Origin of the sequence: Clostridium sp. Marseille-P299 (assembly GCF_900078195.1) — a bacterium.
GTDB lineage: Bacteria > Bacillota > Clostridia > Lachnospirales > Lachnospiraceae > Lachnoclostridium.
Genome location: NZ_FJVE01000005.1, coordinates 188014 through 245684, shown reverse-complemented (window position 1 = coordinate 245684; position 57671 = coordinate 188014). Strand labels below are relative to the sequence as shown.

The window sequence follows — 57671 nt, the reverse complement described above, 5'->3', positions numbered from 1 at the left end:
CAGATGGTAGTAAAAATGAAGACTATTGTTGCTATTGTTTTAAAGAAGGTGAGTTTACTTCTGACTGTTCTATGGATGAAATGATTGAATTTTGTTTGAATTGTGAGGGCTCAGAAGAATGGTTTCCAGATAAAGAGCTTGGAAGAAAGCAAATGCAAGAATGGTTTCCAAGTTTAAAACGTTGGAAAGAGGCATAATATAATAAAAAAAAGTAAGTATAAAGGGTATATCTGTTGCACAGTATTGTTGAAACAGATATACTCTTTTTAAATTATAAAGAGTTAATCCTGTTAAAGTAAAATGCTTTAATAAGATATCTCGTTACTTCGTGATAGCGTTAGTGTGAAGGTGTGATTTATAGATTTTTTTATCTTTATAAAAATTATTTTTCCTATATAAATAGAGAACTTTGTGGTTATTTAGAATGAGATGTCAAGAAAAAGGCATTGAATATTTTTGAGATTACGTGTAAAATAGATTAGTAGTCAGAATTTTACGGATAATTTTCGATAATATATGGCATTTTCAGCTCAAATATCATAAAAAGAAGAAATATATTACATATTTTTCTAGATTAAATATGTGAATCTTATAAAGTTAGAGGTATTAGATAGTTAATAAGGTTATATTTTGTATAAATTAATTGTAGAAAGCATTTAAACTAGTTAGAAAGGAAGAGGCAATTATGGAAAAGAAAACAATCGCAGTACTGTTTGGAGGAATGTCTTCAGAGCATGAGGTTTCCTGCATTTCAGCAGCTACAATCATTTCAAATATTGATAGCAACTATTACGAGACAGTTTTAATTGGAATAACAAAAGAGGGTAATTGGCTAAAAGTAGAATCCTTAGAAGATATTAAATCAGGAGAATGGGTAAAGAGTAAGACCTCTGCAATTATTTCACCAGACAAAACACAAAGTGCCATTTTGTTGATTCATGGTAATCATGTTGAAAAACAAAAGGTGGATGTTGTGTTCCCAGCGCTTCATGGACTTTATGGAGAAGACGGAACAGTACAAGGATTGCTTGAATTATCTGGAATTCCATACGTTGGATGTGGAGTATTAGCTTCTGCGGTTGCCATGGATAAATTGTATACTAAGATTATTGTTGATACATTAGGAATTCGTCAGGCAGCTTATGTATCAGTGAATGCGAAAGACTTGTCAGATATGAACGCTGTTGTTGAAAAAGTAGAGAAACTTGGATATCCAGTGTTTATAAAACCATCCAATGCCGGTTCTTCACAAGGTGTTACAAAGGCACACAATAGAGATGAATTAGTTACTGGATTAAGAAAAGCAAGTGAGCATGATAGAAAAATCTTAGTGGAAGAAACCATTATCGGTAGAGAAATTGAATGTGCAGTTCTTGGAAGTAACGATGTAAGAGCATCAGGAGTTGGTGAAATTCTTGCAGCTGCAGAATTTTATGATTATGATGCAAAATACAATAATGCAGATAGTAAAACGGTTATTTCACCAGAATTACCAGCTGGAAAAGAAGCTGAATTCAGAGATTATGCCGTTAAGATTTTTAAAGCAATTGATGGTTTTGGCCTTGCAAGAGTAGACTTTTTCTTAGAGAAAGATACGAATGAAATTGTATTTAATGAGATAAATACATTGCCTGGATTCACTGCAATTAGTATGTATCCAATGCTTTGGGAAGCAAAGGGAATTAGTAAAAATCAATTGGTTGAAAAATTAATTCAGTCTGCTTTTACTAGAAAATAGAGAGACACAGGAGGACTTTGCGATGACAAAGGACGTCATTGTTTCTATTGCTGGCTTACAATATGAGATAGGCGAGGAAGAAGCGGTAGAAATCATAAGTCGCGGAGAATATTATTATAGAAACAATAAACATTACGTTAGATATGAAGAGTTAACTGAGGAAGATGGATTTCCTTGTAAACTAACGAATTGTACTTTAAAAATTTCAAATGATAAAATTGATTTGATGAAAAAAGGTGCAAGTAATGTGCATATGGTATTTGAACGTGGTAAGAGTAACTTAACATATTACAATACACCTTTTGGTGATTTAATGCTAGGAATTCATACAAAAACAATTGATATTAAGGAAGAAGATTCCCTTATTGAGGTTGTCCTTACGTATGGACTTGACATTAATTATGGGCATGTTTCCGATTGTACATTGAATATAAAAATACAACCGAATCCAACGAAGGATTAACTTGAAATTATTTATTTTATATATATTGACTTTTCCATGCAAAGTAATATTATGTAAGTAGAACGTAGCAATGTGAAAGGGAATATAATATGAAATTTCAAGGGAAAAATGGAGCATGGTGGTATCTTGTAATGATATTTTTTAATGCAATGTTTATTACAGCGATGTTTTCTCCAGATAAAACAGGAGGAAGAGCTGGGCTATTCATTGCAATTCTTCTTTGGGTGATTTGTGATATATTTATGTTTCATATTACTTTTAAGAACTATATTTTGCTGGAGGAAGAGGAACTCATTATATTCTTTGGACCGGTAAAGCAAAGAATAAAATACAGAGAGATTGTATCTTTAAAGCCAACCCATAATCCACTTTCTTCCTTGGCAGTATCACTTGACCGTCTTATGATACAATGGAGGCGTGGTAGTGTGTTTGTTGCAGTTAAAGAGAAACAAGTCTTTATAGATCAATTGTGCTTAAAGAATCCAGAGATTCATGTGATTAAAAAATAATACATTGTAATTATATCAAATTGAAAATAGAACGATAAAATACTAAAAAAATGGACTGCTAGGAATTGATGTTGCTAGCTGTCCATTTTTTTCGTTTATTTTTTTGAATCTTCCGATTTTTTCATGACTTTATCTTTCATTCTTTGGAAGAACTTCTTTTTCTCAGGTTTTTGTTCTAGACCACCACGAAGTCCCTTAACACCGATAATGTAAATTCCACTGATTACTGCTTTTACTTCTTTCTTCACTGGAATGGAATCAAAAATCTTTTCTTCACACATTAAAGTAGCAACTTTTGGTCCAATTTTTGCTTTAACAACCGGAACTTTAGCTCTACGTAAGTATTTTGGGGTTTGATCTAAAACGATTTGTGGAAATCCCGCTTCTTTTAACTTCATTCGCTTTTTATCTATAACTAAGATTGAAAAAGTTTGCGAATTTGCTCTTATTTCTGCTTGAGAAGCCTCTGATTTTTTTTGAAGCTTTCTACCATATATAGATAAAGCGACAAATGCCACTACAACAATTACTAGAATAACCAATAAAACAATCTGCCAAGCCGACATAAAATACCTCCTTCCATTATGTAATCCCATAAACGATAGGCTTGTACATACATGTGCAATGAATGCAAAATCCCATCGTTTCTAGATGGTCACGGGTAATATTGTAACATTATTTTACTAAAAAGAAAATAGTTAAAAAGAAAATCTTATTGAAGTCAATGAATGCTTATAAAAGTGATTTATCTTCTTCTAACATTCCAGCGATAACTTCACGAACATGTGCACCAAGTGCTTTTTTTGTTTCTTTTGGAACCTCATTTGGATAGATTGGTTTACCATAATGAATAATAACGTGAGCTTTCTTTACCCAAGGAAATTGCTTTTCAAAAACGGCATCTGAATTTGTAATTGCAACGGGTATAATTGCACATCCAGTTTTTTCAGCCATTTTTAGACTGCCTTCCTTAAATGGAAGCATTTCATCGCTTTGACTTCTTGTACCTTCTGGCATAATGAACATGGAATAACCTTGTTTCATATACTCGACACCTTGAAGTATTGTCTTTAGACCGGCTTTTAAATCATCTCGATCAAGAAATAGACAATTTAAATTTTTCATCCACCAACTAAAGATAGGAACTTTTGCAATTTCTTTTTTAGCTACAAATCCTGTAAGGGTTGGTACTGTTATATATCCCATAGGAATATCAGCAAAACCGCGATGATTTGCTGCGTATAATACAGCCTCATCTTTTGGTACATTTTCAAGGCCAAGTACGGTACGTTTTGTTCCTGCAAACACTAGAACAAATCGAAAGCCCCAGGCTACAATTATTTGCGATATCTTAGTTTTAAGACGTGGATTAAATCGTCCGATAATCCATAGAATGAAATACACTGGTAATGTCACAATACAAAATAATACCAATGCTAATACAACTAAAAACGTTCTCATAGTAGTCCTCTTTCTTTTCTAAATCTGTTTTCATAAAAAGTATTATATCATGAATAAAAAAAAATACCAATAGTTGATAAAGTGTGGGAATTCAAAGAGCAGATATTTTCCTTTTTATATCTAACATATGCAAGTGTAAGCTATTTCACCATTGAAGAAATCGAATTTATGAATATTTTTACCCATATATGTATTAGGTAAAAGTAATAATAGTTATTATAGCGTTTTACCATTCTAACATTAATGTATGGAATTCCCAGTTATCTGTTTTGGGAATTCGGTGTAAAACACTATAAATCGACCGGTTTTTAATGATTTTCTGCTATTAATGTTTCCTTTTTTTATGTATAAAATGCACTCGTGCGGAGAGAATATACTTGAGGCAAAAAAAATGCTTATCATATTCTAACCTAGAAAGGTAGGGGTGCAAACAGTGAAAAAACAAAAGTTAAGTGAACTTGCGAAAGGCAAAGGTGTTTACGCATTTTTGTTGGTGGGAGTGTTCGTGATCGTTACAGCTGTTTTGATATCCGTAAACAATCAATCCGGACAGCAGCCACAACAAAACAATTTAGTGGACTTAAATGAAGATCCTCTTGATGTCGCACAAAATAATGAAGACAAAAGTGCAACACCTAACACAGATGAAGTGGATAGTCATAAAGGTACAGAGGAAGTAGCCAATAATGAAGATTTAACAGGTCGCGATCGACCATCTACATTACCAGGCGGTGACTCCATAAGTAACACAAATGAAAATACTGAAGTTGCAACGAATGCTAACGAGCTATCAACTGCAAATACAGAAGTTGCAAATAAGCCAGTAGAAGAAGAGGTAAAGCCAGTAATTAACACAACCCTTGAGTCTTTAAATTTTAGTCCAGACAATGGTCTTACATGGCCACTTCAAGGAAAAATAATTATGGAGTATAGCGATAATCGTACCGTATATCATCAAACATTACAGCAATTTAAAGTAAATCCAGCGATATTAATTCAAGGAGAAGTTGGTTCTGAAGTTTTGGCGGCAGCAAAAGGTATTGTTGCTAGCGTTGAAGTTAAACCGGATACCGGAATAACATTAACGATGGACATAGGAAACGGTTACAAGCTTGTATATGGTCAATTGCAAGAAAGTAACTTAAAAGCTGGTGATGTAGTTGAAGAAGGTGAAGTAATAGGTAAGCTTGATAAAGTAAGTAAGTATTATTCCGTTGAAGGAACTAATTTATACTTTCAAGTACAAAATTCGGACTCAACTGTGAATCCAATGTCATTATTAAAAGAAGAAGAGTAGCGAATATCGTAATTGGGTATTGGTGGAGGAGAGTGAATGTGTTGCACTCTCCTTTTTTAATTGATAGGAGGATACCTATGACGCAATCAGGTGGTTGGTTACTTTTGCAAAAAGGGGGTAAGTGTGAGAATGTGCTACGTACATACTTTGTTTTAAAATAAACATAACGTCGAAAGGATTATTGATATGATAGACACAAAATATGAGCGATATCATATTATATTAAAAAGGAGGGAAACGGAGTACATATCTAAAAATTAGCAGCCGAGATCCTCCTACAAATCAGTGTCTTCTTTTTATAAAAAACCGTTTTGTCGGTTGCTTGACATAGATATTAAAAAGGAGCTGTTGCAAAATGTAGTTAGCGTTATTAGAAACGTTAGCTACATTTTGCAACAGCTCCTTTTTTCATTAATATACGATCGCCACATTTTCATATATTACATAGATGCGATATAAACGTACATCATAATATAGTGACACAAACTACCACCGATACAAAAAAGATGAAAAATTTCATGAGAACCAAAGTTCTTATGTTTATTATTAAAAAGAGGAAGTTTAAGTGCATAAATTACGCCGCCTACGGTATAAATGATACCACCAGCTAATAACCAGCCAAAAGCCTTTGCAGGTAATGCTTGAAGGATCTGTGGTAAAGCTAAAATGCATAACCAACCCATGATAATATAGATTGCAGCGCTTACCCATTTTGGACAATGAATAAAAAATAAAGATTGAAAACAACCTATAATAGCAAAGCTCCAAATGATAGCAAAAAGAACAATTCCAGTTTTATTTCCAAGTGCAACTAAGCAAATCGGTGAGTAGGAGCCAGCAATCAAAACATAAATCATCATATGATCAATCTTACGTAATCGAGTATTGGTTTGCTCTGAGATATCAAATGAATGATATACTGTACTAGCTGTATATAGTAATATGACACCAGCCATAAATAAAATCATTGAAATTCCTTGCAGCGTACCACCAAGATGAAATGCCTTTATAATAAGAGGAGGAGCTGCAAAAACTGCAAGAATGACAGCTATTAAGTGTGTAATTGCACTACCTGGGTCTTTAAAATGAAATGTCTCGTTGTTAGAAACTTTTTTAGTGTTTGATGAGTCGTGAATCATATTAGCCCTTCTTTCTTGTAATTTTTTTAAAATAAAATATAATTTTTAAAATAAAAATAATTTTTTTAAAATAAGATAACATATATAGTAACCATATAGTTAATAAATATTCTTATCAAAGTTATTTTAAATATGTAATGTAGTTTTAAAAACTACATTGAATATGAGAGTATAATACTACACTTTATTTTAAAATGCAATAGGAAAGTAAGAAATTTTATGCTATAATAAAACCTGAAAATCAAGTATTTACTATTTGAATATAGAAATTAGGATTATTTTGTTAAAATAAATAGATTTATGTTTTAAGTTTATAAGAAGGAAGGTTGACAAAGATGGATTTAAACGTTGGAGACATTATAAAATTAAAAAAACAGCACCCATGTGGAAGTAATGAGTGGGAAATTCTTCGAGTCGGCATTGACTTTCGTTTAAAATGTAAAGGCTGTGATCATCAAATTATGATACCAAGAAAGCAAGTAGAAAAGAGTATTAGACAAGTAATACCTGCAAAGCAGTAAAATACAAAACTTGAAATAACCTTATGCTAGATGTTTAAATACTTTGAATTATTTTGTGAATATTTAGGACTTGAACACGAATGAATTCTATGATATAATACCAAATTGTGATATGTTACACATTAATTCCTTGCTCTATGACAAGCATAGGGCCAGAGACCAAAAGGAGGTGCACGCAACTATGAATCAATATGAATTATCCTTAGTTGTAAATGCAAAAATCGAGGATGAAGCTAGAAATGCTGCAGTAGAAGCTGTAAAAGATCTTATTACAAAATTCGGCGGTACAATTACTAACGTTGATGATTGGGGTAAGAAGAGACTAGCTTACGAAATCCAAAAGATGAAAGAAGGATATTACTATTTCATCCAATTCGATGCTGATTCTACAACTCCAAACGAAATCGAACAAAGACTTCGTATTATGGAAAATGTAATCAGATTTTTATGCATTAGACGGGACGCATAGTAAAGGAGGTTTTTCCTTATATGAACAAAGTCATTTTAATGGGTAGACTCACAAGAGACCCAGAAGTTAGATACTCTCAGGGCGAAAGTTCTTTAGCAATTGCTAGATTTACTTTAGCAGTAGATCGTAGATTCAAACGCCAAGGTGAAGCTGATGCAGATTTCATTTCTTGTGTAGCGTTTGGTAAAACAGCAGAACATGCAGAGAAGTATTATAGACAAGGTCTTAAAATCGCAGTTACTGGTAGAATACAAACAGGTAGCTATACGAATAAAGAAGGTCAAAAAGTTTATACAACAGAAGTTGTGGTAGAAGAATCTGAATTTGCTGAAAGCAAAAGCGCAAGTGAAAACAGTGGATTCCAAGCAACATCAAGACCTACTCCAAGTGCAGCTATTGGTGACGGCTTTATGAATATTCCTGATGGAATTGATGAAGAACTACCATTTAACTAAACTTGTGTAATCAACCTAACATGTATAAGAATATCATAACAAATTTTGTTATGTTTTAAGAATTTGGATAAGGAGGTAATAGTCATGGCTTTTAATAAAGATAAAAGTGATAAGGGTGATGCTCCAATGAAGAGAAGAGTAACCCGTAGAAGAAAGAAAGTTTGTGTATTCTGTGCTGACAAAAATCACACAGGTATCGACTATAAGGATGTAAATAAATTAAAGAGATACGTTTCTGAAAGAGGTAAAATTCTTCCTAGAAGAATTACTGGAAACTGTGCTAAGCACCAAAGAGCTCTTACAGTAGCTGTTAAACGTGCTCGTCACATCGCTTTAATGCCATACACATTAGATTAATTATAAATTGATCGATGATTATGAAGGCCTGGTAAATGTATTTACCAGGCCTTTATATAGTGTGCCCAGCATGGGCGCAATCTAATGGGTTAAAGTCCCTAACACAGCCTAGTAGTGGCAAGTGTATAGCCCAAGACAAGGGTGTCGTTCGTGAGGGCGAATCTGAAGGAAGTCCGTGGGCAAATCTCTGGTCTGACGAACAGAAATCACATACAAGGCATTAATTAAGGATAAGATTGCTATACAAATCGAAGTCCAATAACTACTCGAAATTAATTAATGTAAATGTGGCAGATAGATGGAGAGGAAGATTGCGTTCTTACCTGGGGAGGTCTTAGTGATACGTCATGGAAGTGAACTCTGAAATGACAACCCATGCAGTGATGTATGGCTGAACACTAAGAAGTCAGCAGAGGTCATAGTACCGGAGGTAGTCGACGACCTTTGGGAAGGACTGAACAATAGGAGGTTTTGAAAGTTTGAAAGAAACAAAGAAATGTGATGACAGCAGACAACTGAATACAGAATCAGGTCATTTGCAAAAGGATAGAGTGGAACTCGAAAGCTATGCAAAGGCGCCGAGCATTTCTATGACGTCGGATAACAGACAGAACGCCCGAAGAGAATATCACTATGGATTGCTAGAGAAAATCATTAGTAATGAAAATCTAAATGAAGCCTTTAAACGTGTAAAGAAGAATAAAGGAAGTCATGGAATCGACAAGATGGGAGTAGATGAACTTCTACCATATCTAAGAAGTCATGGCGAAGAGCTTAAGCAATCCATAGCAGATGGAAGTTATAAACCGAATCCCGTAAGAAGGGTAGAGATACCAAAGGATAACGGGAAAACAAGACCATTAGGGATACCAACTGTAGTAGACCGAGTGATACAACAGGCAGTATCACAAGTACTAACGCCAATCTTTGAGAAGAAATTTTCAGAGAATAGTTATGGATTTAGACCAAATCGAAACGCGCATCAAGCAATTCTAAAATGTAAAGAATACATGGATGAAGGCTATAAATGGGCGGTAGATATAGATTTAGAAAAGTACTTTGATACTGTCAACCACGATAGGTTAATTGGGCTGATTTATAAAGAAGTCAAGGATATACGAGTAATCGGACTGATAAGGAAGTATCTAAATGCAGGAGTGATGGAAAAGGGATTAGTAAGTGCTACTGTAGAAGGGGTGCCTCAAGGTGGGAACTTATCTCCACTATTAAGTAATATCATGTTGCATGAACTAGATATGGAATTAGAACGAAGAGGACTTAAGTTCTGCCGTTATGCAGATGATTGCAATGTATACGTGAAATCAAAGAAATCAGCAGAGCGAGTTATGAAAAGTATCACGGAGTTTATAGAAAAGGACTTGAAGCTTAAAGTTAACAAAGAGAAAAGTAAGGTAGACCGACCATGGAAACTAAAATATTTAGGATATACCTTTTACAATAAGAAAGGTGAAATGGGAATAAGAGTACATCAAGTTTCTGTTAAGAAGTTAAAAGGAAAACTTAAGAGTATCACTGGAAGAAGTAATGCAATGAGTATGGAACTCAGAGCTATTAAACTAAAACAATTAATTGTTGGCTGGATAAGTTACTTCAAACTAGCAGATATGAAAGGTACCTTACGAGAACTTGATGAGTGGCTAAGAAGACGTTTACGTCTTTGTTACTGGAAACAGTGGAAAAAGATTAAAACGAAACATGATAACTTAGTTAAACTAGGGGTAGAGAATTGGAAAGCATGGGAACATGCGAATACAAGGAAAGGCTACTGGAGAATCTCCAATAGCCCAATCTTAAATTCAACTCTTACCAATAAATATCTTAGAGAACAAGGTTTTATAACACTTAGTGAAAGATATTCGCAAATAAGGTAATCTTATTGAACCGCCGTATACCGAACGGTACGTACGGTGGTGTGAGAGGACGGAAATTCAATTAATGAATTTCCTCCTACTCGATTTTAAAGTAAGAGAATTAATAAGGCTGTTACATGACGAAGGTTGTGTAATGGCTTTTTTTATGCACTTAAAAGTTTTTAGAAGAGACTAAGCTGCTGAATGGTCAAATAAAGACTCTAAATACACTTATTTGGAAAATATTTTGCTATATTTTTCTTGACAATAAAATAAAAAATATGTAAAATAATCAAAAAATTATAGACAAACTTCTTGAAAAGAGATGTACGCAAAGCTATAGGGCCCTTTAAGGTAGATAGTTGCGAGGTTTAAATTTTTGCGTACCCTTTTGTGTACTTTTTTTATGTAGATCTTAACAGACTTCCGAAAAGAGGAGGTAATGTGTAAAAAGGTAGCCAGAAAAAACAGCGTGCAAAAGAGTGAAGATTTAGACTTCGTTATGATTGTTATCTAGATGGCTTACATGATTTTAGATGAACTGCAATAATTGATTGTATTAGAAGAAAGTACGTTATGGAGTTTTCCAGCAATGTAACTTTTTAATATTGATCACTTATTGCATTTTTTTGCTTTGAACAATTTTTACAAAAACAATTTGTACGGTTTTGGAGGTAATTTTGAAGAAAATTTTGTTTCGATCAATAGTATTATGTTTGGTCATTACAGCTTTTGTTATGTTTGCTGTGTGCTTAGGAGTAGTATTTATAGAACAAAGCAAGAGTTCTTTTAAAGGGCTTAGTGAGATGCTTGAACAAGTTGAGATTTCGTATGAAAATAGTAAGTTAGTTATTGAAGAGAAAGAAGAGATGTTCAAAGAAGATTATTTGAATAGGGCATACGCCATACGATACATATTAGAGAATAATCCAGAGCAAAGTTGTAATACTTCAACGCTAAAAAAGATAAAAGAATTGATGGAAGTGGAATCTATACACATCTTAGACGATAGGGGGACAATCATTTATAGCAGTGATGAGAAATCCATAGGATTAGATTTACGAGAGTATCAAGAGGCATCTCCTTTTTGGAAGTTGATAGAGAGCAAAGATTTAGATGCAAATGTAGTTCAGCTGGATGGAATTAAGATATTAGGACAAGAAAATCAAATCTATATTGGGGTAAAATCAAATTCGGAATTGTTTTCTGTAGTCCAAATCGGTTTAAATCCAAGTGTTTTAGAAAACTTATTAGCAAGTGATACGATTGCATCAATCGTAAATAAAACCCCTACTATATATGAGAAAACAATATTTTTAATTGATAAAGAGAGTGGGGAAATTGAAGGAATTACAAGGAATAATGAGCAAGACTTAAACTTTGCTAATGTACATACTAAGGAGGAGTTCATTGCTATACTCCAAGAAGGGAAAAAAGGGAGAATAGTTAAAATTAATGGATCCTTGAAATATTTAAAAACAAAGGAGATAGGGAATAAGATTATAGGTGCCTATGTACAAGCAGAAGTAGTATTCAATGCAATAAGACTTCAATTTTTGGAGTTATGTAGTGTCGTAGTACTTATTATTATGAGTGCATGGATGAGCTTAAACCACTATGTAAAAAAATACATCTTGAAGGATCTTTTCTCGATCGAGTTTAATATTAAGCAATTAATAGAAGGTTGTTATGATATTACATTTGAAACAGACTATAATACAGAGTTAAGAAAAATATGTGGAATATTAAATGACTGGAAGGATAGCTACAAAACTAAGGCTGAGAGAATGTCAAGAATTATAAGTACCATCGATGGCCACGTAGCAGTATTTGAATGTTTATATTCAATTAATCAGAATTTTTTCTCTGATAATATTCAAAGTATTTTAGGTATAGATGATAATGTATGGAATGAAATAAAGTCGACACCAAAGGGATTTGAGCGCTACGTGAAGTATTTGGATTCCACTGCTAAGAATGATGATGGAATGATTGAGATAAACGGTAGATATATTAGTATTGCATCATTTCATTCAAAGGATGAATTTTATGGAATGATACTTGACAATACTGAAGATGAAGTTCAGATGAAACAAATTAAACAAGCACTTCATAATGTTCAAGAGAAAGCGGAAACAGATCCATTAACTAAGTTAATGAATAGAGGGGGGTTAGAGAAGAATGTTAAACAATATTTGGATAATAACTCAGAAAAAGGAATTATGCTCATCTTTGATCTTGATAATTTTAAATCAGTGAATGATGCACTAGGGCACCCAGAAGGGGATAAACTACTGAAGAAATTTGCTGTTTGTTTGGTTTCCAGTTTTAGAAAACATGATGTTATTGCAAGATTGGGCGGGGATGAGTTTGCTGTTTTTATGGATACCGAACTGTCTAAGGAAGTGTTATGCAATAAGCTAAATTCTTTATTAGAGAATATACGAAGTGAATTGAGTTTTTACTATCATACATATGGAGTATCAACTAGTATTGGAGTGGCATTTGTAGATAATCTTACAAGTACTTATGAAGAGTTGTACAAATGTGCAGATGTTGCCCTATATGGAGCAAAAAAATTAGGCAAAGATAGATTTTATATTAATGAGGAGAACATTCGTTGTATGGGTAATGAGTGTAGTAAATGTACGAAGAATTGTAAAAAAAGAGAAAGACTAGATATTTAAAAGTGTTTCACTGAGGTGAATGTACTCGCCAATCGTACTTACGGTGAAAACGTGCTATGTACTTTCTTTGATCTTATAATGGAGTGTCTAAAAGAAATATTAGAAGAAGATTAAATATATTGATTGAAGAAAGTTAAAAAATATATGAGGAAGAAAAAGATAAATGAAAGCTAAAAAAAATTTAAAACTTTTAATTATTTTTATTTCTATTTTAGCGTTTGCATTTCTTATGGGTGGAATCTTGTTAGTAATTCTTTTAAGAAAAGCCGAAAGCAGAAGTTTAGAGAATGAAATTACTAATACGAGTAATTATCATAGCTATCAAATTACGAAACAATTTGAAGCTGATTTCCAAACGCTAAATACCTTAAAAAGTTTTGTGAAGTTGACAAAGGAACCGACTGAATCACTTGTTAAAGGATTGAATGAATCTACTGATAGTAATAAATTTATTAGAATATCTCTTATTTTTACAGATGATGAAGTATATCATATAACTGTGAATGATGGTATTAAACAGACTAATTTCAATAGTCTGAATGAATATTTACAGGAATCTTTAAAAGAAAGTTGGAAAGGAAAAGATTCTGTATCTAAAATTTTCTATGATACGGACTTAGAGAAAAGTATAATAGCAATATCTGTTCCAATTATAGAAGATGATAAAATAGTTGGAGTTTTAGCAGCTTATACTGACGCTTTAGAATATGTTAAATTATTGGATGATGGAATTAAGTTTAAGTCATACTTACATATTATTTCGGATACTGGTGAATATCTTATTCGCTCAAAAAATAGAATTGAGGATGAAAATACTGAATCAATTTTTTCCATGAGTGTGCAGTTTTTAGATGAAAGTGAAGTTAGAAATGCATTAGAGCAAAGAGTTAGTTATTTCTCCACATTTACAAAAGATGGAACAAAGTATTGTGTTTATTTTCTGCCGATGCAATATTATAATTGGTATTTAGTAAATATAACCCCATATTATTCAATACAGTCATGGATTATAACTCAGTTGAACTATTCTACTTTAATTTATGGTGTTATCATTCTAATCGTTGGGATATTTACTTTATATAGTTATCGTATCATAAAAAGAAATTATGCTTATCTTGAAAATATGGCATATCATGATAAATTAACTGGCGCACTAAGTCTTGGAAGGTTTAACCAGATTATGAAGGAAACAATAAATAATGGTCTGAGTTATACATTACTTAGGTTAAATATAAGGAATTTTCAATTAATTAATGATACTTTTGGAGAAAAATATGCTGATGAACTTTTATGTTTTATCGCTTCAACAATTGAACAAGGGCTACGAGATAAAGAATATTGTTGTAGAGAGAATGCAGATCAATTTGCAGTACTGATACAAGGTAATGACAAGCAGGAGATTATTACAAGAATCAATCGATGTGAAAAAAATATAAAGAAATTTTTTACAAATGCAAATAGTAGTTATGAGATTCAGTTTGGCGTCGGTGTATGTACTGAGGGTGAAGATTACAAACAGATGATGAGTAATGCCCTTTGGGCAATGAAGAAAGCAAAAGAGTTAAACGAAACATACATCTTTTTTGATACTAAATTACTCCTTTCTATCAAATTACAAAATCTGATTGAAAGTTCTATGTATACTGCCTTAAAAGAAAATGAATTTAAATTGTTTTTACAACCGAAATATGATATAAATCAAAATCAGATTATAGGTGCTGAGGCTTTAGTAAGATGGATAAAATCAGACGGAAGTATAATTTATCCTGGCGAGTTCATACCGATATTTGAAAAAAATGGTTTTTGTATCGAGTTGGATTTATATATGATTGAATTGATATGTAAAACCTTAAGAGATTGGTTAGACAAAGGATATGAAGTATATCCGATATCAGTCAATCAAACGAAGCTACTTTTTTACAAAAGTGATTATGTTGATAAAATATGTGGAATTGTATCTAAATATAATATTAGTCCTAGTTATCTTGTTTTAGAAGTTTTGGAGGGCTTAGCTCTATATGATACTAAAATATTTAATCAGAACCTTGAAAAGTTACATTTAAAAGGATTCAGGGTATCGTTAGATGATTTTGGAAGCGGGTATTCTTCATTAAGTAATTTAAATGATTTGAATGTAGATGAAATAAAGATTGACAAGAAATTTCTTGACTTCTCAGGAGATGATAGTGATGTAGAAAAGATAAGTCTTTTAGAAAATATTATTTCATTGGTTACTACTTTAGGATGTGATGTTGTTGTAGAGGGTGTTGAAACTAAAAAACATGTTGAAATTCTTAGAGATATGGATTGTAAGTTTGCACAAGGGTTTTATTTTAGTAAACCTATATCCACAAAGGAGTATGAAGATTTATTTAAGAAGGTAGGATATAATAATTCATAATCCGTTGGGATATACCACGATCCTATATCAATCATACTTTACAATGGGTAAATTAATTTTCGTACATATATTACACCTATTTTAAATAGGTGTAATATATAGAGTCCATTCTACGGGAGACTGTGGGATGGATTTTTTAAATGATAAAACTATGATAAATCATAACCAAATCGCTTCACTTAATACGCTTTGAGCATGAATATCTTCTACACACACCATTTTAACTAATAGCCAAGCACGTTGTTCTTCTGTTAAATTTTCTATGTTTTGGGCTTCCTTAGACATGGAAAGGCGTTTTGAAATGGAATCAATGGCATCAATTTTATTTTGTGCTGCGGAGATTACATCCTGCCAAGCTAAGCTTTTTTGTGAAAGGGCAGTTAAAAAATCCTTATTGGTCTTTTCACCTAGCATAATATTTTTAATCTCAGTTAAAGAAAAGCCCAAAGCCTTTAGCTCAAGAAGAGCATTGATTTGCGAAACTTGATTCGCAGTGTAATATCGATAACCTGTCAAGGAATCAATTTTAGCCGGTTTGATGATTCCTTTCTTTTCATAGATACGGAGTGCTTTCACAGAAACATTGAAAAATGCAGCGATCTCTCCAATTTTCATAACTATGTCATCCATAATTATTCCTCCCTTTTAGTGTTAAAAGTTTCTAAGATACGTCGAACACCAACCATAGCAGTTCTTATTGATACAAGACAATTTGTAAACATAATAGCACTTGCAATGACACTCCCTCTATATTGAAGTGCCGCTGTGAGTTCTCCAAAAGTCATACTATCTGTTACTATCCAATGGCTACTAATAACTAAAATTAATAAATAGCCACCTAATCCAAGGAAAGGAAGGATAGAATTACTAATTGCATTTCGTATAATTATTTTCATATTAGCGTTTCGTAATTTGATACTACTTTTTTCAAAATATTCAAGTAAGAAAAACTGTGCATCATAGACCATAGCAGTATCTGCGCAAGTAATAAGAGCATTTAAGTCTGTAGTATTCTTTATGGTAGCTTCTTTTGATTTTTTTGATAATTCAGTTATGGGTTTTAAAACAAATTGTTGACTAAAAGTTAAGTGAAGTATTAGAAATAATATAACAAGTATTAAAATTCCTCGGTTTATTAAGAATAATAATATAAATGAAATACTATAATTCACAATTGCACAAACTGCATGTGGTAGATTTAGGGGTTGATTTATGATTGCTAGGCCTTGCCCCACATCAGAGTTTAAACGAGAGAACCATTCCCCTGATGATTTTTCATCAATTGTTTTAAGTGTTAGAGTTGATATATGTTTAAATAATTTTTTTCGAACTATACTTACGAAACGAGTTACATAGGAAGAAAACTTGATCCATATAGTTCCATTATATAGAAAAAGAAAACAATTTCCAATACAAAAAATAAAACAGATAATTAATAAATTCTGTATATTCTTATGATCAATGGCCTCAAAACTATAGCGTAAGAAATTTGCTAAAATAATCGTATGAATAGCATCAAAGGGAGAGCGAAGTATTAAGAGCAGAATAAATTCTATCTCCTTGGCACCAATTTTTATAAACTTATATAAATCACGCATGTACTAGTATTCCTTCCTCCAAACGGTATAATTGATTTACATCAATTAAGGCTTCAGGTCGATGGGTAACAGTAATTACGGTCATATTTTTCGTTAGATTTTTTAATGCCATAAGAACTGCATTACTGGTATCGGAATCAAGTGCTGATGTAGCTTCATCTAATATAAGAACTGGAGAGTATGTATCGCTTTTAAAGATAGTAGTATTTTTAATTGTATTATCATTGGTTTTTGTAATTTCATTAGGTTTTGTAGAATAAATTGGTTTAGGAATTGATTTCATTTCTGTCAGAGAAATAGCCTTTGCCAAAGCTCTTGCAATTGCTATTCTCTGAGCTTGACCACCTGAAATGTTCCCATTACGTTCTCCTACCAATGTATCAATACCACCTGGCAATGTTGCAATCCACTCCGTAAGTTGAGCTACTTCACAGGCCTGCTTAATGATTTCATCATCATACGAATGACCGCAAGTTATATTTTCTTTTATGCTTAAAGGAAGTAGCACTGTATTTTGCATAACCAAAGCAATATGACGGCGGATTTGAATTGGATTTGTATCTCCTTCGACTTCTATGTAACCTTCCCTAGCAATATATAAGCCTGAAATAAGCTTTAATAATGTGCTTTTTCCACAACCACTGAAACCTATTATTCCGATGTGCTCGCCAGTTTGAATGCTTAAGTTAATATCTTTTAAAACTTTTTTATCTCCATAAGAAAAATTGATTCCTTCCATTTGGATGCCCATACAAAATCTCCTTTTATATCAATTTAATGCTTTTTCTATTTCTATTTACTCTGTAAAATAGTAGCTTCAATTCTCATCCTATTTATTCTGTAAGATAGATAGTAGACTCAATTCTCTTCATATTTACCGTAAAACGGCGGAGTAGTGCAATACGTCCCGGAATGTTCATCATAAGGTTAGAAGTATTACCTGAAAGATTTATAAATATATACAAGGTACCGATGGATAATTCATTTTTTATAACTCTTATACCTCCAATAAGAAAAAGAAGTAATAACGGAATATAGGATAAGAATGCGGATAAGGACATAAGTTTTGCTCGGGTACTCTCTTCTTTAATACTCAATGCCTCCCATTGGTGTAGAGTCTCATAATGCTTGGATTGAATAAATGGCATGGCATTGTATATTTGTAATATTGGAAATAGCGTAATTAAAGTATTTAAGTAGCCGTTAATTTGCGTGTTTGCTTCTTGGATTTTATTTACCGTTCTTCCAATGATTTTACTGGTGTATATTGTGTAGAAAACAAGGAGAATAACTGGTAAATGAGATAAAATTGTTAAATTAGGATTGAGCCATAACAAAAAAGATAGGGTAGTTAAAAAACGTATACAATCATTAATGAGAGGAAAGAAATTTCCACATAGAAAGCTAGAGATATCAATTATTTCATTTTGTAATTTTGATAAGTATTCACCTTCATTTAGAGTTTCAATTTCGCTGTATGGAAGGGTAACTAAATGTGTTGCATACCTTAAACGCAAGTCGTGGCTTAGTGTTTCACAAGTATAGCCTGAAAAAATACCTAAAGTAAAAGACAAAATAGAACTTATTAGTATGGTTAGTAAGGCTATAAAAATGTTATGTTTTGATAAAGGGACCTTATTGTTTATTTGATTAATAATCTCACTTAATTGTAAGTTCCAAAATAATGAAACAAGCATGGAAATTATACTTATACAAATGGTTAATATAACCATGGGGTGACGTCTAGAAATTAGTTTTCGAAATAGAATCATAATTACCTCTTATTCTCCCCTCTCATAAGGGCATAATTAATAAAATAGCTTTACTTTTTTAGAATGAAGAAATATTCATTTTAATGTAAAATACCTTTATATGCAGTATAAACTATACCCTAAGGACAGAGTCAAGGGAACTTGCAATAATTGTTTTGAAAAAGAATTAAATGTGCAGAATCTCTTATGTGTATATTACATAGAGTTAAAAGTAGGTAGAATCTCTTGTATTGTTTATTTATGTAAAATGAATTATAATTTTCATATTGGAAAAATAAAGTAATTTTAAGACTAGAATTTTTACAACTTCATAACATTTCCATAATATTATGAATATATTCCATTTTTATAATTTAGAAAAAAGAGAAATGGAGAGATTATTATGAAAAGGAAATCACTAATATTATTTATTGTAACCTTTGTTTTTGGCGTGCTAGCTTGCTCATTGGTTACGTTCTTATTATTTAACGTAAGTATGAAAGAAAATGAAGAGAAAGTAAAAGAGATTAAAGTTTCTACAAATGAGATGGAACGGGATGATACAACACCAGAGAATGTAATTGAATCAAATTTAAATCAAGAAAGTATAGATAATAGTCAGGAAAGTACAGATAAGAGTCAAGAAAGCACAGATAAGAGTCAAGAAAGTACAAATAAGGGTCAGGAAAGTACAAAGCAAAATCAGGATTATATAGAAGATAATCAAGAAAATATAGATAACATAGAAAATGAGACGGAGGAGAATGATGACAATATCCTTATCTCGGGATCTATAGATAAATCAATCCCTCTTGGTGCAAACATTCAGACAATAACAGTAAATTCAGCAATCGATGAAGTATTGATATACCAAACAGATAATGAGGAATTAGAAATAACACAAACTTATAAAAATCTATATAAAAAAGATTTATTTACAGTAAGTGAAGAAACGGGAGAGCTTATGATAACAACGACATCCACTGGAGACAATCTGCAATTACCCGGAAGTAATAGTTTAACTAGAAAATCAACTCTGGAAGTTAAGCTACCAGAAGGTTTTTCGGGAACATTAGAGGTTAGGTGTGATGTGGGAAGTATTACAATAAAGGATCAACTAAAAGTGGAAGAGCTTAATCTAGCAAATGACATTGGTGATATTACTATTTTAAAAGAACAAAACCTGAAAAAAGCAAATCTACATTGTGATATTGGTAACATTACGGTAAAAGATGCTTGGAATGTTGAGGATAGTACCTTTAATGCAGAAGTCGGAAATGTTAGTTTTAGTAAAACTATAAGTGGAAAAAAATTAGAGGTTCTTGTACAAATCGGTAATGTCGTTGTACCTAGGGAGGCAAAAGAAAATAAGGAATTTTTAATAAAGGCTGATTTAGGAGCAGTAAAAGGATATTAGATTAAAATAATAAATATATATAAATAGAAAAGAGGCTGCCAAAATAGAGTTGTCTATTATGGCAGCCTTGATGGAGTAGATATGGCACATATTTTAATTGTTGAAGATGAGGAAGCAATTAGCTACTTAATAAAGAAAAACTTGGAGTTGGTTGGGTATTATTGTAGTCAGGCTTATGACGGGAAAACTGCATTAGAGAGACTTAAGGTGGAGAAGTTTGATCTTATTCTTTTAGATGTTATGTTACCTTATCTTAGCGGATTTGAACTGATGAAACATATAAAGGATACACCAGTTATATTTATAACTGCAAAAGGAAACCTAGAGGATCGAATTTTAGGTCTTACTTCTGGGGCGGAGGATTACATAGTAAAACCTTTTGAAATTCTTGAGCTAATTGCAAGAATAAATATTGTTCTACGAAGAAGAACAACAAACAATGAGATGATAACAATCAATCATGTCCAGGTAGATTTAAACAGTAAAGTTGTAAAATATAAGGGTGAAGTACAAGAGTTAACGCCGCAAGAATTCACATTATTAGAAGTCTTAATTATAAATCGAAATCTTGCAATGTCTAGAGAAAAGCTTTTAGAGTTGGCATGGGGATTTGATTATGAAGGAGATACAAGAACCGTAGATGTACATATACAAAAACTAAGAAAAAAATTAGGATTAGAGGAACAAATCAAAACAATATATAAATTAGGCTATCGCTTGGAGATGTGATGAGCTCTTAAAATGAAGGGAAAACCAATGAAGTTTTGGCAGAAGTCTTTTTTAATATTAGGTATTATATTTGTGTTTTTTTTAAATGTAGCAATTTTTATTATTGCACGTGATGCTTATAAGAAGCAACTAAACTCCTATGAAGATAAAGCAACAGGAGAGGCATATTTTATTGCAAATTCAATCTATAATGATTTTTCTGTATTAAATAAAAGAGGTGAATTATCAACTTCAAATGAAGAAAAAATTTTTCGTTCATATGCTGAGTTCTACCAGCAGCAAGGAATAAGAATTGCAATAAAAAAGGGAGAAGCATGGATTTATAATAATGGCTCTGATGTTTTTGCTGATGAAAATTTACCAAGCATTGATTCGGATACCATTCGATTATGGACACGCACTTATGATAAAGAAAAGTATGTCATTGTCCAAACTAAATTAAGGGAACCGTATTCAGATTATACACTTTTGTATCGCTATCATTTGGTTGATTTTAATAAAAATTGGAAGCGTACAACATTTATATTTATCATTGAGTCTTTAATGATTACCTTCGTTCTTTTAGTTATTCTATATTTTGTTCTACGCTCACTTACAAAACCAATATACCAATTAAATAATGCAACGAAGGAAATTGCAGAAGGAAACTACAAAAAGCGTGTAGCTATTAAAGGAAACGATGAATTAGCTGAACTTGGTAGGTATTTTAATCAGATGTCTGATAAAGTTGAGCAAACGATTGAAAATTTAAAGGAAGAAACAGATAGGAAACAACGCTTAGTTGATAATTTAGCCCATGAGCTTAGAACTCCTCTTACGGCAATATCAGGGTATGTAGAATATTTGCAGATGGCAAAATTAGAGGAGGAAGAAAAATATAATGCACTGATGTACATACGAAAGGAATGCAAGAGATTAGAAAACTTAAGTCAAGTGTTACTACTACTTGCAGATATTAGGGAAACAAAGATTCCTATGGAGAGGGTATCTATAGAAAAAATAATTAAATCTATAAAATACAGACTTCGTACAAGTATTGCTGAAAAAGAAATTGATTTTAACTATGAGAATATAAGTATTGTAGTAAACGGAAATTATGAGCTTTTAGAGATTATGATTTCAAATATTGTTGAAAATGCTATAAGAGCATCTTTTGAGAATGGTAAAATAGAGATTTCTTCCTATCAGCAGGGTAACAAAGGAATTTTAACAATTGCAGATAATGGAATCGGTATGGAGAAGGATGAATTGCTTCATATCATGGAACCTTTTTATCGTGTTGATAAGGCAAGAAGTAGAAAATACGGTGGTGTGGGGCTAGGAACTACACTTTGTGATCAAATAGCAAAAAGACACGCCGCTACAATAACTTATGATTCCAATGTTGGAGTTGGTACTACAGTAAGGATTATCTTTGCAAACGTGATATAGTATAATAGTAGCAATCTTTCTATACAGTGTTTACAAATAAACCCAATTGATATATAATTAACACACCATATTTAGACAATGGACGACAGGGGATATAGAGTTAGGGGCCACTTTAAGGAGGATAAGCAATGAGGATTGTTATGTATATGAAGCGTACACTCGCATTTGGCTTCTATGTATTATGTGGTGGCATTCTCTTTGCGACTCTATTGTTAGGTATGAACTCACATTTTTATATATATTGGTATTGGTTGTTGCTACTTATGATAAGCTGCTTTGGAACATTGGTTTTAGGTACACATTTTTTATGTTCTAGTTTTAATCAAATAGAGGATAAGATTCATTGTGCGTTATTGGTTTATCGTTTTATGTTTGTGATATATATATTTCTTATCATTTTTATTTTATTTATATTTAATTATCAAGTAAGCATAAGTGTAAATAACGCTGAATATAAACAACTAGATTATTTGAAGGAACACTCGAATTTCATTCCTTTTACAACGCTATTTCAGTATATTTCAGGGGTTTTTAATCATACTCTTAATACCTCATATGTGCTAAGAAATACACTAGGGAATTTTTTTCTATTTGTTCCTATGGGATTATTTCTACCAGGTATTTTTAAAACGTGTAAGGATCCAAATAAGTTTATTCTGGCTATTTTAATTATACGGATTCTTTTTGAGATACTACAAGTTTTATTAAAAGTTGGAGTGTTTGATGTAGATGACATTTTGCTTTCGTTTTTCGGAGCGATGATATCTTATAAAGTTTACCATCTTAATTTCTTTCAATATTTTATTAAAAAGGTTTATCTAGTTAAAAGCTAGTATATTTCTGAGATTCTTATACAAACAGAAAAAACACTTCCACTTAGGAAGAAATAATGGTATAATGAAAGGTACAACTGCGACCGTTAGATAGTAAACGAGATTGCAAATTGTATGGAAGGTGTGCTTTATTAAGGAGCCATGAATATGAAAACAAATAAAAATAGACTATATGGTGCATTACGTACGTATTTGAGATGGCCGCTTATTTTAACCATTTTATTGGTCGTTATGAATATATGCATTTATATGATTGATAAAAAAGCAAGCGCAGTGATGTCTTGCTTTGTTGTGCTTTATTTTATAATTGCATTATTACTTTATTTTCTAAAACGTCCATCCATTGTAGGAGACATGGTACAGTTTGCTACTAATTATGGTGAAATTCAGAGAAAGCTTTTAAAAGACATGGTCATCCCATATGGTGTGCTTGATGAAAAAGGGCGTATGGTTTGGGCGAATGATGAATTTTGTGACATCATAGGGTCTGAAAAAAAGGCTAGACGCTCCATCGCGAATATTTTCCCAGAGATAACGGAAGATATATTACCAGATAGTGAACTTGATGTGGAACTCCACATTAATTATGCAGAAAAGAATTATAAAGTCGTATTACGTAAAGTAATGACACCAGATTTTGAAGATGAATCCTATTGGTTACAGGATGAAGAAGTCATGGGGAACTGTTCTTATTTAGTTGCGATGTATTTGTATGATGAAACAGAAATCGTGGCACTACAAAAAGAAAACAGTGACCAAAAACTTATTATTGGTCTTCTTTATATCGATAATTATGAAGAAGCACTTGAAAGTATTGATGAAGTTAGACGTTCCCTATTAACTGCATTGGTTGACAGGAAAATCAATAAGTATATGCAGGGAATTGATGCAGTAATTAAAAAGCTTGAAAAAGACAAGTATATTTTTGTATTTCAAAACAAATATTTTCCACAACTACAGACCAATCGATTTTCTATTTTAGAGGAAGTTAGAGCTGTAAATATCGGTAATGAGATGTCCGTAACCATTAGTATGGGACTTGGCGTGAATGCAGAATCTTATTCTAGAGGATATGAATTTGCTAGAGCCGCAATGGATTTGGCACTTGGCCGAGGTGGAGATCAAGTTGTTGTTAAAGATGGTGAAAAGCTTTATTACTATGGTGGTAAGAGCTTTACCGTTGAGAAGAATACAAGAGTAAAAGCAAGAGTTAAGGCACATGCTTTAAAAGAGTTTATTGAAGCAAAGGATAAGGTTGTTATCATGGGACATTCCATCGGAGATGTGGATTCCTTTGGTGCGGCAATTGGTGTATATCGAATTGCTAAGACTTTGAATAAAAAAGCTCATATTGTAATCAATGATGTGACAATTTCTGTGCGACCTGTGATGGCACGTTTTAAGAATAGTCCTGACTATGAAGAGGATATGTTTTTAAATAGTTCACAAGCCATTGGTGTAGTTGATAATAATACCTTACTTGTGGTGGTGGATGTAAATCGACCAAGCTACACAGAATGTCCTGAACTGCTTAATTTAACGAAAACAATTGTTATTCTTGACCATCATAGACAAACAGGAGAATCCGTTGAGAATGCAGTGCTTTCCTATATTGAACCTTATGCATCGTCTTCCTGTGAAATGGTTGCAGAAATTCTTCAATACATTGGAGAGGGACTTAAGCTACGTCAGGTGGAAGCAGATGCAATGTATTCAGGAATCATGATTGATACGAATAATTTCTTGAACAAAGTTGGTGTTAGAACCTTTGAAGCTGCAGCATACTTACGTAGAAATGGTGCAGATGTAACAAGAATACGAAAAGCATTCCGTACCGATATGCCAGAGTATATGATGAGGGCTCAGGCAATTACATCCACAGAAATTTACTTAGATCACTATGCCTTTGCTGAATGTGGAAGTGAAGGAGTGGATTCGCCAACGGTACTTGCAGCTCAAGTAGCCAATGAATTATTAAGTATAAATAATATTAGAGCATCTTTCGTGTTTACGTATTTTAATGAAAAAGTATTCATTAGTGCACGTTCCATTGATGAACTTAATGTTCAAATAGTTATGGAAAAACTCGGCGGAGGCGGTCATATGAGTGTAGCTGGTGCCCAGCTAAAGGACTGCACAGTAGAAGAGGCAATACAAAAGGTAAAAGATGTATTAACTAAAATGACTCAGGAAGGAGATATATAGATGGAAGTTATTTTAACACAAGATGTTAAGGCATTAGGAAAAAAAGGTGAAGTTGTTAAGGTTAGCGATGGTTATGCAAGAAATTTCATATTGCCAAAGAAACTAGGCCTTGAAGCAACACCTAAGAATATGAATGATTTAAAACTTCAAAAAGCAGCAGAAGCAAAGAGACAGCAAGAGATTTTAGAAGAAGCTCAAAGTTTAGCAAAAGAGATTGAGGCTAAGAGCATTCAGTTAAAAATTAAAACAGGTGAGGGTGGTAGAACATTCGGTTCTATTTCTACTAAGGAAATTGCTGTTGCTTTAAAAGAACAATTGGGATTTGACATTGATAAGAAGAAATTACAGTTAAATGATCCAATTAAAAATATGGGGACATTTACTGTACCAATTAAGTTACATCCAAAGGTAACTGCAGAACTAAAGGTAAGAGTAGATAGCCTGTAGAAAGAGGTTGAGTTTACATGGATGAGGCATTTATCAAAAAAATACTACCACATAGTCCAGAAGCAGAACAATCCGTAATTGGTTCCATGATTATGGACCGTGATGCTATCATCGCTGCCTCTGAAATTATAACTGGAGAAGATTTTTATCAACATCAATATGCAGTGCTATATGATGCAATGATAGAATTGTTTCAAGAAGGAAAGCCTGTGGATTTGGTTACCTTACAGAATAAATTAAAGGAAAAAGAAGTTCCACCAGAGCTATGTAGCCTTGAATTTATTAGTGATTTAATCCGTGCAGTGCCAACCTCTGCCAATGTTCGATATTATGCGAATATTGTAAGTGAAAAGGCGTTATTACGAAGATTAATTAAGGTTACCGAAGGAATTGCAAACACTTGTTACTTAGATAAAGAAAAAGTGGATGTAGTTTTAGAACAGACAGAAAAACAAGTATTTGATATTGTTCAAAATCGTAGTACTGGTGATTTTGTAAGTATTAAAGATATCGTAATTAAATCCCTTGATAGTATCGAAGCCGCTTCTAAAAATAAAGGAAGTGTTACTGGTATTGCTACTGGATTTTATGACTTAGATTATAAGATGGCTGGATTACAGCCTTCCGATTTAATATTAGTTGCAGCAAGACCATCTATGGGTAAGACAGCTTTCGTGTTAAATATAGCAGAGCATGTTGCGGTAAAATCACATATTACAACGGCTATATTTAGTCTGGAAATGTCAAAGAATCAGCTGGTGAACCGTATTTTATCAATGAATTCTAAGGTTGATTCCCAAGCAATTCGTAGTGGTGAGTTAAATGACGAAGACTGGGCGAAACTGATGGAAAGTGCGAGAACGATTGGAGAATCTGGTCTAATTATTGATGATACACCTGGTATTTCTATTACAGAGTTACGTTCTAAGTGTAGAAAATTTAAGCTAGAACATAATTTAGGCCTAATTATCATTGACTACTTACAGTTGATGTCAGGTGGTAAGAAATCTGAATCAAGACAACAAGAAATCTCTGAAATCTCTCGTTCTTTAAAAGCTCTTGCAAGAGAGGTTAATTGTCCTGTTATTGCATTATCACAGTTAAGCCGTGCGGTTGAACAAAGACCAGACAAGCGTCCGATGCTCTCTGACCTTCGTGAGTCTGGTGCGATCGAGCAGGATGCCGATGTTGTTATGTTTATATATCGTGATGATTATTACAATCATGATTCGGAAGAGGCAGGTATTTCTGAAATCATTATTGGTAAGCAAAGAAATGGTCCAACAGGTACTGTTAAACTTGCTTGGTTATCACAATTCACAAAGTTTGCAAATTTAGAGAGATAAGTAAATTATTATAGTTAATAAAAAGAAAATGTATGAGAAAAGCTGAAGATTTTTCTCATACATTTTCTTTTTTGCATTTATTTTAAGCGTTCATCCTTGTTTCGTGACTTTCTTTAGAAAGTTACATTTGTATGATGCTAAAAGAAACTGTTATGTACTGTCATTACTTGTGGATTTGGACAAGCTATTGACAGGCTGTGTCGATGTGTTTTTTAGAAAGGTTCTTTTGAAAGGTTGCAATTGAAAAGTGTCATGTTATAATAATTTAAGTGGAAAATATTTACATATTCAGTGAATTAGGAGGATGCTTATGCAGGAGAAAAGATATATTATATCTGATGCTTCGAAAATGATAGATGTAGCAGATCATGTTCTTCGATATTGGGAGAAAGAGCTAGAGGTTGACGTTCCACGAAACGAATTAGATCACCGCTATTATAATGAAGGGCATATCGAACTCTTTAAATCTGTTAAGGCATTGAAGGACAAGGGATTTCAATTAAAAGCAATTAAGTTGTTACTACCTGAAATTAAAAAAGTAGAGGCATTAGATGCTACGCGTCTAAATCAGCTAAGGGACAAGCTTGAGATTGCAATGGGCCTTGATGGTGTTGAAACAAAGGAGAAAGAGCTTGATGAAGATGCAATAAGCATTAAAAATGAGGATGATTTAAAAGGAGAAGATAAAGCAGTGGATCAAGGCGAGACTTTGGAGCAAGAGCACGGACAACATTTTGATTTGGTAAAGAAGAATTCTACCTATGTTGAAGAAAATGAAGAAGATAAGTTAGGACAATTCAGAAATATTATGTGTAATATTATGAAGGGTGCGATGCAAGAAAGTAATGAGCAATTATCGGTAAAAATCAGTGAAAAAGTAACGGACTCTGTGATTAAAGAATTGGACTATCGATTAAAAGTACGTGAAGAAAAAGAAGAAGAAAGATTTAAACAATTAGATCGGACAATTCGTGAATATCAACTTCAAAGACAACAAGTTGCGGCTACAAAAGAAGTAGGAAGTTATAAAAAGAAAGAGAGTAAGTTCTTTAAGAAAAACAAAGTTAGAATTTAATTGGAATATTTAGAATGAAAAAAAGCACCTAATTTAGGTGCTTTTTTAATGTTAAGGTGAATACTATATATTAACCTTCGATTGCACCTGTTGGGCAAGTTGCTGCACAAGCGCCGCAATCTAAACAAGCATCTGCATCGATTTCGTAGTGGCTAGCACCTTCAGAGATAGCGCTAGCAGGGCATTCACTTGCACAAGCGCCACAGCTAATACAACTGTCAGTAATTACGTATGCCATTTCTTTGTCCCTCCTTTTACCTTTTCTCCTATTTTACTCTATTATTATGAATAATACAAGCTAAAATTTATCAATAACATATGAAATTGGGAAAATTACATTATTGTCTAAAGATACGGATTGGAAATTTTGAGAGTGAAATATTTTAGAATGAAATATAAGGAAATTTATCTTGACGGTATAATATTGATAACCTATAATGTGAATGGAACATATGATAAGATGCCGAACTTTGTAAATTAAAAGTTACTGTAAGCATCACTTAAAATTAAGGAGGTACACATATGATTAGCAAAGACATGACAATTGCTGAAATTATTCAAACAGATCAAAATATAATACCTATATTACTAGATTCTGGCATGCACTGTATTGGATGTCCATCCGCTCAAGGAGAATCCTTGGAGGAAGCTTGTATGGTTCATGGAATAGAAGTAGAAGATTTAGTGAATCAAATCAATGGTTATCTTAGTGCTGAATAAGAAAGATAAAAGACTGTTGTGTAATTTAAATTTAAGATTTCGATGTTGATTAACATCGAATTCCTAAGATCTAGATTATACAACAGTCCTTTTTTTAAAGTTTATATAAAACTTGTATTGCATTCTTATCAACAATCTTATCAAAATGTTCTTCATAATAAGAGACACTAGCATAATTCACATGCTCGGTTCTACCAAATTCAGAGATTATATTGCAAACCTTATTAAATTCTTCTGGTGTATGGTCAGAAATTTGAACGACCAAATAATATTTTGAATTTGTAGGATTTTTATATAATGTATTGATACCATGATAGAATGGAGCTATGATTCTGGATAATGAAATTACTTCCTCTAAAGAGCGGAATGTAAAAGTTTTGCTTAAATTAGGAGCAATATTTACTGGGGATTTTGTAGCGTCTTCTGTAGCATCGTTTGATTTATTTTTTGATTTATTATCTTTATTGGTACGATTCGCTTCTTTTGGATCGCGATTCCCAAGTAATTCTCCAATTTGTTCAAAGCAATTTAATATCTCATCAGCATAGGCATCATCATCCTCAGCCTCTTCAATTGTTTCATCTTTATCTGCATATGGTGTAAAATTTGAAAAACGGGTGTCTAACTCATCTGGGTCTTCTACTTTTGTTATTACTAGTATTAGGCACTCTGCTGAAACAGGAATTGCCTCAATCATAAGTGGTATATCATCCGCTTCAAACCCAAATTCATACGATGCTTGCTGCATCATATCTCGAAAAAGCTGCTTTGCTTTCTCGCTACCATATGCTAATTCACTAATACGTAATTCACGATCAACTAGATCTTCTTTATTTAGTGTACAGCGTATTTGCGTGTCGCTAATTTTTTCAATTTTCATAGAATCACACCCCTTTCTAACTTAATGAGTTAATTTAAGATACTATGGTGTTGTAAACAAAGTATAATGTAATTTATAATATAAGTCAATACGATAATAACAGAGCACAATCTGAATTTTTTGTGAATAATCGTTATTAATAAACATATATTCAGGCGCCTTAACTCTCATGCATATTTGAATTTATTGTTTCCAAATTAATCAATTATTAATATTTTCTTCCTCATAATTTCAGTAGTTCCACGCGAACATATAGTTTTGATAAGAACTCTATATCGTCAATAGTGACAAATATTCTTTATATTATTGTATAGAAATAAAAATTAAATTCATTGCCTTATTTACAAATATTAACTATAATAAAGGTGTAATATGTTTTATTATAGCGAAATATTGATAAACAGACAGAAAGGAGAGAATGAGTGAACAAATTTTATTTGAAAAGTATCAGGTATTAAAAGTTATAAGCAATAGTGAATATAGTACAGTATATTTAGCTGTGCACATTAAGTTACAGTGTAATCGTATAATCAAGCAAATCTATAAGTCATCTCCTTGCTACTTGCAATTGATTGGAGAGGCTAAAATCATGAAACTTCTAAAGCATCCTTGTATACCTCAAATATTTGATATAGAGGAAGATGAAACTTCTTTTTATATCGTAGAACAATATATGGAAGGCGAGTCTTTAAAACGTATTTGTCAAATACGGAAACTTCAAGAAAAAACAATTCTATCCTATGCAATACAAATCTGTGATTTACTCAGTTACTTACATACAAGAGAGCAAGTCATTCTTTATCTAGATTTAAAACCAGAAAATATTTTAATACATAATGAGCAAGTATACTTAGTTGATTTTGGTAGCTCGAATTATCGAAAAGAAGAACGTGATTACGGCTTTGGAACTCCGTGGTTTGCTTCTCCTGAGCAGTATTTATCAAAAAATGTCGATGAACGAGCAGATATTTATGGAATCGGTATGTTGCTCTACTACATGATTTTAGGGAAAGAATATGCAATAGAAAAAGGAAAGAATATCGATTTTTCAGACTCTTGTAGTAAGGAATTAAAACGTGTTGTAAACCGATGTCTTAAATTGCAAGCATTCCAAAGGTATACCTCTATCATAGAACTACAAAAGAGTTTGTCTGGAATTCATATTAAGCTTAAAAATAGTAAAGATACAGAACATATTACAACGATTGCTATTGCTGGTTCTCAACATCGTATTGGAGTTACACATGTAGCGTTACAAATGGCGAACTTCTTAAAGCAAAACAGAAGAGCTAGTTTATACCTTGAGTGTAATGATTCTCTTGCTTTATCTGCAATCGCAAGAAGAGAAACTATGAAAAGCTATAGAGAGGAGGGATATTTGCTATATCAAGTCCCATGTTGCCATTCTGATTTGATGAAAGACATAAAATTAAACACTCAATATAAATTTATAATAAAAGATTATGGTGTTTTATCAAATGAAAATTATCATAAGTTTTATAAAGAGGACTATCAAATGGTTGTCATGGGCGCAAAAGACTGGGAACTAGATGCCTCAGAGCAATGTATTCAATTATGTAAGAGAAAGGATAATGTTTATTATCTATTTAATTTTATAAGTGCTTCTGATTTTCGAAATGTTATAAATAATATGAAAAGTAAAAAGTGTTATAGAATACCATTTGAACCACAATTGATTTTAAGCAATAAATCTGGGGTAATGGAGACATTTTTCTTACATTTGTTAGAGGATATTCTTAGGGGTTAGTAAAGATTCATCCTGCATGCAATGTGTCTTAACGAATAATTTATGGAGGAGCTATGAGTAAAAATCCCATTTTATATAAATTAATATCAAAGAAAAGAGTAAACGAGGGGATTTATGTCATTGGTGTTTATGGAATACATCGATATGTTGGTGTAACACATTTAACACTTTTGCTAGCTTTTTATTTAGCGGATATTTGCGGTTATAGTGTAGTTGTTATTGAGGCAAGCGGTAAAGATGACCTTGGTTCATTAGCAGAAAAATACCAGGTAAAGCTAGAGAGTAAGAATAATAAGAAGTTCTCCTTTCATAACATTATGTTTGTTAGACAAGCTACGGAAAAAGATATAGGTGCGTATCGTAATTCTAAGTACGAATTTTGTATTCTAGATTTGGGCGGAAATTATAAGAATGCAGCTATAGAACTACTACGCTGTGACTTGAAAATTGTTATTGGAAACCCAGCACCATGGCATGCAGATGCGTGGAGAAGATTTGAAGAAGTGCTAAGGGGTATCAAGGACTTAGGATCCTGGTGTGTTATTCACAATTTATCTACAAAGAAAATGAAGGCAAAGATTACAAAGTTAAGCAAGTATTATGCTATTGGACTAGAGCCAAACTTATTACATCCAAGCAAAGAAGCAATTAAAGTATTTCAAAAAATAATGCAGTATAAGTAATGTGTTAGCAAATATCCAATATTGGTCATAAGGATAAAAGTAACATATCACAATATTACCTTCTTATCCAGAAAATTAGTATTTGCACCAATTATGTATAAATTATAAAATTTTGCTACATATTAACTAGAAGTGCATTTGAAAAAATGAAATTATGAAAGAGCCATTTCTTACTGTTTAGACCCTAAAACATACCCTCAATCACTGTTATGTATTGGATACTTGGTAAGAAATAGCTCTTTCTATGACCTTTTTCAAAAAATTGCAAATTTCGATTGATAATTACGAAAATGTAATGACGTTATGGAGAAATAATGCTATAATGTTTGTCGTAAAATATAAATATTTGCAGAAAAGAGGTTAGGCATGGATAAGAAAGCAAGACAGGCAATCTTTGGAACTACAACGGTGATTCTAGTTATTCTAGTAATTGTAGCTGTGGCTTTAATAAAAAAGTATACACCGAATAAGGAATATTTGGAGTTGTCGGAATACTATACAGTTCCGGAAGATGAGGCAATGTTAATACTAGATGATTCTGTCTATGAGAAGAACGCAAAAATTATTGACGGAACAATATACATTGACTTAGATACCATTACGGACAAATTTAATCATCGATTTTATTGGGACGCAAAAGAAAATTATTTAATCTATACAACGCCAACCGAAATAATTAAAACAGAACTTGGTAGTAAGGATTATTATGTGAACAAACCAAAGAGTTCTGAAAACTATGTCATTGTAAAGATGATAGAGAATCAGGTTTATGTAGCTTTAGATTTTGTGGAAAAGTATTCAGATATTACTTACACATATTATGAAGAGCCAGCTAGGGTAATGGTTTGGTGTACATGGGGAGATTATTTATATGCTGATGTCACAAAAGATGCAAAGGTAAGATCAGGTGCAAGTATTAAGACACCAATTCTTAGTGATGTGAAAGTAGGAGATCAATTATTATTAATTGATGCTGGTGGCAGTGGAGCCAAAGGCTTTACAAAAGTTATGACAAAAGACGGAGTTAGAGGATTTATACAGAACAAATACGTTAGTGACTCTTACTATGAAACTAAAAAAAGTGAAAAAACTTTTCCTGAATATACAAATTTATCGAAGGATTATACCATTAATCTCGTTTGGCATCAAGTAACTAACATGCAAGCAAATGATAATATGGGTTCCTTATTGGAAAAAACAAAGAATGTTACAACGATTTCTCCAACTTGGTTTCGAGTAAATAGTGAGGAAGGAACAATATCTTCTTTACTAAGTGAAAGTTATATTGAAAAAGCTCATAATATGGGAATTGAAGTTTGGGCACTCGTTGATAATTTTGATACATCGGTGAATAGCTATAACTTGCTATCAAGTACATCAAATCGTGAGCGTTTAATTAACGAATTGATAGCACAGGCTATAAAATATAACCTAGATGGTCTTAATATAGACTTTGAGAGTTTAACACAAGAGACTGGTCCGCATTATATACAATTTTTGCGCGAATTATCTGTAAAGTGTAGAACAAATCAAATTATTTTATCTGTGGATAATTATGTACCAGCTCCTTATTCTAAGTTTTACGATAGAGAAGAACAAGGTAAAATTCTGGATTATGTAATTATCATGGCTTACGATGAGCATCATGGAAATTCTGAAGAAGCGGGTTCAGTGGCATCCATCGGGTTTGTAAATGATGCAATTAATAATACTCTTGCTATGGTTCCAGCAGAGAAGATTATTATGGCTGTTCCTTTTTATACAAGACTATGGAAGGAATCTGTAGAACTTGGTGAAAACGTATTAACTTCAGAAGCTCTTGGTATGGATACTATTGATGCTAAGTTAAAAGAAAATGATGTAACACCTGTTTGGGATGAGTCAACTGGACAATACTATGCGGAATATCAAAAAGATGATGCTACGTATAAGGTTTGGTTAGAAGAAGACGAATCTTTAGAGAAAAAGCTTAAATTAATTAGTGATGCTAACCTTGCAGGAGTAGCTAGTTGGCGATTAGGATTTGAAAGAGCAAGTGTTTGGAATGTTATTCAAAAATATGTGAATTAAGACAAGCCTTTAGTTCATAGACTATAGGAAAAGAGACCAAGGTTGTTTTCTATAATGAAGGTGAAGCATTTTAACATTATTTTCTGCGTATTGATATTCCTTGCAATATTCTTGTTATCAGAACGAAACATAAAAGCGATGAAACAATTATTTGGATATGAACCAAAAGAAAAAGAGTATCCAGTTGTTGTCATAGATGCCGGGCACGGTGGATTTGATCCAGGGAAAATTGGTGTTAATAAAGTACGAGAAAAAGATATAAACTTATCAATTGCCATGGAATTAAAAGAATTATTAGAACAAAATGATATTAAAGTGATTATGACTAGAAATTCAGATGATGGTCTTTATTCTGAATCAGATTCTAATAAAAAGGCTACGGATTTAAAAAATCGGGTAGAAATTATCAATCAAACAAATGTTGTGCTTGCAATTAGCATACACCAAAATAGTTTCACCCAAGAATCTAGCCATGGTGCACAGGTATTTTATTATACAGGTTCAGAGCAAGGAAACAAATTAGCAACAATAATGCAATCTCAACTAAAGAAAACAATTAACGATGACAATCACAGAATTGAGAAAGCAAACGATAGTTATTATCTATTAAAGAAATCAAATTGTCCGATTGTTATTGTAGAGTGTGGATTTCTTTCTAACCGTAAGGAGGCTGAACTTCTTGCGAAAGAGGAGTATCAAAGAAAACTTGCATGGGCAATACATTTAGGTGTGTTAAGTTATATGAATTCAATTAATACTAGTACTACAATGAATTGACGTTTTAATTTTTATTGACATAGAAGAGTTTTTAGAAGTATTATAGAAATAATGTTTCTTTACATGAAGAATTATGATTATTTTATAAGCTAGAAGGTAGAAAAGTGAAAACAATAATACAAACGATGGATAGAAAAAGCTTGAATGCTAAGGATTTTGAAACAGCGATTCAATTATTAAAGGAAGGTCAGTTGGTTGCATTTCCAACGGAGACGGTGTATGGTCTAGGCGGTAATGCATTGGATGAAACAGCTGCGAAGCGTATTTATGAAGCCAAAGGTAGGCCTTCTGACAATCCTTTAATCGTTCACATTGCAGATATAAAGGACTTAGAGAAGTTAGCTGTAGATATACCTGAGGCAGCGTATCAATTAGCCAATGCGTTTTGGCCTGGTCCACTTACTATGATCCTTAAAAAAAGTGAAATAGTGCCTCTAAGCACTTCAGGGGGTCTAAATACAGTAGGGATACGTATGCCTTCTGATCCAATTGCATCTATGTTAATAAAAGAATCAGGCTTATATATCGCTGCTCCAAGTGCTAATTCATCAGGTCGGCCAAGCACAACAAAAGCAGAGCATGTAATTGAAGACTTATCGGGAAAGATATCTATGATTATAGATGGAGGGGCTGTTGATATTGGTCTTGAATCAACGATCGTTGATCTTTCTGGTGAGAAAGCCTTGATATTACGCCCTGGTTTTATAACGAGGGAGCAATTAATGGATGTAATCGGAGATGTGGATTACGATAAGGCAGTATTAAAAAGAGAAGCAAATCCGAATATTGTAGCGAAAGCACCAGGAATGAAATATAAGCATTATGCACCAAAAGGTGAATTAACGATCTATGAAGGGGATATGGATAAAGTTATAGCTAAAATTAATGAGCAAGCGAGAGAAAAAGTACTTGCTGGCGAAAGTGTTGCTATTTTAGCTACCGACGAAACAAAAGACCATTACCACAATGGTATCGTAAAGAGTATTGGTTCAAGATGTGATGAAAAAGCGATAGCATCACACTTATTTGATGTTTTACGTGAGTTTGATACACTTGGAATATCATATATATATTCAGAGAGCTTTGCAGATAATAATTTAGGACAAGCAATTATGAATCGCTTGCTAAAAGCAGCAGGATATCATATTATAACAGTATAATAAGAGCAGCAAAACGAAGTTTTTGTTTTAATCCTCTGATTACAAAAAATGGACATTTCATTACTTAATTAATTACCTTGTATGAATGTAATATTTGAGAAAGAAGGTAAAAACATGGGAAGATATGAGAGGCTCATATTTGTTTGTACAGAAAATACTACAAGAAGCCCAATGGCGGAAGCAATATACAATAGTATGCAAATTGGAAATATGATCGAGGTATTATCAAGAGGATTAGTAGTTTTATTTCCAGAACCAATGAATCCCAAAGCAGAAGTAGTTTTAAACAATCATGAATTGCAAATATCAGAACACATTGCAAAGCAGTTCCGAAGTCATGAAGTTGATGAACATACACTAATTTTAACAATGACCATGAATGAAAAGATTAAAATTGAAGAAGAGTATTTTGTAAACTCAAACGTATATACATTAAAGGAATTTGCGGGTGAATCTGGTGATGTAAGTGACCCCTATGGTGGGACATTGCTTGAATACGAAGAATGTTTTGGTGAACTTTTACGTTTAGTAAAAAAAGCTGCATACAGAATAGATAAAGAAAATAATGAATAACTGACTGGAGGTACTAAAATGATAGCATTAGGATGTGATCATGGCGGATATGAATTAATGCAAGAGGTAATTAAATATTTAGAAGAGAAGAAGATTGAGTATAAGAACTTTGGGACAGATTCTCTAACTTCTTGTGATTACCCAGTATATGCAAAGAAAGTTGCAAATGCTGTTGTAAGTAAGGAATGCGAATTGGGTATTCTTATCTGTGGAACAGGTATCGGCATCTCCATCGCTGCTAATAAAGTAAAAGGAGTTCGTGCAGCGTTATGTCATGATGTTTTTAGTGCAGAAGCAACAAAACTTCATAATAATGCAAATATTTTAGCTATGGGAGGACGTGTTGTAGGACCTGGACTTGCAATTAAAATTGTAGATACCTTCTTAAATACTCCGTTCTCTAATGATGAAAGACATAATCGTAGAATTTCAATGATTGAAGATTGATAAATGAATAGCAAGACCGTTGTAAGAATATCTTACAACGGTCTTTTTTTATTAAAAATTATGTCCTATTAACTTATATAATTTATCTAGATGAATTGTTGAATAAAATACTAGTAAATATGGGAAAATAATATAAGTATTTTAAAAGCAATTAAAAACATGCTTTGTATCCTTTGAGTAAGGAGTTCCTATGAAAATAGATAAACATATTTTTAAATCACTTGCCTTAATAAATCAAATCGGTATAAGTATGTTAGTACCTATTTTTCTAAGTGTCTACATAGGAAATAAGTTAGACCAATGGTTATTAACAAATTACCTTACCATCGTCTTTTTATTTCTTGGAATCTTTGCTGCATTTCGCAATGTTTATCATTTGACGAAAAGCTTTTATACAAAAGAAAAAATGAGAGATAGTAAATTGCATATAAATAATACAAAGTATAGTTTATTTACAAAAGAGAAGAATGAAAGAAAAGATAAAGCTGAAGATGAATTTAATAAATGGGCCAAAGAGCAACAAAGAAATAGTAAGAGTTAATCAAGATAGATTAAAAAAGCTGCGCAAAGAACTTGCGCAAGAATGGGGATTATGATGGAACAAGAAAACGATGGAAGACAGACACTTTCGGAATTAATTATAGGTATTGTTATTTTGGCGGTCATTATAACTATTGTTGGTGTTTTTCTTAGCACGAATAAATTTGCTTTTGTTATGGGAATGTTATTAGGAGTCGTCGTAGCAATTATTATGGGTGTTAGTATGTATCGCTCTCTTGATAGATCATTAGAGTTGGATACTACCAGCGCGGTAGGATATATGAAAAGGAACGTTTTTTTAAGGGTTCTTTTAATTGTTGGTGCAATAGCAGCAGCAATAATAGCGGCTAAGTATATCAGTATTTTTGGCGTTATTATAGGAATACTTTGTTTAAAGTTATCGGCGTATTTACAGCCGTTAACACATAGATTATTCAATAGAATACGATAAAGGAAGGTGAGAAAGTGAGACTTGAAAGCATTTTGCTTTCTGCTGGGGTGACAAATCTAGATACAGCTACTAAAGATACTGGTGTTTCATTTGGGATAGACGGATATCTTAGGTATAAAGTATTTGGACATGAGGTTTGGCTTACGACGACTCATATTTGTTTATTACTGATTATGGCTACTTTAATTGTATTTGCAATCGTAGCAAATCGTGTAATTAAGAATGCGGATCCCAACAAAGTACCAGGTCCGTTTTTAAACATAATTGAGTACTTAGTAGAGACCTTTGATAATATGACAAAAACTAATATGGGAAATGAGCATGGATATAAGTTTTCAAATTATATTGGTACTATATTTATCTTTATATTGTTTGCTAATATCTCGGGTTTGTTTGGTTTACGTTCTCCAACAGCAGATTATGGTGTAACGTTAGGTTTGGGTTTAATGACATTTTGTATTATTCATTATAATGGATTTAAGTATCAAAAATCGAAGCACGTTACAAACCTGTTTAAGCCTATTTTCTTATCTCCAATTAATATTATTGGGGAAATTGCAACGCCAATTTCAATGTCATTGCGTTTGTTTGGAAATGTGCTCTCAGGAACTGTTATGTTAGGATTGGTGTATGGATTGCTTCCAAAAGCATTATTATTAGTATGGCCATCTGTGCTTCATGGTTATTTTGATGTTTTTTCAGGTGCAATTCAAACCTATGTATTTTGTATGCTAACGATGGTGTTCATATCTCAAACATTTGAATAAGTTTTTCGATGTATGAAATATTATCTAATACAAAAAGATAAAAGAAATTAAATAAAAAAAGAGAAATTGTTTTAGATGAAGGAGGAATTATATTATGTCAAATATTACAGATCAAGGTTTAATTTTAGCATGTTCAGCAATTGGCGCGGGGCTTGCAATGATTGCAGGTATTGGGCCTGGTATTGGTCAAGGTATTGCAGCTGGTTATGGTGCGTCTGCAGTAGGACGTAATCCTGGTGCTAAGGGTGATATTATGTCTACGATGTTATTGGGACAAGCAGTAGCGGAGACTACAGGTCTTTATGGCTTTGCCATTGCAATCATTCTTTTATTTGCAAATCCATTAATCGGAAGGTTATAAGAAGAGAGACATTTAATCTTTAGTAAATCTAAATATGGTAGAAAGGAGACAAAACGTGGGGCTCATGTTATCAAATCTAAATACAAAAATAGGATTTCTTTCTGTTGCACCCGATGGAACACGGATGGAAAATCGTATTTTTGGACTTGATGCTCAATTATTAGTTGATACAGTAATTCTTGCAATTAGCGTATTTGTGCTCTTTTTAGTACTTTCTTATTTATTATTTAATCCTGCTAGAGCTCTTTTGCAAAAAAGAAGAGACAAAATAAGAGAAGAAATGGAACACTCCTTAAAAGATAAAGAAAAAGCAATGCAATTTAAGGAAGAATACGAGTCTAAACTAAAAGCTGCCTCATTAAAAGTGGATGAAATACTCAGTGAAGGTCGCAAAAGAGCAATTGCGAAAGAAAACCAAATTATCAATGAGGCACAAGAGGAGGCTCTTAGAGTACGAGAAAGAGCAAGTCGAGAAATTGAACTTGAAAAGAGCAAGTTAAAGGAAGATGTGAAGCAGGAAATGATCTCAGTTGCTTCCCTTATGGCTAGTAAAATAATTGGACAGACCATTGATGAAAGTAAGCAAAATCAATTGGTAGAAGAGACTTTAAATGAAATAGGTGATCATACATGGCAAAGTTAATATCCTTAACATATGGAGAAGCCTTATTTGAAGTTGCGCTTGAAAAGGATACACTGAATGAAACATTTGAAGAAATCAAGCTTGTAAAAGAGGCTCTAGGAAGCAATAAAGAAATTATTAGGCTTTTAAATCACCCTAAGATTTCAAAGAAAGAAAAAATCCAAGTAATAGAGAACATATTTCAAGGGAAAGTCTCGGATGATGTTACTGGATTCCTTGTAATTATAGTGGAGAAGGAAAGATACGATAAAATAGATGAAATTTTGGATTATTTCATTGCTAAGGTAATGGAATATAAAAAGATTGGTGTTGCTAAGATTACTACAGCACTTGAATTGACGAAGGAACAAGAGGAGAAGTTATTGAAAAAATTACTGGATACAACAAAATATATTCAGTTTGAAATCAATTATAAAGTAGATCCTTCAATCATAGGCGGCATTATTATTCAAATTGGGGATAGAGTTGTAGATGGTAGTATTAAAACAAAGCTAGCTCATTTTGTAAAAAAATTGAAAAAGATACAACTATCTGATATATAGAAAGCTACCATAGAACAATTTTGGTAACTGTAATTAATATAATAGAAAGAAGGTGCAAATCATTTGAACCTAAGACCGGAAGAAATCAGTTCCGTTATAAAGGAACAGATTAAAAGATACAGTGTACAATTGGATGTATCAGATGTTGGTACCGTAATTCAGGTTGCCGATGGTATTGCAAGAATTCATGGACTTGATAATGCCATGCAGGGAGAGCTTTTGGAATTTCCAGGCGAAACTTATGGAATGGTACTTAACTTAGAGGAAGATAATGTAGGTGCTGTATTATTAAGTGAGACAATAAATATCAATGAAGGTGACACAGTAAAGACAACAGGACGAGTTGTTGAAGTTCCAGTGGGGGATGCGATGCTTGGGCGCGTTGTTAATGCCTTGGGACAGCCAATTGATGGGAAAGGTCCAATAGACACCAAAAAATATCGTATGATCGAGCGTGTTGCCAGTGGTGTTATAGCTAGAAAATCGGTAGATACTCCAATGCAAACAGGAATTAAAGCAATTGACTCCATGGTGCCAATTGGTAGGGGACAAAGAGAGCTTATCATTGGTGACAGACAGACTGGTAAGACTGCAATTGCTCTAGATACCATAATTAATCAAAAAGGACAAAATGTAAATTGTATTTATGTTGCAATCGGACAAAAGGCGTCAACAGTAGCGAATATCGTTAAGAAGTTAGAAGAATTTGGAGCAATGGATTACACCACTGTTGTAGCTTCTACTGCAAGTGAGCTTGCACCCCTACAATATATTGCACCTTATTCTGGTTGTGCAATGGGTGAGGAGTGGATGGAAGCTGGAAAGGATGTCCTTATTGTTTATGATGACTTAAGTAAACATGCGATGGCATATCGTACTCTGTCCTTGTTATTAAAGAGACCACCTGGAAGAGAGGCATACCCTGGAGATGTCTTTTATTTGCACTCAAGATTGCTTGAACGCGCTGCGAGATTATCGGATAAATTAGGTGGGGGTTCCTTAACTGCATTGCCAATCATTGAAACTCAAGCCGGGGACGTTTCAGCATATATTCCGACAAATGTTATTTCAATCACAGATGGTCAGATATATTTAGAAACAGAAATGTTTAATGCTGGATTTCGCCCTGCTGTAAATGCTGGTTTATCGGTATCTCGTGTTGGCGGATCGGCACAAATTAAAGCGATGAAAAAGATTGCTGGACCAATTCGTATTGAATTAGCACAATATAGAGAACTTGCAGCGTTCTCTCAATTTGGATCTGATCTAGACGCTGATACGAAGGAAAAGCTAGCTCAAGGTGAGAGAATTCGAGAAATTTTAAAACAGCCTCAGTACAAGCCGCTACCTGTTGAATATCAAGTCATTATTATATATGCTGCGACTAGGAAGTACCTACTGGATATTCCAGTAAGTAGGATTGGGGATTTTGAAAAAGGATTATTTGATTATATTGATACAAAGTATCCTGAAATTCCTTCAAACATTCGTGAGCAAAAGGATATGAATGAAGAAACTGAGAGCAAACTAAAAAAAGCAATTGAAGGATTTAAAATAGAATTTGCAAAAATGTAGAAAGGATGTGCTATTATGGCTGGTATAAGAGATATAAAAAGGCGTAAGGAGAGCATCCAAAGCACAGAGCAGATTACTAAGGCAATGAAGCTTGTATCTACAGTAAAACTTCAGAAGGCAAAGACAAGAGCAGAAAATTCAGGGCCTTATTTTAAGCATATGTACGAGGCAGTATCACATATGCTTCGTAAAACGGAAAATTTATCACATCCTTTACTAAACTCTGGTAATTCAAAGAAAAAGGCAGTCATTGCTATAACATCCAATCGTGGGCTTGCTGGCGGTTATAATATGAATGTTATAAAACTAATCACAAGTAGTGATTTTGTAAAAGAAGATATAATTATCTATGCTGTTGGAAGAAAAGGAAAAGAAGTGCTAAAACGTAGGGGGTATGAAGTTCATAATGATTATTCGGAAGTCATGAACGGACCTATGTATAAAGATGCGATAGAAATCGGTCAGGATGTATTAAAAGCATTTATGGACAATGATGTTGGTGAAATATACTTGGCGTATACCGAATTTAAAAATACGGTTACCCATATTCCTACCATGATTCGTTTGCTACCAGTGGACATATCCAATCAGTCGGAGGATGGAGAAAAAGAAACTTCTTATGATCGATTGACACAAATGAATTATGAACCAGAAGCAGACGAGGCACTTAAACTAATTATTCCCAAATACGTAAATAGTTTAATTTATGGGGCATTGGTACAAGCAATAGCCAGTGAGAATGGAGCTAGAATGCAAGCGATGGATTCTGCAACCAATAATGCAGATGAAATGATTTCAGACTTATCCTTACTATATAATAGAGCTCGTCAAAGTTCTATTACTCAAGAATTAACAGAAATTATTGCTGGTGCAAATGCAATTAGTTAGTTATAAATGAAAAGAAAGGGAGTGAATGAATGGAGGATCAAGAGTTAAAGTCTTTGGATAAATATTTGAATGAACCAAGTATAGACCCCAAAAATCCAAAAGAAAAATCAAAAGATAAAGACACTGGACACATCACTCAAATTATTGGCGCGGTATTAGATATCAAATTTCAAAGTGGAAATCTACCAGAAATCTATGAGGCCATTAACATATTGAAATCAGATGGAGAAATACTTGTTGTAGAAGTTGCCCAGCATATTGGGGATGATTCAGTCAGATGCATTGCAATGGGGCCAACCGATGGATTGGTACGTGGTATGGAAGCTAAAAAAACAAATGCTCCTATTTCTGTCCCTGTTGGTGAAAATACCTTGGGACGTATTTTTAATGTATTAGGCAATCCAATCGATGAAAAGGAAGCTCCACAAGATGTAGATTATTATCCAATTCATAGAACGGCACCCGCGTTTGAAGAGCAATCCACAGAAACAGAACTATTAGAAACAGGAATTAAGGTTGTTGACCTACTTTGTCCTTATCAAAAAGGTGGAAAAATCGGATTATTTGGTGGTGCTGGAGTTGGAAAGACCGTATTAATTCAAGAGTTAATTACTAATATTGCAACTGAGCATGGAGGATATTCCGTATTTACTGGTGTTGGTGAAAGAACAAGAGAAGGTAATGATCTCTATTATGAAATGATTGAATCTGGAGTTATTAATAAGACCACCATGGTATTTGGTCAGATGAATGAGCCACCTGGAGCAAGAATGAGAGTTGGTTTGACTGGATTAACTATGGCTGAGTATTTTCGTGATCAATCAGGAAAGGATGTATTATTATTTATCGATAATATCTTCCGATTTACACAAGCTGGTTCAGAGGTATCCGCACTTTTAGGGCGTATGCCAAGTGCCGTTGGTTATCAGCCAACACTTCAAACAGAAATGGGTGCTTTACAAGAACGTATTACTTCAACAAAAAATGGATCTATTACATCCGTGCAAGCGGTTTATGTACCTGCCGATGACTTAACGGACCCAGCCCCAGCAACAACCTTTGCTCACCTGGATGCCACCACAGTACTTAGCCGTTCCATTGTAGAACTTGGAATCTATCCTGCAGTTGATCCACTAGAATCTAGTTCAAGAATTCTTGATCCTAGAATTTTAGGGGAAGAGCATTATAAAGTGGCTAGAGATGTACAAGAAATACTACAACGATATAAAGAATTACAAGATATTATTGCGATTCTTGGTATGGATGAGCTTTCAGAGGATGATAAAATTTTAGTTGCAAGAGCTAGAAAAGTTCAAAGATTTCTATCACAACCGTTTCATGTAGCTGAGCAATTTACGGGTTTACCTGGTAAGTATGTTCCGATACAAGAAACTGTACAAGGGTTTAAAGAAATATTAGAAGGTAAACATGACGATATTCCAGAAAGCTATTTCCTCAATGCTGGAAATATAGACGATGTACTTGTAAGAGTAAAAGAAAAACAATTGACATAAACAGTATAAAAGAAAAGCAAATGAAATAATAAGCAGAAAAGAAACAACACGCAAGAATGCTTATAGTTCTTATAGGATAGAATGAGGAGATTAGTATGGCGGATAATAGTAAAATGTTTCAAGTGCAGGTTATTTCACCGGATAGAATCTTTTACGAAGGTGATGTTGACATGATTGAGGTCAGAACAAGTGAAGGTGATATGGGTATTTATAAGAACCATATCCCTTTGACTGCAATTTTAGTTCCTGGAATATTAAAACTAAAAAAAGATTCTGAACAAAAAGAAGCCGCTCTTCATGATGGATTTATTGAGATACTTGGTGATAGGGTTATCATACTTGCAGAATCTTGCGAATGGCCAGAAGAAATTGATATTAACCGTGCAGAAGAAGCTAGAATACGAGCCGAGAGAAGATTAAAAAGCGCAGAAGCTGAAATTAATGAAACACGAGCAGAAATGGCTCTTAGAAGAGCTTTAATACGAAAAGAACTTGCAGAAAATTATCGTAGATAAATAAAATTGAATAATATTCGAATGAACCTCCATTTCTTGGAAATACTTTAGATGAAATGGAGGTTTTACTATGGCAAGAACATATTATTCCATGAAACCAAGAAGTCGATTTTTCTTGCTGGTAAAGGAAGTATTAGACAATAAAAGAATACGAGCAATGGCATATATAATCGTACTTCTATGGGTTGCAGTTGGAGCACAATTTATTGTAAATCGTTTTTTCGTAACGAAAGGTAATATAATGCAGGCGTTTGTGAATACAAACTCTGGCTTGATGGAAAGCACGTTAGAAATAACAGCACCTTATGGTACGGGTTACTTAACAGAGGAAGATAAAAAATCACTCATTATGTATATAACAAATGGTTTGGGGATCGGGGTAAATCAAGAAATTGAAGTTTCCTCAGAAGGAAAGCGCCAAGAAAGTGTTTTTACGAAGTTGGCAAAACGTGCCTCCACTACGGTGAAGGTAATTAGTTTATATAATGATGATACAACCGAAGCATTTGTTCAGTCAAATGATAAAGAAGGAGATGTAAACCACTATCTTTTAGTTAGACTCACTATATTTGAGGATGTATCTAGTGATATTCTAGCCTATGAAGAAAAGTTAAAAAAGGTGTTGGAGAATTTGGATGTGGAACAGAAGGATATCAATACAACGCTTCAATTTAGCGGAGCTTTTGCAGGAGATTTGTCACTTGAAACTAAGAATAAGATAGCAGATCGAATGATTGATAGCTTAAAAGGAGAAGTCGTGTATGAAAATAGAGAGAATAATCTTTATACGATCTATGCTTACACAGGATTACTTAGTGAATTTGTCACTGTAGATAAGAGTAAAATCAATATCCAAGTAGCAATGACCTATGAAGAAAATACGGATCGTACAAAGATTTATCTTGCAACGCCACTTATTAGTGGTGATTGGTAACTAATATTATAAAGCGCACTGGTAAAGGGAACTTATTAAATTATCCTTAACCAATAGAGTTTTAAAAGTGAACGTTAGGAGTATAGAATTCAAAGATGATTGTATCATTTTTGGATTCTATTTTTTTAATCTCATCCTCTGGTCGTACCGTCCATACAACTTTCATGGCACCCAAGGCATAGCAAAGGGATACTAAAAAAGGATGGTGCCCCTTGTGATAGGCTACAAATTGAGGTCTTGCAATGGCATTTGATAATAAATTGCTTAATACAAAAGCCTCATAAGGCTTTAATTCTCCTTTAAATTCACTTACTGGAGCACTTAATTGTCCTCGTAATACTTCCGGTGCATGTTTGCGAAACCATGCCACAATCATTGGTTGGAAGCTCTCTACACAGTACTCTCCATGATAGCTTTTAAGCATATTATAAGTAACTTCACATAAAAGACGATTGTTTTTTCCATTTTTAAGCTCTATAACAAGAGGAACGGTACCATTCACTAGATGAAGAACTTCAGAAAAGAGAGGGATATATTCATTGGAATTTGATAATGACAATTTTTTTAACTCATCATAGGTTAACTCATCCACTCGCTTATCAATACCACAGACACGTTTTAAGTTGTCATCATGGAAAACAACCAGTTTTTTGTCTTTTGAGAACTGTAAATCTAGCTCAATTCCATAACCAGCTTTTACTGCTTTGGCAAAGGCAGCTAGAGAGTTTTCTGGAACAACATGATCGTTAGTATGCAAGCCTCTATGTGCTATATTTCTGTTCTGAAATGGGTTACGTTGCTCTTTCGTGCTACGTGCTGGTGCAATAAGGTACAGAATAATTATAAAAATTATTGCAATACTTATTATTAACACGGTAAAAAATAGATTCATATTAACCTCCATACTGCCAATAGGCAGTTCAAATAATAAGTGAAAAGCATCTCTTGTTTTTATGATGTTTTATGTTCTTTCATTGTATAGTCACTTATTATTATTTTTGTATGTATATATTCTATTACATAATCATTGTCTAGAATACTATTACGATTCTAGCACAACGTAGAGGGCTGGTCAAATGTTTCTAGTGTGTGGGAAAATGACAAAATGGGTAGTTGTAAAATAATGATTATGCACATTATTTTCAACGACCCATTTCATGTAATTAAGATATTATATTTTAGATTTACGATATCAAATACAGAGGATATCATATAATTTTAGAACTTTTATATTTAATACTAGTCTGTATCAATAAGATTTTTATCCCTTTATCTTTAATACGAATCAAATTTTATATATTTTCATTTTTTAAGGCATCAATTGTATTATCTTTTTTTATTTGACTCATAGTATAGAGCATCGTTGAAAATACAACAATAAATACACTTACAATTGCGATTAAGATACTATGGGTTGGTATAAAGAATGTAGTTTCCCAGCCGTTTAGTACGCTTCGATAAATGAAGTATGTGATTAAAATAGATACAGGTAGACCATATAAGAGGCCTTTGAAACCGTATAAAATACATTCATAATTCATCATTTTATGAAATCCTTTTTGTGTCATACCAATGGATTTTAGCATTGCAAATTCTCTACGTCGTAAGCTTATATTGGTGGAGATTGTATTAAATACATTGGCAGCAGAAATTAGTGAAATTAAAGTAATAAATCCATAGGAAAATACATTTATAATGATTAACATTGCACGGTCAGTATCAGCACTTGCAGCCACGTCGAATAATTGAGATGTTGAGATACCACGCTCATCCAGATCTTTATACATAGAATCATAAACTAATTTATGATCGGTTGTTTTAAAATAAAGTTCTGCAGATTCAACTTCATAATCACTACCAAGGATACTAGGAATTGCACTATAAGGATACATGATAATTAAATCACCCTTATATTTTTCAAGGTTTAAAGGAACTACATCGGTTACTTCTCCTACGGTCAGAGGAATACGTTTAAGGACTTCGTCTTCTGTAAATTCGAGAGTTTCCACTGGGGAATCTGGTTCTTTTTGAGTATAGTAAATATCTTCACCTCGAATTTCTACATCATATTCATTATTTTCTTCTTGGTATTTATAGATAGTTTCGCCAGAATCATTTTTTTGTATATCATTAAGAAAGTAGCCTTCAATCTCTTTAATTTCCAATAAATCCATTGATGGATTTGAATTGTTAAATAAATGATACGTATAGTATTTACCATCGTTATAGCGTTTTATAAAATCGCATGCAATAGCAACAGGATTTTCACTATTCATGTATTTGTCTTTGTCAAATCCGTTCTCTTCCAAGTACTTTGCATAGTCATCATCATTTATAAAACTAACTCTTACGTTGGTATTCATTTCTTGGTCATTAAAAGTATCATAATATTCTGCATAGAATTTCTTATAATAATCTAAATATTCTTTTGAAAGGTTTTCAGCGTTAATTCGTACGTCACTGTAACGATTTGTGGAGTAACTACTTTTTGTAACCCCATTTATAGAAGATAAAATACTATATATTTCACTAATTGAATTGTCCTGGTTTGCGTCAGTATCATAGTAATACGTAATGTCATAGGATGGTGGGTTTACAATGGCACTGGAACTCTTTTTTAAGTAAGCACAGTAGCTACTTGCAGTAATAAATAAAACTACGCTAACAAAAAGAGAAAAAACTGTGGCACGATATTTTCTTCGATTACGTTTGAAATTTTTACTTGCAATCATTCCCTCAAAACCAAATACTTTATAAGTAAGTTTTGAAGTTTTTACACTACGAGATTTAATAGTAATATCATGTGTCTGGCGAATTGCTTCAATATTTGATATTCGAACTGCTTTCCTTGCAGGTATATATGCAGATATTAAAATAGTGATAAAAGCGATGATTGCAGTGATTAGGACGGATAAAGGAGTCACCTTTAAATTTAAAGTAACAGAAGGATCATTAGCATTACCCACTAAAAAATCTACAAATAGATTTTTCGTAAAACTAAGAGTTATACCGATGCCAGTAAGTCCAGCTAAGATTCCTAAAGGAATACCAATAATACTTAAAAAGGAAGCTTCAAACATAACACTTTTCATTAATTGGCGCTTGGTTGCTCCAATGGAGGATAACAACCCAAATTGTTTGATACGTTCACTAATGGATATAGAGAAGGCATTATAAATTAATGAGATGGAAGCTAGCATTATAATAGCAATCAAAATTGTAGATAGACCATATAAAACACCATTATAACTCGTCTCATCGGAAGCACCAATGAAGCGTAATACATCATAATTATAAGAAGAATTGTCTTTAAAGTTCTCCTTAATAAATTCGTAAATATCTTTTGGATTGTTCATTTTAATGTATGATGAATAAATATCAGAAGCAGTTTCATCGATTAAGGTTAGGGCAGAATAGCCAGGAGCGGTGTAACTTTCAAAAGATGGTCGCTCATAAAATCCAACCACTTGATACGTACGAGTAATCGTTGGAATTAATTCCTCAGAACCATATTTTCCTGATAGATATGAAGTGTCTTGGTACAATTTTTCGCCATTTGATAGTCGTTCCCCAAGAGAGAGTTCTAATACATCACCTAACTGATATTTAACACCACCATTGGTTGCTAAATGTTTTGGTAATATAATTTCGGTATTGTTTTCAGGTAGTCTGCCTTTTATAAGATGAATAGGCATCATTTCTTCAAAGGATGAATCAATACCCAATACCGCTAAATACGGCTTACTATCATTGATACCTTCTTCTAATATGGAATAACCGATATTTTGAAGTGTGCAATAGTTTAATATTTTATCATTCCCTTGTAGCTTAGCAAGCTCTTTAGAACTTATATTGTATACGGCGCCATGCCAATCACCATCATTTGCGATTTCTCTTTTAAGTAAAAATGACTGCAAACTTGTAGCCAATGATGTAACCGCACAAATCATGGAAGCCGATAATATGATACCGATAATAGTGACTAAAGTTCTTGTTTTATTCTTTCTAAGTATTTTGAGTGTGTACTTATTAAAGATATTCATCGACGAATCACCTCGTCTCTTGTTATCTTACCATCACCAATAGCAATGATACGATCTGCTTGTAAAGCGATGTTTTCATCATGTGTAATCACAATTAGGGTTTGGTTGTATTTTTGATTGGAAAGTTTTAATAATTCAATAATTTCCTGACTGTTCTTCGAATCAAGATTTCCCGTTGGTTCATCTGCAAGGACAACCCCAGGTGCATTCATAAGTGCACGGCCAATAGACACTCTTTGCTGTTGACCGCCAGATAATTGATTTGGCAAGTGATTTTCTCTTCCATGAAGATTTAAAACAGATAATAATTCATTCAAACGTTCTTGATTGACTTTTCTACCGTCCATTAGAACCGGAAGGGTTATATTTTCAACAACGTTCATAACAGGAATTAAGTTATAAAATTGATAAATAAGTCCAACTTCTCTACGACGAAAGATTGCTAATTGTTCATCATTTTGAGCATAGACATCCTTCCCATCCATATAAACTTTTCCTGAAGTTGGTTTATCTACCCCACCAAGGATATGAAGGAGTGTAGATTTTCCTGAGCCAGATGGACCAATAATCGCTACAAATTCTCCTTTTTGTATTGAAAATGAAACATTATCAAGCGCATGCACTATATTATTTCCTGTTCCATAGGTTTTGGTTAGATTTTCGACTTTTAATAATTCCATAGTTACCTCTTTCATTTTGAATCCTCTCTAAATGCAATTAATTTTATTTTCTTCTTCCGAAAATAATTTTATAACATCTAGATGACAGCTTGGTGACTGTAAAATTACAAAAATGTCACTTTTATAATTGCCAAGGGCTAATGCTTTAAAGTTGATTCTACATGTCAAATGATTTGTTTATAGAAGCGGATTGTAAATTTAGCTCCTCCATCTAAATTGTTCTCAACTTTTACAGTGCCGTTTTGCTCCACAATGATGACTCTAGCAAGTGCTAAACCAATACCAACACTTTGATCACTTGAGTCTTTCCCTTTATAAAAACGTTCAAATATGTGAGGCAAATCTTCTTTTTCTATTCCACTACCATTATCTTTTATAACAATTTCTGTGTAAATATTATTTTCAACACAAATCACATCAATTTTTCCACCAACGGGCGTATGTTCCATACAGTTTTTTAGTATATTACTAATTGCTTCAATAGACCAAGATAAATCCCCGATATAAGATTCATCTCCAGTCATATGGACATTAAATTGTTGTTCTTTTAATTCCATTGGTATCATAAGTGGAGTTATGGATTTTTCAATCAACTCTTTTAGATATACTGCCTCTTGCTTAAAATTTACTGTGCCAGCATCAATTTTAGAAAGCTTTAATAATGAAGAGATGAGCCATTCGATTCGTTTCAGTATTTTGCTAAGGTCCATTGATAATTGTCTTCTTTTTTCATCTGTTAGTTCGGATTTAGATAAAAAATTACAAATAAGATTGATCGATGTCAAAGGAGTTCTAAGTTGGTGAGAGATATCAGCAATAGAATCAGTAAGATACAGTTTATCACGTAAAAGCTCATCTTTTTGAGCCCATAGTTTTGCAGTCATTTTTGTAAGTTCATTTTGTAAGATTGACAATTCACCTTCACTAAAATCGTCAAAGCTTACATTTTCACTTCCATGTAATATGGAATCAAGTAGAGCACTTAATTTTGCAATTTTTTGATACCGTTTGTATGTGAGTACAAAATGACATATCGCAAAAACTAAACCAATGACCAATATATAATAGCCAACATAGATCTCAAAGTAAAATCCTCCAATCGTAGTGGCTAAAATAAAGATAACATAAAAAATCAAGCTCTTTTTAATTTCAGGGTTACGAAAAAAGTTCATGAAAACAACCTTCCTATATTATGATTCTTCTAATCTATATCCTAGACCACGGATTGTTTTAATGATCTTAGGATTCTGTGGATCATCTTCGATTTTTTCTCTTAATCGTTTGATGTATACGGTTAAAGTGTTATCATTTACAAAATCGCCTGCGATATCCCATATCTCTTCAAGCAACTTGTTTCTTGATAAAATAACCCCACGGTTGGATAAAAAAACAAGCAATAGACGATATTCTAAGGCTGATAGAAAAAGTTCTTTCCCGTGTTTTAATACGGTCCCTTTAACCATGTCTACAGATAATCCATGAATTTCTATCACAGATTGTACTTTACCACTTCTACGAAGGACACTGCGTATTCTAGAAAGTAGTTCTCTTGGACGAAATGGTTTACTAATATAGTCATCAGCACCCATATCTAGACCAGTAACAACGCTAAACTCATCACCCGATGCAGTTACAAATATAACTGGGGTATTTCCTTTTGCCTTAATCCCTGAACATACCGCGTAACCATTACCATTTGAAAGGGAAATATCTAAGAGAGCTAAGTCGAAATTTTCATTTTCTATCTTATCGAGGGCTTCTTTTTGGCCAGTAACGGAGGTAACGGTGTACCCCTCTGAGGAAAGAAATTCTGTTAAATTTTTTATTATGTTTGTATCATCTTCTACTAAAAGAATTTTGCTCATAGTTAATCCATGCATAATTTGTAAACATGCATAATTGTTTATATACATGTTTCGTTGAATAATATTTTCGTTATATATAAGTAGATAATCTCCTTGGTTAAAAGAATTTAGAATTGCATGGTTCCTTTCTCAGTATTTTCTTTTATCCAAAGACAACTTTTGTTTAAATACAATTTTATAATTTGTTTAAAGTGTATCCAGTTGTCTACAAGTTAAGTCGACATCCACAAATGAGTTAATAGATACCTCAGTCCGTTTTCATTATAGCATAAGTAAAATTTTTTAGAAAAGAGTTATGTTTGTTAAAAATGTCTTATATTTGACATGGAAATAACTTACAAAAGACACGATTTAAATTTTTCGTATGATATAATTACAGTAAGTTACATTTCATGGAAATATAAGAAAGGGGATATTATGAATTCTAAGATTAGAAAAGTTTTATGTAATGTTTTATGTGTAATTATGCTACTTACTCTGACGATGCTACCAAATACTGTGAAGGCAAGCGAAATACAAAAGTTAAGTGATAATGTTTTCAAAAGCACGGATGATTTATTAATAGAGGATTGGTATGATTTAGAAATACAGTTTTATGGGAATGACACATATTATTCAGTAACTCAAAATATTTATTTACCAACCAGCGGAAAAAGAGGGTCTACAATTACATGGTCTTCGAATAATACGAGTATTATTTCGAAAACAGGTGTAGTAACAAGACCTATCGTTGAAGATAAGTATATTACCTTAACAGCTACTTTAACTAGGTCAGGAAAATCCGAACAAAAGGTATTTGATCTAGTAGTTTTAAAAAAGGAAGTAGATATTCCTGAGGTATCTATGGGGGCATACTATGAAGTTATAAAAGGACAGAGTTTTAAACTTGAGGGATATGTAAAAGCAAATTCTGAAATCACATCAATTGTTGCAGATATCTCTGATTATAACTTTAGTAGCTCCAAGGTAACAGTGAATCCAAAGAGTACTTATTATAACTTAAATTCTATAACATTAAATACTTCCGATTCAAGACTAATAGCAGGGAACACCTATACAATAAGACTTTATGCAAAAACAGATACGTATAGAGAAGAACAGGAAATTGCAACTGCAAATATTTATATTGCGCCAAAGGTAGAAGCTAAATATGAGTTGCTTAAAGGGGCACAAAGGAACCTTTATTATTATAATCAACTGGATAGTACCTACAAAGATTATGCGTATGGATATACAACGTTAGGCGAAGACGGTAGTGCATTAACCTCAATGGCAATGGTAATATCAAGCTTTAAGGATCAGGTATTTGATCCAATCTATATGGCAAATTGGGCGAATAAAAACAATTATATTGATACAAATTATTCAAATAGCTCTTTAATACAGGTAGCTGCAAATTCACATAGCCTCTCTGTGGAGTCGCTAAATCCAATATATAATAATGAGAATACAATAAAAAAGGTTACACAAGCGTTAAAAGAAGGAAAGTTAGTTGTTGTATTACTTACGAATGTGTATAATCCAACCTTTGGTCAAACGAAGGATCAATTTATTGTATTACGAGGGATTACGGATTCAGGCAAGATTTTAATTGCTGATCCAGCAGATAATACCCAAAGAACTCGGACTAAGAAATCAGAAGGATATGATATTAAGACAATTATTAATGAGAGTAAGGCAGTATATAATGAAAGCGGACCATTTTGGATTATTTCAAACAATGAGGCAATACCAAAAGTAACAGGTCTTGATTCTGCTTATTCTATATTAGCGAATAGTAAGCTTACATTGGCAGGAACAGTTTCTGCACAATCGAAACTTATCAATGTTAAGTTAATGATTTCAAAAGAAGTAAATGGAACATTAACAAATGAAGGAATCCGTCTTGAAGCAAATCCAGATAGTAGTAGTTATGATTTAAGAAGGCTTGGTTTAAATACCGCGAGCTTAAAAGCTGGTGACTATAAAATTAGGATTTATGCAACGACATCTAGTGATTCTAAAGTAAGCACATTGATTTATGAAGCTAGTTTGACTATCAGAGCCAATGATACACAGGTATTAGATCAGGATTATAACAAATTAAGTATTGGATACTCAAGTGGGGATAGTTCCAATTATGTAACAGGTCAATTGACCTTGCCGACAAGAGGTGAGGGCGGATCAAGTATTACTTGGATTTCAGGAAATACCCAAGTAATAAAGATTAATAATGGAACTGGTGTAGTGTATCGTCCTACTGAAAATACAAGTGTTACATTAATGGCGACGCTTACTTATGGAAATAACTCAAAAGTTAAAGTATTTCAACTAAATGTTATAGCAGGTAAAAAAACTTATATCACTGGAAATAAAGATTATTATGAAGTACTTGAGGGTGAAAAGGTCAATCTTAGTGGGGTAGTTCAGTCAAGTAGCAAGATAACAAGCCTTCGCGTATCGATTGAAGGATATCCGTGGTATGTTAATGCTGCGTGGCCATATTCTACGAGCTATAATCTAAATAATTTTACAATAGACACATCGGACTGGAACTTAAGATTAGCAGCTGGAACCTATCAAATAAAGGTATGGATTACCGATGATTCTTATATGGAGGATAAAACTCCTATCGCAACGATGACTTTAAAGGTAACCTCACAAAATAAGAATGCCTTGATGGATTTAAAGGGAATTAAGATAACCTATGCAAAAGGTGATTCGTGGAAAAAGGTTACAAAGAACATCACCTTACCAAGAGTAGGGAAGAATGGTTCGATAATTACTTGGGTTTCTAAGAATAAAAGTATAATTTCAAACACTGGAGTGGTTAAACGACCAAAATACAAAGATGCTAAGGTAACATTAGTAGCTACGGTGACTTATGGAAATGAAACATTGACTAGAAATATTGTTCTTACAGTAAAAGCTCAGTACAAAAATAATTGGGGAAAGAAACATGACTAATCTGTAAATAATAGAATATCATTGCTTGATGTAGACTCAAGAATTAGGTACAATAAAGCAAAGTGAACTAAACTTTTATACGAATTATTTACAGAAAAGAGGTATTCTATGAAATTAATGATTGCATCTGATATCCATGGATCAGCTTTTTATTTAAAACAGTTAATTGAGTGTTATAAAGAGGAAAAAGCAGATCGTTTGCTATTATTAGGAGATCTTTTATATCACGGGCCTAGAAACGATTTACCAAAAGGTTATGCACCAAAAGAAGTGATTCAAATGTTAAATGAGATGAAAGACGAACTTTGGTGTGTGCGTGGAAATTGTGAGGCAGAGGTCGATCAGATGGTACTTGAATTTCCAGTAATGTCAGATTCAATGATCCTATACTTGGATGGGCATACCTTTTTTGCAACTCATGGTCATATATTCAATGAGGGAAATTTACCACCAATGAAAAAAGGTGATATTCTATTACATGGGCATACACATGTGCAAGCGTTAAAGGTGACAGATAACTATACTTACCTTAATCCAGGATCTGTTTCCATTCCTAAGGAAGGGAATCAGAATAGTTATATGATTTATGAAAATGGGAAAGTTATTATAAAATCACTAGATGGTGTAGAAATATCAGAATTAGTTTTATCATAGGTAGAAGGGACTTTAAGTCTCAGCTGTTAAAATAGGCTATCGTAAAATAGAGGTATTTTCATTATTTGTTATAAATGTGAGTAGTGTTACAGATAACAAATAATAACTTCTATATTACGATAGCCTTTCTATTTATATACATATTTCTTATTACATGTATTTATATACCGAGATTTTATTGCATGTATTCATAAAACGATATCCTATTAGATCTATTCATAAACCTTTATATCTAATTTAAATATCCAACTTCATGTCACCAAATTTAATCATTCCTTTTTTTCTCATAAATTCAGAAATAAGAAATGCTATGATACCTGGTAAGATAAAATGCATGAGTGCAATTTGTAGTAAGGCCATTGTAATACCAATGTCAGGAGCCATTGTTTCAAATGCCATGATTTGACCAACGAGTCCTGCTGTTCCCATGCCAGAACCTGTAGGATTGTTTGTCATATGAAGCACTTGCGTTGATATTGGACCTAAGATGGCACTTGTTATAATGGCAGGAAGCCAGATGATTGGCTTTTTAACAATGTTAGGTACTTGTAGCATACTTGTTCCAATGCCTTGAGCAATCAAACCACCAAACTTATTCTCGCGGTAACTAGCGACAGCGAATCCTATCATATTAGCACAACAACCAACAGCAGCGGCACCAGCAGCAATACCAGAGAGTTTTAAAGCAACCCCTAGGGCAGCAGAGCTAATTGGTAAAGTTAGTACCATTCCCATAATAACACTTATAATGATGCCCATTAAAATTGGTTGGCGATAAGTTGCCCAATTAATAAGTTCACCGATACTTGCCATAAATGTAGAAATTGGAGGCCCGACGAATAAACCTGCAACAGAACCAGATAGAATGGATACCATTGGAGTAATAATTATATCAACTTTTGTTTTACCAGAAACAAAGTGACCAAGAGCTATAGCAATATAAGCGGCAACAAAAGCTCCTAATGGTTCCCCAGGTCCTGTTAATTGTATCGTACTTGAATCAAGTAAAATAGTTCCCTTTAGAATTTGACTTGCAAAGGCCCCTACCATGCCAGCGGATGCAGCGGAGATCACTACAAGAGGGCTTTCTTTAAACTTATACGCAACACCACAACCTATTCCAGCACCTGTAAGGCAAGCTGCAATTTTACCAAGCAAAAATAACATATCCCCAATTGGACCACCCAGTAAGTTACCTATTTGTTGTATAATGGTTCCTATGATTAATGTGGCAAATAACCCAAGTGCCATACCACTTAAACCATCAATAAAAATTCGATTCAGTATCCCTTTCAATCTTTCCATGGAAATCCCCCTTTAGACTCTATGTGTATTTACTGCTGTCTTGTCACCTAAAAATATCACATGGGAGTTTAAAAGTCAATATAAAAAAGCATTCAGTAAAGAAGATAAGTTTCAATGTTTAATTCTACGTATCTACGTATCATAAACATAATTTACTTCTTTATCTGAAT

The 57671-nt window shown here is 33.0% G+C and carries 56 protein-coding genes (1 of these 56 running past the window's edge); 41 read left to right on the top strand and 15 right to left on the bottom strand.

The genetic code is table 11. The features are described 5' to 3' along the window. From BN4220_RS02950 to BN4220_RS02935, 4 genes are all read left to right on the top strand, one after another. A protein-coding gene (locus BN4220_RS02950) for a zinc ribbon domain-containing protein (protein ID WP_066713373.1) crosses the window boundary here: on the top strand, window positions 1-197 show its 3' portion. Its footprint begins 70 nt before the window's first position; the window shows 197 of its 267 coding nt (coding positions 71-267); its start codon lies off the left edge, out of view; its stop codon occupies window positions 195-197. 488 nt (window positions 198-685) lie between these two features. Beyond that, window positions 686-1738: a D-alanine--D-alanine ligase family protein gene (locus BN4220_RS02945; protein ID WP_066713370.1), complete on the top strand. Its 1053-nt coding sequence runs from the start codon at window positions 686-688 to the stop codon at window positions 1736-1738. Window positions 1739-1760: 22 nt separating this feature from the next. Next, the gene (locus BN4220_RS02940) at window positions 1761-2201 is read left to right on the top strand and encodes a DUF1934 domain-containing protein (protein ID WP_066713367.1); all 441 of its coding nucleotides are present in this window, start codon (window positions 1761-1763) and stop codon (window positions 2199-2201) included. 89 nt (window positions 2202-2290) lie between these two features. Next, window positions 2291-2710: a PH domain-containing protein gene (locus BN4220_RS02935; RefSeq protein ID WP_066713364.1), complete on the top strand. Its 420-nt coding sequence runs from the start codon at window positions 2291-2293 to the stop codon at window positions 2708-2710. A gap of 95 nt (window positions 2711-2805) precedes the next feature. Here the strand turns inward: BN4220_RS02935 and BN4220_RS02930 are convergent, their stop codons facing one another. Together BN4220_RS02930 and BN4220_RS02925 are read right to left on the bottom strand one after the other, a co-directional pair. Then, window positions 2806-3276, bottom strand: a complete 471-nt coding sequence (locus BN4220_RS02930) for a hypothetical protein (protein ID WP_066713360.1) — start codon at window positions 3274-3276, stop codon at window positions 2806-2808. 166 nt (window positions 3277-3442) lie between these two features. Next, window positions 3443-4171, bottom strand: coding sequence for a lysophospholipid acyltransferase family protein (locus tag BN4220_RS02925; RefSeq protein WP_066713358.1), 729 nt, complete (start codon window positions 4169-4171; stop codon window positions 3443-3445). 433 nt (window positions 4172-4604) lie between these two features. On the opposite strand from BN4220_RS02925, the gene BN4220_RS02920 reads away from it, so the two are divergent. Beyond that, window positions 4605-5468, top strand: coding sequence for a M23 family metallopeptidase (locus BN4220_RS02920; protein ID WP_148401678.1), 864 nt, complete (start codon window positions 4605-4607; stop codon window positions 5466-5468). 440 nt (window positions 5469-5908) lie between these two features. Here BN4220_RS02920 and BN4220_RS02915 read toward each other — a convergent pair whose 3' ends face one another. Beyond that, window positions 5909-6607, bottom strand: coding sequence for a PAQR family membrane homeostasis protein TrhA (locus tag BN4220_RS02915; RefSeq protein WP_066713352.1), 699 nt, complete (start codon window positions 6605-6607; stop codon window positions 5909-5911). Between the two features lie 335 nt (window positions 6608-6942). Here BN4220_RS02915 and BN4220_RS02910 point away from each other — a divergent pair, with 335 nt between their 5' ends. From BN4220_RS02910 to BN4220_RS02875, 7 genes are all read left to right on the top strand, one after another. Continuing rightward, window positions 6943-7128 carry a DUF951 domain-containing protein gene (locus BN4220_RS02910; protein ID WP_066713349.1) on the top strand — a complete coding sequence of 62 codons (186 nt, stop codon included), beginning with the start codon at window positions 6943-6945 and terminating at the stop codon, window positions 7126-7128. Window positions 7129-7309: 181 nt separating this feature from the next. Further along, window positions 7310-7597, top strand: a complete 288-nt coding sequence (gene rpsF, locus BN4220_RS02905; RefSeq protein WP_066713346.1) for a 30S ribosomal protein S6 — start codon at window positions 7310-7312, stop codon at window positions 7595-7597. 20 nt (window positions 7598-7617) lie between these two features. Then, on the top strand, window positions 7618-8052 hold the full coding sequence (locus BN4220_RS02900; protein WP_066713343.1) for a single-stranded DNA-binding protein: 435 nt from the start codon (window positions 7618-7620) through the stop codon (window positions 8050-8052). A gap of 84 nt (window positions 8053-8136) precedes the next feature. Then, window positions 8137-8409, top strand: coding sequence for a 30S ribosomal protein S18 (rpsR, locus tag BN4220_RS02895; protein ID WP_066713341.1), 273 nt, complete (start codon window positions 8137-8139; stop codon window positions 8407-8409). Window positions 8410-8888: 479 nt separating this feature from the next. After that, on the top strand, window positions 8889-10301 hold the full coding sequence (gene ltrA, locus BN4220_RS02885; RefSeq protein ID WP_066713335.1) for a group II intron reverse transcriptase/maturase: 1413 nt from the start codon (window positions 8889-8891) through the stop codon (window positions 10299-10301). Window positions 10302-10960: 659 nt separating this feature from the next. Continuing rightward, window positions 10961-12967, top strand: coding sequence for a GGDEF domain-containing protein (locus BN4220_RS02880; protein WP_066713328.1), 2007 nt, complete (start codon window positions 10961-10963; stop codon window positions 12965-12967). Between the two features lie 163 nt (window positions 12968-13130). Then, window positions 13131-15368, top strand: coding sequence for a bifunctional diguanylate cyclase/phosphodiesterase (locus BN4220_RS02875; protein WP_066713325.1), 2238 nt, complete (start codon window positions 13131-13133; stop codon window positions 15366-15368). 159 nt (window positions 15369-15527) lie between these two features. Here the strand turns inward: BN4220_RS02875 and BN4220_RS02870 are convergent, their stop codons facing one another. From BN4220_RS02870 to BN4220_RS02855, 4 genes are all read right to left on the bottom strand, one after another. Then, window positions 15528-15998: a MerR family transcriptional regulator gene (locus BN4220_RS02870; RefSeq protein WP_066713322.1), complete on the bottom strand. Its 471-nt coding sequence runs from the start codon at window positions 15996-15998 to the stop codon at window positions 15528-15530. A 2-nt stretch (window positions 15999-16000) separates the two neighbouring features. Continuing rightward, complete coding sequence (locus tag BN4220_RS02865) at window positions 16001-16966, bottom strand: ABC transporter transmembrane domain-containing protein (RefSeq protein WP_066713319.1); 966 nt, start codon at window positions 16964-16966, stop codon at window positions 16001-16003. Next, the gene (locus tag BN4220_RS02860; protein ID WP_066713316.1) at window positions 16959-17717 is read right to left on the bottom strand and encodes an ATP-binding cassette domain-containing protein; all 759 of its coding nucleotides are present in this window, start codon (window positions 17715-17717) and stop codon (window positions 16959-16961) included. Before BN4220_RS02860 ends, BN4220_RS02865 begins: the two co-directional genes overlap by 8 nt. 82 nt (window positions 17718-17799) lie before the next feature. Further along, window positions 17800-18738 carry an ABC transporter transmembrane domain-containing protein gene (locus tag BN4220_RS02855; RefSeq protein WP_066713314.1) on the bottom strand — a complete coding sequence of 313 codons (939 nt, stop codon included), beginning with the start codon at window positions 18736-18738 and terminating at the stop codon, window positions 17800-17802. A 382-nt stretch (window positions 18739-19120) separates the two neighbouring features. On the opposite strand from BN4220_RS02855, the gene BN4220_RS02850 reads away from it, so the two are divergent. The 8 genes from BN4220_RS02850 (at window position 19121) to BN4220_RS02815 (ending at window position 28200) form a co-directional block, all read left to right on the top strand. Then, complete coding sequence (locus BN4220_RS02850; protein WP_066713312.1) at window positions 19121-20134, top strand: DUF4097 family beta strand repeat-containing protein; 1014 nt, start codon at window positions 19121-19123, stop codon at window positions 20132-20134. 81 nt (window positions 20135-20215) lie between these two features. Beyond that, the gene (locus tag BN4220_RS02845; protein WP_066713309.1) at window positions 20216-20863 is read left to right on the top strand and encodes a response regulator transcription factor; all 648 of its coding nucleotides are present in this window, start codon (window positions 20216-20218) and stop codon (window positions 20861-20863) included. Between the two features lie 27 nt (window positions 20864-20890). Then, window positions 20891-22294: a sensor histidine kinase gene (locus tag BN4220_RS02840; protein WP_066713307.1), complete on the top strand. Its 1404-nt coding sequence runs from the start codon at window positions 20891-20893 to the stop codon at window positions 22292-22294. A gap of 128 nt (window positions 22295-22422) precedes the next feature. Next, window positions 22423-23127, top strand: a complete 705-nt coding sequence (locus tag BN4220_RS02835; protein ID WP_066713305.1) for a VanZ family protein — start codon at window positions 22423-22425, stop codon at window positions 23125-23127. A gap of 147 nt (window positions 23128-23274) precedes the next feature. Further along, window positions 23275-25332 carry a DHH family phosphoesterase gene (locus BN4220_RS02830; protein WP_066713303.1) on the top strand — a complete coding sequence of 686 codons (2058 nt, stop codon included), beginning with the start codon at window positions 23275-23277 and terminating at the stop codon, window positions 25330-25332. Next, window positions 25333-25779, top strand: coding sequence for a 50S ribosomal protein L9 (gene rplI / locus BN4220_RS02825; RefSeq protein ID WP_066713300.1), 447 nt, complete (start codon window positions 25333-25335; stop codon window positions 25777-25779). It abuts the gene before it with no gap. 17 nt (window positions 25780-25796) lie between these two features. Continuing rightward, complete coding sequence (dnaB, locus tag BN4220_RS02820; protein ID WP_066713297.1) at window positions 25797-27125, top strand: replicative DNA helicase; 1329 nt, start codon at window positions 25797-25799, stop codon at window positions 27123-27125. A 310-nt stretch (window positions 27126-27435) separates the two neighbouring features. Beyond that, window positions 27436-28200, top strand: a complete 765-nt coding sequence (locus BN4220_RS02815) for a MerR family transcriptional regulator (protein ID WP_066713294.1) — start codon at window positions 27436-27438, stop codon at window positions 28198-28200. A 70-nt stretch (window positions 28201-28270) separates the two neighbouring features. Here BN4220_RS02815 and BN4220_RS02810 read toward each other — a convergent pair whose 3' ends face one another. After that, window positions 28271-28438 (bottom strand): DUF362 domain-containing protein, encoded by a 168-nt coding sequence (locus BN4220_RS02810; protein WP_066713291.1) that lies wholly within the window; start codon window positions 28436-28438, stop codon window positions 28271-28273. A gap of 284 nt (window positions 28439-28722) precedes the next feature. Between BN4220_RS02810 and BN4220_RS02805 the strand changes: the two genes are divergently transcribed. Then, a complete protein-coding gene (locus tag BN4220_RS02805) occupies window positions 28723-28920 on the top strand; it encodes a DUF1858 domain-containing protein (RefSeq protein WP_066713287.1) in 198 nt (65 codons plus the stop codon). Between the two features lie 94 nt (window positions 28921-29014). Here BN4220_RS02805 and BN4220_RS02800 read toward each other — a convergent pair whose 3' ends face one another. Continuing rightward, window positions 29015-29800 carry an adaptor protein MecA gene (locus BN4220_RS02800; protein ID WP_066713284.1) on the bottom strand — a complete coding sequence of 262 codons (786 nt, stop codon included), beginning with the start codon at window positions 29798-29800 and terminating at the stop codon, window positions 29015-29017. A gap of 418 nt (window positions 29801-30218) precedes the next feature. On the opposite strand from BN4220_RS02800, the gene BN4220_RS02795 reads away from it, so the two are divergent. From BN4220_RS02795 to BN4220_RS02710, 18 genes are all read left to right on the top strand, one after another. Further along, window positions 30219-31568, top strand: a complete 1350-nt coding sequence (locus BN4220_RS02795) for a serine/threonine-protein kinase (protein ID WP_066713281.1) — start codon at window positions 30219-30221, stop codon at window positions 31566-31568. Window positions 31569-31621: 53 nt separating this feature from the next. Further along, on the top strand, window positions 31622-32251 hold the full coding sequence (locus BN4220_RS02790) for a hypothetical protein (RefSeq protein ID WP_066713278.1): 630 nt from the start codon (window positions 31622-31624) through the stop codon (window positions 32249-32251). A 366-nt stretch (window positions 32252-32617) separates the two neighbouring features. Then, window positions 32618-34321, top strand: a complete 1704-nt coding sequence (locus BN4220_RS02785) for a glycosyl hydrolase family 18 protein (RefSeq protein WP_066713274.1) — start codon at window positions 32618-32620, stop codon at window positions 34319-34321. Window positions 34322-34375: 54 nt separating this feature from the next. Further along, window positions 34376-35098 carry an N-acetylmuramoyl-L-alanine amidase gene (locus tag BN4220_RS02780; RefSeq protein WP_066714014.1) on the top strand — a complete coding sequence of 241 codons (723 nt, stop codon included), beginning with the start codon at window positions 34376-34378 and terminating at the stop codon, window positions 35096-35098. Window positions 35099-35202: 104 nt separating this feature from the next. After that, window positions 35203-36258, top strand: a complete 1056-nt coding sequence (locus tag BN4220_RS02775) for an L-threonylcarbamoyladenylate synthase (protein WP_242867727.1) — start codon at window positions 35203-35205, stop codon at window positions 36256-36258. Between the two features lie 114 nt (window positions 36259-36372). Continuing rightward, window positions 36373-36831 (top strand): arsenate reductase/protein-tyrosine-phosphatase family protein, encoded by a 459-nt coding sequence (locus BN4220_RS02770; RefSeq protein ID WP_066713272.1) that lies wholly within the window; start codon window positions 36373-36375, stop codon window positions 36829-36831. Window positions 36832-36849: 18 nt separating this feature from the next. Further along, window positions 36850-37278 (top strand): ribose 5-phosphate isomerase B, encoded by a 429-nt coding sequence (gene rpiB, locus BN4220_RS02765; protein ID WP_066713269.1) that lies wholly within the window; start codon window positions 36850-36852, stop codon window positions 37276-37278. A gap of 190 nt (window positions 37279-37468) precedes the next feature. Next, the gene (locus BN4220_RS19695) at window positions 37469-37819 is read left to right on the top strand and encodes an AtpZ/AtpI family protein (RefSeq protein WP_082811997.1); all 351 of its coding nucleotides are present in this window, start codon (window positions 37469-37471) and stop codon (window positions 37817-37819) included. 51 nt (window positions 37820-37870) lie between these two features. Then, a complete protein-coding gene (locus tag BN4220_RS02755) occupies window positions 37871-38269 on the top strand; it encodes an ATP synthase subunit I (RefSeq protein ID WP_197467881.1) in 399 nt (132 codons plus the stop codon). A gap of 14 nt (window positions 38270-38283) precedes the next feature. Further along, entirely contained in the window at window positions 38284-39036 is a 753-nt protein-coding gene (gene atpB / locus BN4220_RS02750; protein WP_242867726.1) for a F0F1 ATP synthase subunit A, read from the top strand. A gap of 94 nt (window positions 39037-39130) precedes the next feature. Continuing rightward, on the top strand, window positions 39131-39397 hold the full coding sequence (atpE, locus tag BN4220_RS02745) for an ATP synthase F0 subunit C (RefSeq protein WP_066713260.1): 267 nt from the start codon (window positions 39131-39133) through the stop codon (window positions 39395-39397). A 64-nt stretch (window positions 39398-39461) separates the two neighbouring features. Beyond that, window positions 39462-40040: a F0F1 ATP synthase subunit B gene (atpF, locus tag BN4220_RS02740; RefSeq protein ID WP_242867734.1), complete on the top strand. Its 579-nt coding sequence runs from the start codon at window positions 39462-39464 to the stop codon at window positions 40038-40040. Beyond that, a complete protein-coding gene (gene atpH, locus BN4220_RS02735) occupies window positions 40028-40582 on the top strand; it encodes an ATP synthase F1 subunit delta (protein WP_066713257.1) in 555 nt (184 codons plus the stop codon). Before atpF ends, atpH begins: the two co-directional genes overlap by 13 nt. A 63-nt stretch (window positions 40583-40645) precedes the next feature. Then, a complete protein-coding gene (atpA, locus tag BN4220_RS02730) occupies window positions 40646-42157 on the top strand; it encodes a F0F1 ATP synthase subunit alpha (protein ID WP_066713254.1) in 1512 nt (503 codons plus the stop codon). Window positions 42158-42172: 15 nt separating this feature from the next. Then, window positions 42173-43045 (top strand): ATP synthase F1 subunit gamma, encoded by an 873-nt coding sequence (gene atpG / locus BN4220_RS02725; protein WP_066713252.1) that lies wholly within the window; start codon window positions 42173-42175, stop codon window positions 43043-43045. 29 nt (window positions 43046-43074) lie between these two features. After that, complete coding sequence (gene atpD / locus BN4220_RS02720) at window positions 43075-44559, top strand: F0F1 ATP synthase subunit beta (RefSeq protein WP_242867725.1); 1485 nt, start codon at window positions 43075-43077, stop codon at window positions 44557-44559. Window positions 44560-44654: 95 nt separating this feature from the next. After that, a complete protein-coding gene (gene atpC, locus BN4220_RS02715; RefSeq protein WP_066713248.1) occupies window positions 44655-45074 on the top strand; it encodes an ATP synthase F1 subunit epsilon in 420 nt (139 codons plus the stop codon). 70 nt (window positions 45075-45144) lie between these two features. Further along, on the top strand, window positions 45145-46008 hold the full coding sequence (locus tag BN4220_RS02710) for a YwmB family TATA-box binding protein (RefSeq protein ID WP_066713239.1): 864 nt from the start codon (window positions 45145-45147) through the stop codon (window positions 46006-46008). Between the two features lie 61 nt (window positions 46009-46069). Here the strand turns inward: BN4220_RS02710 and BN4220_RS02705 are convergent, their stop codons facing one another. The 5 genes from BN4220_RS02705 to BN4220_RS02685 form a co-directional block, all read right to left on the bottom strand. Beyond that, window positions 46070-46900: a glycerophosphodiester phosphodiesterase gene (locus tag BN4220_RS02705; RefSeq protein WP_066713238.1), complete on the bottom strand. Its 831-nt coding sequence runs from the start codon at window positions 46898-46900 to the stop codon at window positions 46070-46072. Window positions 46901-47300: 400 nt separating this feature from the next. Next, window positions 47301-50051, bottom strand: a complete 2751-nt coding sequence (locus BN4220_RS02700; protein ID WP_066713237.1) for an ABC transporter permease — start codon at window positions 50049-50051, stop codon at window positions 47301-47303. Continuing rightward, the gene (locus tag BN4220_RS02695; RefSeq protein ID WP_066713994.1) at window positions 50048-50731 is read right to left on the bottom strand and encodes an ABC transporter ATP-binding protein; all 684 of its coding nucleotides are present in this window, start codon (window positions 50729-50731) and stop codon (window positions 50048-50050) included. Before BN4220_RS02695 ends, BN4220_RS02700 begins: the two co-directional genes overlap by 4 nt. 164 nt (window positions 50732-50895) lie before the next feature. Continuing rightward, window positions 50896-51903 carry a sensor histidine kinase gene (locus BN4220_RS02690; protein ID WP_066713235.1) on the bottom strand — a complete coding sequence of 336 codons (1008 nt, stop codon included), beginning with the start codon at window positions 51901-51903 and terminating at the stop codon, window positions 50896-50898. Between the two features lie 18 nt (window positions 51904-51921). Then, window positions 51922-52596: a response regulator transcription factor gene (locus tag BN4220_RS02685; RefSeq protein WP_066713233.1), complete on the bottom strand. Its 675-nt coding sequence runs from the start codon at window positions 52594-52596 to the stop codon at window positions 51922-51924. A gap of 417 nt (window positions 52597-53013) precedes the next feature. On the opposite strand from BN4220_RS02685, the gene BN4220_RS02680 reads away from it, so the two are divergent. Further along, window positions 53014-55542, top strand: a complete 2529-nt coding sequence (locus tag BN4220_RS02680; protein WP_066713230.1) for an immunoglobulin-like domain-containing protein — start codon at window positions 53014-53016, stop codon at window positions 55540-55542. Between the two features lie 108 nt (window positions 55543-55650). Continuing rightward, window positions 55651-56196 (top strand): phosphodiesterase, encoded by a 546-nt coding sequence (gene yfcE, locus BN4220_RS02675; protein ID WP_066713228.1) that lies wholly within the window; start codon window positions 55651-55653, stop codon window positions 56194-56196. A 237-nt stretch (window positions 56197-56433) separates the two neighbouring features. On the opposite strand, the gene BN4220_RS02670 is transcribed toward yfcE, so the two are convergent. Continuing rightward, window positions 56434-57501: a PTS transporter subunit IIC gene (locus tag BN4220_RS02670; protein ID WP_066713225.1), complete on the bottom strand. Its 1068-nt coding sequence runs from the start codon at window positions 57499-57501 to the stop codon at window positions 56434-56436. Between the last annotated feature and the right edge of the window lie 170 nt (window positions 57502-57671).

Excerpts from the sequence above, each read along its gene's own strand:
- BN4220_RS02685 (WP_066713233.1), bottom strand. The coding sequence starts at position 52,596 with ATGAGCAAAATTCTTTTAGTAGAAGATGATACAAACATAATAAAAAAT.
- BN4220_RS02810 (WP_066713291.1), bottom strand. The coding sequence starts at position 28,438 with ATGGCATACGTAATTACTGACAGTTGTATTAGCTGTGGCGCTTGTGCA.
- BN4220_RS02945 (WP_066713370.1), top strand. The coding sequence starts at position 686 with ATGGAAAAGAAAACAATCGCAGTACTGTTTGGAGGAATGTCTTCAGAG.
- BN4220_RS02865 (WP_066713319.1), bottom strand. The coding sequence starts at position 16,966 with ATGCGTGATTTATATAAGTTTATAAAAATTGGTGCCAAGGAGATAGAA.
- rpsF (WP_066713346.1), top strand. The coding sequence starts at position 7,310 with ATGAATCAATATGAATTATCCTTAGTTGTAAATGCAAAAATCGAGGAT.
- atpF (WP_242867734.1), top strand. The coding sequence starts at position 39,462 with ATGTTATCAAATCTAAATACAAAAATAGGATTTCTTTCTGTTGCACCC.
- BN4220_RS02780 (WP_066714014.1), top strand. The coding sequence starts at position 34,376 with ATGAAGGTGAAGCATTTTAACATTATTTTCTGCGTATTGATATTCCTT.
- BN4220_RS02830 (WP_066713303.1), top strand. The coding sequence starts at position 23,275 with ATGAAAACAAATAAAAATAGACTATATGGTGCATTACGTACGTATTTG.
- BN4220_RS02915 (WP_066713352.1), bottom strand. The coding sequence starts at position 6,607 with ATGATTCACGACTCATCAAACACTAAAAAAGTTTCTAACAACGAGACA.
- yfcE (WP_066713228.1), top strand. The coding sequence starts at position 55,651 with ATGAAATTAATGATTGCATCTGATATCCATGGATCAGCTTTTTATTTA.
- rplI (WP_066713300.1), top strand. The coding sequence starts at position 25,333 with ATGGAAGTTATTTTAACACAAGATGTTAAGGCATTAGGAAAAAAAGGT.
- atpC (WP_066713248.1), top strand. The coding sequence starts at position 44,655 with ATGGCGGATAATAGTAAAATGTTTCAAGTGCAGGTTATTTCACCGGAT.
- BN4220_RS02840 (WP_066713307.1), top strand. The coding sequence starts at position 20,891 with ATGAAGTTTTGGCAGAAGTCTTTTTTAATATTAGGTATTATATTTGTG.
- BN4220_RS02875 (WP_066713325.1), top strand. The coding sequence starts at position 13,131 with ATGAAAGCTAAAAAAAATTTAAAACTTTTAATTATTTTTATTTCTATT.
- BN4220_RS02785 (WP_066713274.1), top strand. The coding sequence starts at position 32,618 with ATGGATAAGAAAGCAAGACAGGCAATCTTTGGAACTACAACGGTGATT.
- BN4220_RS02800 (WP_066713284.1), bottom strand. The coding sequence starts at position 29,800 with ATGAAAATTGAAAAAATTAGCGACACGCAAATACGCTGTACACTAAAT.
- BN4220_RS02710 (WP_066713239.1), top strand. The coding sequence starts at position 45,145 with ATGGCAAGAACATATTATTCCATGAAACCAAGAAGTCGATTTTTCTTG.
- dnaB (WP_066713297.1), top strand. The coding sequence starts at position 25,797 with ATGGATGAGGCATTTATCAAAAAAATACTACCACATAGTCCAGAAGCA.
- BN4220_RS02900 (WP_066713343.1), top strand. The coding sequence starts at position 7,618 with ATGAACAAAGTCATTTTAATGGGTAGACTCACAAGAGACCCAGAAGTT.
- atpD (WP_242867725.1), top strand. The coding sequence starts at position 43,075 with ATGGAGGATCAAGAGTTAAAGTCTTTGGATAAATATTTGAATGAACCA.
- atpE (WP_066713260.1), top strand. The coding sequence starts at position 39,131 with ATGTCAAATATTACAGATCAAGGTTTAATTTTAGCATGTTCAGCAATT.
- BN4220_RS02795 (WP_066713281.1), top strand. The coding sequence starts at position 30,219 with ATGAGTGAACAAATTTTATTTGAAAAGTATCAGGTATTAAAAGTTATA.
- BN4220_RS02755 (WP_197467881.1), top strand. The coding sequence starts at position 37,871 with ATGATGGAACAAGAAAACGATGGAAGACAGACACTTTCGGAATTAATT.
- BN4220_RS02815 (WP_066713294.1), top strand. The coding sequence starts at position 27,436 with ATGCAGGAGAAAAGATATATTATATCTGATGCTTCGAAAATGATAGAT.
- BN4220_RS02700 (WP_066713237.1), bottom strand. The coding sequence starts at position 50,051 with ATGAATATCTTTAATAAGTACACACTCAAAATACTTAGAAAGAATAAA.
- BN4220_RS02910 (WP_066713349.1), top strand. The coding sequence starts at position 6,943 with ATGGATTTAAACGTTGGAGACATTATAAAATTAAAAAAACAGCACCCA.
- BN4220_RS02930 (WP_066713360.1), bottom strand. The coding sequence starts at position 3,276 with ATGTCGGCTTGGCAGATTGTTTTATTGGTTATTCTAGTAATTGTTGTA.
- rpiB (WP_066713269.1), top strand. The coding sequence starts at position 36,850 with ATGATAGCATTAGGATGTGATCATGGCGGATATGAATTAATGCAAGAG.
- BN4220_RS02790 (WP_066713278.1), top strand. The coding sequence starts at position 31,622 with ATGAGTAAAAATCCCATTTTATATAAATTAATATCAAAGAAAAGAGTA.
- BN4220_RS02835 (WP_066713305.1), top strand. The coding sequence starts at position 22,423 with ATGAGGATTGTTATGTATATGAAGCGTACACTCGCATTTGGCTTCTAT.
- BN4220_RS02805 (WP_066713287.1), top strand. The coding sequence starts at position 28,723 with ATGATTAGCAAAGACATGACAATTGCTGAAATTATTCAAACAGATCAA.
- BN4220_RS02860 (WP_066713316.1), bottom strand. The coding sequence starts at position 17,717 with ATGGGCATCCAAATGGAAGGAATCAATTTTTCTTATGGAGATAAAAAA.
- BN4220_RS02770 (WP_066713272.1), top strand. The coding sequence starts at position 36,373 with ATGGGAAGATATGAGAGGCTCATATTTGTTTGTACAGAAAATACTACA.
- BN4220_RS02690 (WP_066713235.1), bottom strand. The coding sequence starts at position 51,903 with ATGAACTTTTTTCGTAACCCTGAAATTAAAAAGAGCTTGATTTTTTAT.
- BN4220_RS02940 (WP_066713367.1), top strand. The coding sequence starts at position 1,761 with ATGACAAAGGACGTCATTGTTTCTATTGCTGGCTTACAATATGAGATA.
- BN4220_RS02680 (WP_066713230.1), top strand. The coding sequence starts at position 53,014 with ATGAATTCTAAGATTAGAAAAGTTTTATGTAATGTTTTATGTGTAATT.
- rpsR (WP_066713341.1), top strand. The coding sequence starts at position 8,137 with ATGGCTTTTAATAAAGATAAAAGTGATAAGGGTGATGCTCCAATGAAG.
- BN4220_RS02705 (WP_066713238.1), bottom strand. The coding sequence starts at position 46,900 with ATGAATCTATTTTTTACCGTGTTAATAATAAGTATTGCAATAATTTTT.
- BN4220_RS02695 (WP_066713994.1), bottom strand. The coding sequence starts at position 50,731 with ATGGAATTATTAAAAGTCGAAAATCTAACCAAAACCTATGGAACAGGA.
- atpG (WP_066713252.1), top strand. The coding sequence starts at position 42,173 with ATGGCTGGTATAAGAGATATAAAAAGGCGTAAGGAGAGCATCCAAAGC.
- atpH (WP_066713257.1), top strand. The coding sequence starts at position 40,028 with ATGGCAAAGTTAATATCCTTAACATATGGAGAAGCCTTATTTGAAGTT.
- BN4220_RS02850 (WP_066713312.1), top strand. The coding sequence starts at position 19,121 with ATGAAAAGGAAATCACTAATATTATTTATTGTAACCTTTGTTTTTGGC.
- BN4220_RS02845 (WP_066713309.1), top strand. The coding sequence starts at position 20,216 with ATGGCACATATTTTAATTGTTGAAGATGAGGAAGCAATTAGCTACTTA.
- BN4220_RS02925 (WP_066713358.1), bottom strand. The coding sequence starts at position 4,171 with ATGAGAACGTTTTTAGTTGTATTAGCATTGGTATTATTTTGTATTGTG.
- BN4220_RS02855 (WP_066713314.1), bottom strand. The coding sequence starts at position 18,738 with ATGATTCTATTTCGAAAACTAATTTCTAGACGTCACCCCATGGTTATA.
- BN4220_RS19695 (WP_082811997.1), top strand. The coding sequence starts at position 37,469 with ATGAAAATAGATAAACATATTTTTAAATCACTTGCCTTAATAAATCAA.
- BN4220_RS02935 (WP_066713364.1), top strand. The coding sequence starts at position 2,291 with ATGAAATTTCAAGGGAAAAATGGAGCATGGTGGTATCTTGTAATGATA.
- BN4220_RS02870 (WP_066713322.1), bottom strand. The coding sequence starts at position 15,998 with ATGGATGACATAGTTATGAAAATTGGAGAGATCGCTGCATTTTTCAAT.
- BN4220_RS02670 (WP_066713225.1), bottom strand. The coding sequence starts at position 57,501 with ATGGAAAGATTGAAAGGGATACTGAATCGAATTTTTATTGATGGTTTA.